The sequence below is a fragment of the Clostridium cavendishii DSM 21758 genome, assembly GCF_900141845.1.
Classification (GTDB): Bacteria; Bacillota; Clostridia; order Clostridiales; family Clostridiaceae; genus Clostridium_AG; species Clostridium_AG cavendishii.
Genome location: NZ_FQZB01000012.1, coordinates 172,886 through 217,011, shown reverse-complemented (window position 1 = coordinate 217,011; position 44,126 = coordinate 172,886). Strand labels below are relative to the sequence as shown.

Here is a 44,126-nt window from a genome sequence, read left to right as displayed (position 1 = left end):
AAAAAGTAAACGTGAGAAGAGATGCAAGTAGAAATCCATTATTTGATGTTATGTTTATAATGCAGAATATGGAGATGAACTCATTAGAATTAGAAGGATTAAGAATTAAAAACTATAATTTTAAAAATAATATAGCTAAATTTGATATAACAATGACGGCAATAGAGGGAAAAGATGATATATATTTAAATTTAGGATATTCTAAGAAGCTATATAGAGAAGAAACTATAGAAAGAATGAAGAATCATTTTTTAAATTTAGTTAACAAAATAATCATTAATAAGAATATTAAAATTAAAAATATAGAGATAAGTAATGAAGAAGAAAAAGAGCTAATTCTAAATAAGTTTAATAATACTACAGTTAATTATCAAAGTGATAAAACTATTCAACAGCTATTTGAAAAGCAAGTGAAAAAGACACCTGATAATATAGCTATAGTATGTGGAGATAAAAAAGTAACTTATAGGGAGTTAAATGAAAGAGCTAATAGCATAGCAAGAACATTAAGGAAAAAGGGTGTCATACCAAATAGTATAGTAGCTATAATGTTAGAACGTTCAATAGATATGATGGTAGGTTTATTTGCAATATTAAAATCGGGAGCATCGTATTTACCAATAGATCCAAGCCATCCAGAAGATAGAATAAAATATATGATAGAAGATAGTAAAACTAATGTACTTTTAACAGAAGGTAAGTTTAGTGAAAAAATTAAGTTTAATGGAGAAGAAGTATATTTAGATAATAAAGAATCGTATTCAAATGACTTAAGAAATTTAAAAAATGTCAATGAATCTTCAGATTTAGCCTATGTGATATATACATCTGGTTCAACAGGAAAGCCTAAGGGAGTTATGGTAGAGCATAAGCAAGTTAATAATTTTATTCATGGAATAGAAAAAGAAATAAATATTAAGTCATATAAGAATATGTTATGTGTTACTACAGTATCCTTTGATATATTTGTGCTTGAAAGTATAGTACCACTATCGTATGGATTAACAATTACGATTGCAAAAGAAAATGAGCAAGTAGATGCTATCTTGTTAAATCAAATAATAATTAAAAATAATATTGATATATTACAAGCAACACCATCAAGAATGCAACTACTAATTGAAGAAAATAGTTTTAAAGAATCTTCTAAAGTTATAAATAGTGTATTAGTAGGAGGAGAAGCAGTACCATTATCTCTACTAAAAGAATTGCAAAAATATTCAAATCTAAAAATATTTAATATGTATGGGCCAACAGAAACTACAATTTGGTCAGCAGTAAAAGAGATAAGTGAAGATAAGCAAATAACTATAGGAAAACCTATAGCAAACACTAAGATATATATAGTAGATAAAAATAATAATGTACAACCTATAGGTGTAGCAGGAGAATTATGTATATCTGGAGATGGAGTAGTTAGAGGATATTTAAATAATGAAAAATTGACAGCAGAAAAGTTTATAGAAAATCCATATAAACCTGGAGAAAGGATGTATAAAACTGGAGATTTAGCAAGATGGTTATCAAATGGAAGTATAGAGTTTTTAGGGAGAATAGATCATCAAGTTAAGATACGTGGTTTTAGAATAGAACTAGGGGAAATAGAAAGTAAATTATTAGAAATAGAAGCAATAAAAGAAGTAATAGTTGTAGACAAAGAAAAGAATGATAATAAATATCTTTGTGCTTATTATGTAGGAGATAAAAACTATACAGTAAATGAACTGAGAACCGTTTTAGAAAAAAATCTTCCTGAGTATATGATTCCTTCGTATTTTATGAAACTAGAAAACATGCCTTTAAATACAAATGGAAAGATATCTAGAAATGAATTGCCAAATCCAGATATAGATATTGTAACAGGTGCAGTATACGAGGCGCCAAGAAATGAAACAGAAGAAGCTTTGGTAAAGATATGGGAAGAAGTATTAGGGGTAAATAATATAGGAATAAATGATAATTTTAAAAAAATCTTCCTGAGTATATGATTCCTTCGTATTTTATGAAACTAGAAAACATGCCTTTAAATACAAATGGAAAGATAGATAGAAATGTATTACCAAGTCCAGATATAGATATTGTAACAGGATCAGTATATGAAGCAGCAAGAAATGAAACAGAAGAAGCTTTGGTAAAGATATGGGAAGAAGTATTAGGTGTAAATAATATAGGAATAAATGATAATTTCTTTGAGCTTGGAGGACACTCATTAAAAGCAACAATATTAGTAGGTAGAATCAATAAAGAACTAGAAGTAGAAGTACCATTAAAAGTGATCTTTGATTGTGAAAATATAAAAGGACTTAGTGAATATATATCAGTTACTAGCAGAAAAGAATATGAAAAAATAGGTAAAGTAGAAGAAAAAGAGTATTATGAAGCATCTTCAGCACAAAAACGGGTTTATATGTTACAAGAACTTGATAAAGAAAGCACAGCATATAATATTCCAGGAGTTATAGAAATACAAGGAAGTCTTGATTTAGAAAGGCTAAATAAAACCTTCTTGAAATTAATAGAAAGACATGAGACTTTAAGAACAAGTTTCGAAACTATTGATGACAATATAATACAGAAAATACACAAAATGAAATCAATAGAATTTAAAATAGAAGAAATAAAAGCAGAAGATGAAGCTGAAATAAAAGATCAAATAAATAAATTTATACAACCTTTCAAATTAGATAAGGCACCATTATTAAGAATAGGATTAATCAAGATAAAAAAAGATAGGCATATACTTGTATTTGATATGCATCATATAATCTCAGATGGTATATCTATGAGGATTTTAACAAAAGAATTTGGAGCTATATATTCAGGAAAGGAATTAGAAAAATTAAAGATACAATATAAGGACTATTCTGAATGGCAATTAAAGAAAAGAAGAAGTGAAGAATTTAGAAGACAGGAAGAATATTGGCTTAATGAATTTAGAGAAGCAATACCAGTATTAAATTTACCAACAGATTATAAAAGACCTAAAATCAAGAATTTTAAAGGAAGTAGTATAAAATTTACTTTAAATAAAGAAATGACGAGACGTTTAAGAAATTTAGCTAAGGAAACCGGAACTACTATGTATATGGTTTTATTAGCAAGTGTAAATATATTACTATCAAAATATAGTGGACAAGAAGAGATAATAGTTGGTACTCCAATAGCAGGAAGAAAGCATAGAGACTTAGAAAATATAATAGGTATGTTTGTAAATACGTTAGTTATAAGAAACAATATAAATGCTAAATTAAGTTTTAAAGATTATTTAAAAGTCATAAAAGAAAAAGCTCTGATGGCTTATGAAAATCAAGATTATCAGTTTGAGGATCTGGTTGACAAGTTAGAAGTAGTAAGAGATTTAAGTAGAAATCCATTATTTGACGTTATGTTTGTACTTCAGAATATGGAAGAATCTAACGTAGAGATAGAGAATTTAATATTTAGACCATATGAACAAAAAAATGATGTGGAAAAGTTTGATATAACAATAAATGCAGTTGAAGGAATGAGTAAAATTTACTTTACTTTAAGTTATGCAACTAGTTTATATAAACATGAAACTATGGAAAGAATGGCAAAACATTTCATAAATGTAATAAAAGAAATATTGAGAAATATAGAAGTTAAAATTGATGATATAAATCTTTTAGATCAAGATGAAAAGAATAAGTTATTGATAGAATTCAATAAGACAGTATCAGATTATCCAGAAAATAAAACAATAAATGAATTATTTGAAGAAGAAGTAAATAAGAATCCAAATAATATTGTGGCTGTATTTGAAGAAAATGAAATAACTTATAAAGAATTCAACGAAAAAGCTAATTCATTAGCTAGAATTTTAAGAAAAAAAGGTATTGGTCCAGATGATATTGTAGGAATAATATCAGAACATTCTCTAAACATGATAGTAGGAATAATGGCAGTAATAAAGGCTGGAGGAGCATATTTGCCTATAGATCCATACTATCCAGAAAATAGGATAGAATATATATTAAATAATAGTAAAGCAAAAATTATATTAATACAAAATAAATTTAAAGAGAAAATAAAATGTGAAGCTCTTATATATGATTTAGACGATGAAAAACTGTATAAGGGAGATGGAACTAATCTAAATAAAACTGCTAATGGAAGTAATTTGGCATATTTAATATATACATCAGGAACTACTGGAAAACCTAAAGGCGTTATGATAGAAAATAAAGCATTAATAAATTATGCTTTATATGCAAAAGAACATTATTTAAATGAACAAGATGTATATATGCCACTATATACTTCAATAGCATTTGATTTGACTATAACATCTATTTTCGCTCCTTTAATAAGTGGAAATAAAATAGTAATATATGAAGAAAAAGATATTAATGTATTAATGAAAAAAGTATTTCAATCCAATAAAGAGGCAGTTATAAAAGCAACACCTGCGCATTTAAGTTTATTAAAAGAAATCCCTAATATTAATAGGAAAATAAAGAAAATCATTGTAGGAGGAGAAGAACTAAAGGAAGAGTTATCAAAAAAAATAAGTGATATATTTCATAATCAGATAGAAATAATAAATGAATATGGCCCTACAGAAGCTACTGTTGGATGTATAGCGCACAAATATAATTATAGAAAAGAATATGATAATACAGTATTTATAGGTAAACCAATAAATAATTTTCATATTTATATTGTAGATAAGAAGAACAAAATAGTTCCTATAGGAATAATAGGAGAAATTTGTATAAGTGGAGCAGGTCTTGCAAGAGGATATTTAAAGAATAAAAAGCTAACAGAAGAAAAATTTATAGAGAATCCATATGAAATAGGACAACGAATGTATAAAACAGGAGACTTAGCAAGATGGCTACCAGATGGTAATATAGAATATCTAGGAAGAATGGATAATCAAGTTAAAATACGTGGATTTAGAATAGAACTTGGAGAAATAGAAAGCACTTTATTAAATATAGATGGAATAAACGAAGCAGTGGTACTAGATAATGATAAGGATGGAAGTAATTATTTATGTGCATATTATGTGGCAGAAAAAGAATATAGTGCAGAAAAATTAAGAGAAAAATTAAAAAATCTATTACCAGATTATATGATACCATCATATTTTATAAGCTTAGAAAATATTCCTTTAACTAAAAATGGAAAAGTTGATAAAAACTCTTTGCCAAATCCAAAGGATGAAATTAATATTGAAGTAAAATATGAGAAACCAAAAAATGAGATAGAAGAAAAGTTGGTAAAAATATGGCAAGATGTATTAGGAGTAAGTAAGATAGGAATAAATGATAACTTTTTTGATCTTGGAGGACATTCCTTAAATGCAACAATAGTAGTTAGTAGAATTAGTAAGCAATTAAATGTAGAAGTTCCGTTAAGGGAAATATTTATTCTAGGAACAATAAAAAGTTTAAGTAAATATATTTTGTTAGCTAATAAAGAAAATTATGAGAAAATACCAAAAGCAGAGGAAAAAGAATATTATGAAGCATCTTCAGCACAAAAAAGAATATATGTACTACAGCAATTTGATAAAGAAAGTACAGCATATAATATTCCAGGTGCTATAGAAATAAAAGGAAGGCTTGATATAGAGAAATTAAACAAAACTTTCTCAAAATTAATAGAAAGACATGAAACTTTAAGAACAAGTTTTAAAACTATTAATGATGACATAATACAAAAAATACACAAAATAGAATCTATAAAATTTAAAATTGAGGAAATAGAAGTAAAAGATGAATCTGAAATAAGAGAAAAGGTAAGTGACTTTATAAAATGCTTTGATTTAAGTAAAGCACCATTAATAAGAGTAGGGTTAATTGAGTTAAAGGAAGACAGATATATCCTTATATTTGATATGCATCATATAATATCTGATGGAATTTCTATGGGAATATTAACAAAGGAATTTGGAGAAATATATGGGGGAAAAGAACTAGAAGGTTTAAAATTACAGTATAAAGATTATAGTGAATGGCAAAATAAGATTCAACAAAAGGAGGAATTTAAAAAACAAGAAAGTTATTGGTTAAAGGAATTTGAAGGAGAGATACCAATATTAAATATGCCTACTGATTATAATAGACCATTAGTTCAAAGTTTTAAAGGAGATAGTATAGATTTTACTATAGGAAAAGAAGAGACTAAAATATTAAGAGAAATAGCAAGAGAATCCGGAAGTACAATGTATATGGTTTTACTCTCTGCATTTAAAGTACTTCTATCAAAATATAGTGGACAAGAAGAGATAATTGTAGGAACACCAATAGCAGGAAGATATCATTCTGATCTCGAAAATATAATAGGTATGTTTGTAAATACATTAGCAATAAGAAGTACAATTAATGAGGAAGATACCTATGAAGATTATTTATATAAAATAAAAGATAAATTGTTTAGTGCATATGAAAATCAGGATTATCAACTTGAAAATATTGTAGAAAAAGTGAATGTAAAAAGAGAATCAAATAGAAATCCATTGTTTGATATTGCATTTACAATGCAAAACATGGATAGTGGACTAATAAAAATAGATGAACTCAAATTTAGGAAATATAATTTAGGGGATAATACGGCTAAGTTTGATATAACAATGACAGCTGTGGAAATAAATGATTGTATATATTTAAATTTATGTTATGCAACTAAATTATATAGAAAAGAGACGATAGAGAGGTTTAAAGAAAGCTATCTAGCTATAGTAGCACAAATAATTATAAACAGAAGATTAAAAATAAAAGATATAAAAATTATAAGCGAAAAAGAAACAGAAAAGATTCTATTGAATTTTAATAATACAAAAGTAAATTACAAGCGTAATAAAACAATACAGGAACTATTCGAAGAGCAAGTATTAAAAACTCCAAATAATATAGTGGTAATATTTGGAGATAAGAAGTTAACTTATAATGAACTTAACCAAAAAGCAAATTCTTTAGCAAGAATATTACGGGAAAAAGGTGTAGAGCAAGATGTTATAGTAGGAATAATGCCAGAACGATCTATTGAAATGGTTGTAGGAATAATGGCTATACTAAAGGCGGGAGGAGCATATTTACCTATAGATATTCAATATCCAAAGGATAGAATAATATATATGCTTAAGGATAGTAATGTTAAAATATTATTAGAGCAGAACAGCTCAATTGATATCACTGGTTTAAAATGTGAAGTATTGAATTTGAATAATGATAAATTATTTAATTCAAATAATAATAATAATCTTAAGATATTGAATCATAGTAATGACATGGCGTATATAGTATATACGTCAGGAACCACTGGAAAGCCAAAAGGTGTTATTATTGAACATGAGGGAATAGTAAATTTAAGTAATTTTTTCACAAATGATTTAAAAATAAGTTCAGATAAAAAGATATTACAATTTGCAAGTATAGCATTCGATGCTTTCTCATGGGAATTATACATGGCTATTCTATGTGGGGCAGAGCTTCATATTATACCTAAAGAAGTATCAATGAATATGTTGCTTTTAAACAATTATATAAAACGCAACGAATTAAATATATTAACGTTGCCCCCATTTATAGCTGATAAAATTGATATAAATGATTCTAAAATTCAATTGGTTATAACTGCTGGAAGTGAAGTTAAAAAAGTATTGGTTAATAAACTATGTAAAAAAGTAAAATATATAAATGCTTATGGTCCTACAGAAAGTACTATTTGTACAACTATATGGAGATATGAGAAAAATTTAAATGATACTGTGCCAATAGGAAAACCAATAAATAATATTAGAGTATATATTATGGATAAAAACAATAATTTGCAACCTATAGGGGTACCAGGTGAGTTATGTATATCAGGAGATGGATTAGCTAGAGGATATTTAAATAGGCCAGAGTTAACAAGCGAAAAGTTTATAGAAAATCCATATAAAATTGGAGAGCGAATATATAAAACTGGAGATTTAGCAAGATGGCTACCAGATGGAAATGTGGAATTTTTAGGAAGAATAGATCATCAAGTTAAAATACGTGGATTTAGAATAGAACTTGGGGAAATAGAGACTAGGTTATTAGAAATAGAAGGTATAAAAGAAGTAACGGTTTTAGCTAATGATAATGATGAGAATAAGTTTCTTTGTGCATATTATGTAGGAGAAAGAAGATATACAGTAAGTGAGTTTAGAAGTATTCTAAATAATAGTCTTCCAGAGTATATGATTCCATCATATTTCATAAAATTAGAAAGTATGCCTTTAAATACAAATGGAAAGATAGATAGGAAGGCATTACCAAATCCAGAAGATGATATTCTAACAAGTTCAGTATATGAAGCGCCAAGAAACGATATGGAAGAAAAATTAGTAGCTATTTGGAGTAAATTTTTAAAGGTAAGTAATATAGGCATAAATGATAATTTCTTTGAACTTGGAGGTAATTCATTAAAGGCAATTCAGTTAACTATTGCGATGAATTCTGATTTTGATGTTGAGGTAAATGATATTTTCAAAAATCAGACTATAAAAAATCTTGCACAGAATATTTCATATAATAAAGGAAAACTCAAAAAACAGATACAAAAAATAAAAGATATTATAGTATCAAAAGATAAATTAAATAATTATGATTTTAATGAATTAAGGAAAGAAGCTTATTTAAAATATAATGAAAGGTGTATTTTAGATAGGAAAATAAATTTAGAACAAAGAAAATATTATAAAAACATTTTGTTAATTGGAGCTACAGGGTATCTCGGCATATATATTTTGAAAACCCTCCTTGAAACATCAAATAGTAATATATATTTGATAATAAGAGGTAGAGATAATAAAGAGGCTGAAAAAAGGCTAATTGAAAAATTTGAATATTATTTTGATGAAAAAATTTATGGAGACTATAGTCAAAGAATTAATGTATTATGTGGAGATATAACCAAGAATGAATTTGGATTAGATTATCTAGATTATAATAGACTTACGAAAACTATAGATTGCGTTCTTAATTCTGCTGCAAATGTAAAACATTATGGAAATTATGAAGACTTTTATGATATTAATGTGCTTGCAGTATCAAATTTATTAGAGTTCTGTTATCAAAATAAGAAAAAGGATTTTAACCATATATCTACACTAAGTGTTGGGTCTGGACATATAGAAAATAGTAAATACAGATTGTTTACAGAATTTGATATTGATGAGAATCAAATAATAAAAAATTATTATATAAAGAGTAAGCTTGAGGCAGAAAAATTGATTTTAAAAGCACGACAGAAAGGAATTAATACTAACATTTTTAGGGTAGGTAATTTGGTGTTTGATTCTACAAGTGGTAGGTTTCAGAAAAATATAGAGGATAATAATTTTTATGAATTTATTAAATCACTTATTGAATTTGGAAGTTATCCAGGATTTGGAGCGTTTTACTATGATTTTTCTTTTATAGATCATACAGCTAAAGCTATTACATTATTATTTAATGTAATAGAATTAAGTAACCAGGTATATCATATATCTAATCCTAATAAAATTAGTTTAGTAAATGTCTGTGAACTTATTCAAAAATATGAGCCTAATTTCAAGAAAAGAAAGACAGAAGATTTTTTAAATGAATTATATTTAAGTTTTGAAAACAATTCATTTAAATACAATATAAGTAAGATAATAATGAATTTGAATATTTTGGGGGATGGTAGAGAAACAACCAATTTTGAAATAACAAGCAAAAGAACAAATGATTTACTAAAAAAAGTTGGATTTTCATGGGATATAGTTGATGAAATTCATATAAAAAGAATGATAGATCATTGTAAAAAAATAGGTTATATATAAAATAAATATTTAATTGTATAATACTTCAATATAAGACTGAAAAATATATTTTCAGTTTTTCACCGAATTTATTTTAAGTTAAAATTTTAGTTTAAAATAAATTTGGTGTGATTTTTTATATTATTAATAGTGTTTTTTGGATTTTAAATAAAGAGAAACTTTAAAAATACTTTCTTTATTTAAATTTTGCCAAATTTTCATATTAAAAATCTTTAAATAAAATGAATTTATTAAATATAATTCGAAAAATTTCGTTATTAGTGAGAGTATATAAATACCCTTATTTCAAATTAATATAATATTTGACATAAAATATAAAATAAGTTAAAATTATTAATAATTTCATTTATATTCATAATAGTATGAGGATAAGTAATCAAAAAATAATATTAAAAAATGAAAGTTATAAATAATTATTAGAAATAATTTTGAAGAGTTCACTATTAATTTAGAAAGGAATCTTTAGTTATGGAAACTAATAAAGTAAAATATTATGAATTAACACATCCACAAAAGAGAGTTTGGTATATAGAAAAAATTAATGATAATTCTCAATTGCATAATATTGGTGGCTATTTGAAGATAAATGGGAGTATTGATTTTGAAATTTTAGAAAAAGCTATTCAAATACTGATAAAAAGAAACTCTGGAATAAGAATAAATATTGTGGAAAAAAACGGGAAGCCATATCAATATATAAAACCATATAAAGATCAGAAAGTTGATTTTTTTGATTTTAGTGACCAGGACAAAGCTAAATTAAAGTTTGAAAAATGGGTCAAAAATGTATTTGAGAAACCTTTTAGATTAAATGGAAATAATCTATATTATTTTGCAATGTATAGAATATCAAAACAAGAGTGTGGTATTTTATTAAATATTAATCATATAGTTGCAGATGGTTGGGCTATAAGTATTATTCAAAAGGAAATTTGTGAAATATATAAAGCCTTAATAAATTGTGAGGATATATTAAATTCCAAGAAATATTCGTATATTGATTATGTTGAAAAAGAGAAGAAATATCTAGGTTCAAGTAGATTTTTAAGAAATAAAAGTTTTTGGAATGAAAAATTTAGTAGTTTGCAAGAAGAAAGTTTATATAAAAGTTCTACTAAAGTACAAGGAGATAGAAAGAACTTTGTTATAAATAGTGGTATTACAAAAAAAATGAGAAGTTTTTTAAATGAAAGAAAAGTATCGATGAATACCTTTTTTGTAGCTGCAATGGCTATTTATTTAAATAAAACAACAGAAAAAAAAGAAATTGTTATAGGAAACCCGGTATTTAATAGATTGGATAGAAATGATAGAAATACAGTAGGAATGTATACTAGTACAATGCCAGTTAAATTAGTTATTGATAATAACTCTTCTATAGAAGAGTTATTATCTTATGTGTCATCAGAATTAAAGTTATGTTTTTTAAATCAAAAGTATCCTTACGATCTTTTAATTAAAGATTTAGAATTAACTAAAAAAGGATATGATAGCTTATTTAAAATGTCTTTAAATTATTATAATGGAACCTTTATTAATGATATCAATGGTATTCCTGTTGAAGTGAAGGAATATTATAATGGGAATCAAAATTATTCAATCCAACTAGTGGTCAAAGAATTTGAAAATGATAATATAGTTTTAAGTATAGATTATAAAGTAGATGAGTATAGCGAAGAGGAAATATCATATATTTATAAGTATTATATGAACATTATAAATCAAATTATAAATAATAAAAATGTGAAAGTTAAAGACATAAATTTGTATGATGAATTGGAATATTTTAATAAAATAAATAAATTTAATCTAACAAAAACTATTTATCCTAGAAATAAAACAATCTATCGACTAATTCAAGAACAGGTTGAAAAAACACCAAATAATGTAGCAATAATATTTAATAATGAAAAATTAACTTATAAAGAGTTAAATGAAAAAGCAAATCAAGTTGCATGGGGGTTACACAAATATGGAATTTTCAAAGGTAATGTAGTAGCAATAATAGCAAATCATTCAGTGGAATTAATAATATTTATTTTAGCAGTTTTGAAAACAGGAGCAACTTACTTGCCTATAGAACCTAAATATCCAATTGATAGAATAAATTATATGTTAAATGATTCAAATGCCAAGTTAGTATTAACTAATTTAGAGTCAGAAATTCAATATGACTTCAAAGGAGAAGTATATAATTTAAAATGTCATCTATTTTGTAATGATAGAATATCTAATTTAAACATAGAAGAAGATGTGAATAGTTTGGCTTATATTATATATACTTCAGGATCAACTGGGAAACCTAAAGGAGTTATGATTAAACACAAGAATTTAGTAAATTATATTTATTGGGCAAATAAAATGTATATAAAAGATGATAATGAAGTATTTGCTCTATATTCATCTATATCATTTGATTTAACTATTACATCTATCTTCACGCCGTTGATTTCGGGACACTCAATAATTATTTATGAAGGTAGTGAAGATGAATTTGTTTTATATAGAATATTGGAGGAGAATAAGGTTACAATAATTAAGCTCACACCGTCTCACTTAACTCTTATAAAAGATATTGATAATACAAATTCTAGGGTGAAAAGGTTTATAGTTGGAGGTGAAGTTCTAAAAAGAAACTTATGTAAAGCAATTCAAAAAAGCTTTAATAACAAAATTGAAATAATTAATGAATACGGACCAACTGAAGCAACTGTTGGATGTATGATATATAAATATGATGAAAAAGATAATAAAGGGTCCACTGTACCAATCGGGAGCCCTATTGATAATACTCAAATTTATATTTTAAATAAGCAGTTAAGTTTAGTTTCAACAGGAATTGTTGGAGAAATATATATATCTGGTGATGGGGTGGCTACAGGATATTTAAATAAAGATGAATTGAGTCAAGAGAAATTTATTAATAATCCATTTATTTCTGGGAAAAAGATGTATAAAACAGGGGATTTAGCTAAGTATTTAAATGATGAGTGTATAGAATATGTGGGGAGAATTGATAATCAAGTAAAAATAAGGGGCCATAGAATTGAACTTGAAGAGATTGAAAAAGCTTTATTGGAGCATAATTTAATAAAAAATGTGATAGTAATTGAGAGAAAAGATAATAATGATAATAAATTATTATTTGCATATATAATAAGTGAAAAGGAAATACCATATAAAGAACTTAAAGCTTGGCTTTCAAATTATGTTCCTGAATATATGCTGCCTAATAGATTTATATATGTAAAAGAATTTCCATTAACATCAAATGGGAAGATAAATTATAATATGCTTCCAATGGATAATATTGTAGAGAAAGAAGTTATACCATTTAAAAATGAGTATGAAAAACAGTTAATAAGTTCTATGAAGGAAGTTTTAGGAATTAGTCATATAAGTATAAAAGACAATTTTTATCAATTAGGAGGGGACTCAATAAAAGCAATTCAACTTTCTTCAAAACTTAAAAATAAAGGTTTAGATATAAAAGTTAAAGATATATTATCAAAGGATAATGTTTATGAAATAGCATCAACTATCAAGAACAATAATAAAATGTTAGTTTATGATCAAAAACTTTCTGAAGGTAATATAAGGAAAACTCCTGTGATTGAATGGTTTTTTTCACAAGAATTTAATGAAAAAAATCATTATAATCAATCTGTAATGATAGAATCTTTAAACACAAATAAGTTAGATAATATTGAAAAAGCAATTAAAAAAATTGTTGAACATCATGATGTATTAAGGTTAGGTTATAATAAAAATACCAATCAATTATTTTACAAAAATGAAAATGTAGGTAAAAAAGTTGGGGTCAATATTTATGATTTAACAGATATTGATGAAAATAAAAGAAATCAAAAGCTTATAGAATTAGGATATCTTCAAAAATCAAGTTTGAATTTTGAAAAAGATTATTTGTTTAAGGTAAGTATATTTGATATTGAAAATAAAAAACAATTAATTTTATTAACAGCGCATCACTTATTGGTGGATGGTGTTTCTTGGAGAATATTGGTAGAAGATTTCATTAATTGTTTAATTAGCTTTGAAAGTAATAGTAGATTAATATTACCCTCAAAGACAAGCTCTTACCAAGAATGGGCTGATAAATTGTATGAATATAGTAAAAACGATTTTTATGAAGAAAAAATATATTGGAATAAGATATTAGAAAAGAAAATAAGTTTTCCTATAGATTTTGATAAGGGAATAGATAGTATAAGGACTTCTCAAACTGTTGATATAGTTATTGATTCACAGTTAACTAAAGAAGTTATTAAACAAGCGTATGATATTTATGGAATAGATGTAAATGAAATTTTAATTATTATGTTAGCTATAACTATTAATAATATAAGTAATGAGAGAGAGATGTTAATTGAGTTAGAACGACATGGTAGAGAAATAATAGATGATTCTATAGATATCAGTAGGACAGTTGGTTGGTTTACAAGTATGTATCCTTTGTATTTATATATAGAAAATGAAGAGTTAAATTATAAAATTAAAAATTTAAAAGAGCAAATAAGAGTTGTACCAAAAAAAGGATTTAATTATAGTATTATTAAATATTTAAAAAAAGAATTTAATAATACTAACCTAAAGTTAGTAAGATTTAATTATTTAGGAGACTTTGATAATATATTAAAAAATAATAAATTTACAATATCATTTATTAATAGTGGACAAGATATAGGACCTAATAATCATTTAACTTCTTTATTAGATATAAATTCACTGATTTTGAATGAAAAATTAAATATAAATATTACTTATAGTAAAAATAAATTTAAAGAAAAAACAATAAAGGATTTTGCAGATAAATATGTGAAAAATATTGAAGAGTTTGTTGAATACTGCAAGAAAAGAGATTGTAAAGAATTTACACCATCAGATTTTGACGGTGTTGATATTTCACAAGATGATCTAGATAATTTATTTGATTAATTTATAAAAAGTAAAATGTATAATTACAAAATGTGTAAGTTGTAAATTAAGAATATATGCTAGAAGAATCTTTTATATAAGATAGTTATAAAGAATAGTATTTAATAATTATTATTTCTAACGAAATCGATATTATAAAAAATAAATTAGTATATTATTAAAATTTTGGAGGTATTTAAATGAGGATAGTTATGTTAAAATCAAAAATCCATAGGGCAACTGTGACTGAGGCTAATCTTAATTATGTAGGAAGTATAACAATTGATAAAGAATTAATGGATAAAGCTGGTATAATTGAATATGAGAAAGTTCAAATAGTTGATATTGATAATGGAAAAAGATTAGAAACTTATGTGATTCAAGGCGAGAAAGATAGTGGAGTAATATGTTTAAATGGTGCAGCTGCAAGATGTGTTCAAAAGGGTGATAAAGTAATTATAATGGCATATTGTGATATAGACTATGATAAGGCTATAGATCATAGACCCAAAGTGGTATTTGTAGATGATTATAATTCTATTAAAGAAATTGCACATTATGAAAAACATGCAGAAATAAGGTGAAAAATATTTAGTAAAAAGAAAAGTTTGATAAAAACTCCGAACTTATGTTTAGATTATTAAAATATAGTCAATAATTTAGAAAACTAAGTTAAGGAGTGATAAATATGAATAAAGTAACATTAATAGGTATTGTAACTAAAGATTTAGAACTAAAGAAAAGTAAAGCTAGTGAATCCATATATACTAATTTTAATTTAGCTATCCATTCTTTAAGGACAAAAACTAAAGAAGAAAAAACTACTTTCATAAATATAGTGGCATTTGGAAAACAAGCAGAAATATTATGTCGATATATAAGTAAGGGAAGCAAGTTAGGTGTAAATGGAAGACTAGATGTAAGCTCATTAATAGATGAACAAGGTCATAAACGGTATTCTACAAGTGTTATTGTAGAAGAATTTCAATTTTTAGATAATAAAAAGAAAATTTCAGGAGAAAGTGAAATATTTACAGGTGATTTAACAGTACCTTTTTAAAAATTATTAATTGACACAGGAATGAAATAAAAATTATTTCTTCTTTGTGTCAATTTTAATTTTGAGATTAATTTTAAAAACAGAATATATTATAGGGTTTTAAGTTTAATTTATACTAGAAATTTTCTAACATAAGCTAATGAACCAATTTTATAAGAATCAGTATTTCATTTAATATATTATTTGTTATAATTAACATATAATATATTAAATGAAATACTCGTAAATGAGTATAAAAATAAAAAACAAAAACAAAACATATAATAAAATTAGTAAGACGGTTAGTTTTATTATATAGCTTTTTATTAAGGTATGGTTAAATTTTCTAAAATGTTGTATAATTAACTTCATAACGTATTATTAAGGAGAGTGACTAAAATTTGAGTTTACTAGATAAGTTAGAAAAAAAGTTTGGAAAATATGCAATAAGAAATTTAATGAAATATATTATAATAATGAATGCAGTAGTATTTGCTATGCAAATGTTTTCTCCTAGGGTAAGTGTGATTGCCAAATTATCTTTAAATAAAGCTTTTATAATGCAAGGTGAGGTTTGGAGACTTATAACATTTATATTTATACCTCCAACTATGCAACCTATATTTTTAATATTTGCTTTATATTTATATTATATGATAGGTAATGCATTAGAGAATACTTGGGGAAGTTTTAAATTTAATATTTATTACTTAATTGGAATTTTGGGAATTATTGTAGGTTGCTTTTTAACTGGATATGGAGAAACTTTATATTTAAATTTATCTTTATTTTTAGCTTTTGCTTGCCTTTATCCAGACTATGAACTTTTATGGTTTGGTATTTTACCGATAAAAATGAAATACATGGCAATAATAGATGTTTTATTTTTACTTAGAGACTTTGTTTTTGGCAATATAGATATAAAAGTTTTAATAATATTATCATTAGTTAACTTTTTACTATTCTTTTGGAGATATTTATTTAAAGCTACCAAAGTCAAAAAACAAGTTAAAGTGCAAAAGAAAACTAAAAAGAAATTTACTGGAGAGATTACACGGATTGGAACAAGACATAGATGTCAAGTGTGTGGCATGACTGAAAATGATGATCCAGATATGGAGTTTAGATATTGTTCTAGTTGTGAAGGTGAATATGAATATTGTAGTGAACATTTAAAAAATCATGAACATATAAAAGGATAGTTTAGCATTTTAGCTGAACTATCTTTTTTATATGTTTAACTATAGATGAATTTATATGCTTTTAATGTAATAGTTTATATTAAAAATTTTGAAAAAGAAATAATAGTATTTATTGACATCTATACTTTAGTGTGATAAAGTAGTAAATAGATAAAGTTAATAAGGGGTGTAGTTTATGAAAAATAATATTTTAAAGACTCTATGTATCGGGGTTTTAGTTAGTGGCTTAGTATTTGGTATTTTAGGATGTAAGGAAAATAAAAAATCATTAAATGAAGAAAAAGATACAATTGTAATAGGATTAGATGATACTTTTGTTCCTATGGGATATAAAGATGATAAGGGAGAAATAGTAGGCTTCGATGTAGATTTGGCAAAAGAGGCTTTAAATAAAATTGATAAAAAGGTTAAGTTCCAACCTATAGATTGGAATATGAAGGAAACAGAGCTTAATAATAAAAATATAGATCTTATATGGAATGGGTATAGTATAACTGATGAAAGAAAAGAGAAAGTTACATTTACAAATCCATATTTAGATAATAAACAAATTATTATAACTCTTAAAAATTCCAAAATTAAAACTAAGAAAGATTTAAGTAATGCTAAAGTTGGAGTCCAAAATTCGTCAAGCTCATTAGAAGCGCTTAATAAACAGGAAGATATAATAAAGAATTTGAAAGATAGAAAACCTGTCTTGTTTGATACAAATAATGAAGCTTTAATGGATCTAGAAGCAGGGAGGATTGATGCTGTAGTAGCTGATGAGATACTTGCAAAATATTATATAAAGCAAAGAGGTGTTGAAAAGTATTCAATACTTTCAGAAAACTTTGGAAGTGAAAGTTATGGAATAGGAGTTCGTAAATCTGATAAAGAATTATTAAATAATTTAAATAAAGCTTTAGATGAAATGAAAGCAAATGGTGAAGCTAAGAAAATATCTGAAAAATGGTTTGGAGATAATATAGTAAAATAGGAAAATATTATTGATAAATGAGAGTATTACTATAAATAATATATGATGACACTAATTAAAAGCTAAGGAGGGGTGATTTATAATGAAGGAAATAATAAATTTAGCACCACAGTTATTAGATGGACTAAAAGTTACATTAGAAGTGTTTTTGATAACATTAGCGATATCAATTCCACTTGGTATTTTAGTAGCTATGGGACGTCTATCTACTGTATTTATAGTGAATAAAATCACTAATATTTATATATTAATAATGAGAGGAACTCCTCTTTTGCTTCAATTGGTTTTTATATTTTTTGGACTACCTATTATAGGTATAACTTTTGATAGATTTGAGGCTGTTATAATAGCATTTGCTTTAAATTATGCAGCATATTTTGGTGAAATATTTAGAGCAGGAATAGAATCTATTGATAAGGGGCAAGAGGAAGCAGGACAAGTATTAGGACTTTCAAAATCTAAGATATTCATTTGTATAATATTTCCACAAGCTGTTAAGTGCATAATTCCAGCTATGGCGAATGAAGTTATAACTTTAGTTAAAGATACTGCTCTTGTATATGTAGTTGGACTTGATGAGCTTTTAAGGGTTGGAAAAATAGCATCAAATAGAGAAGCATCGTTAATTCCTTTAGTTGAAACAGGTATAATATATCTTCTAATAATATTTGTACTTACAAAATTATTAGAAAGGGTAGAAAAGAGATTTAGTTATTATTAGAAATACAAAAAAATGGTTGAAATAAACTCTAATAAAGTCGGATAATATGTATAATATAAATACTTATTATCCGATATTTTTAATATGATAAAATTTATAATTGTAAATTAAGTTATATTAGTGTTTTGAAGTAACTAATTATATTTAATAAGTTATATAAAAAATATTTTTTATAAATAAGAGAAAAGTATTTTTCTAGAATCAATAATATTGGAAAAAATAAGTATATGTTAAAATGAATATAAATAATATTAAATAAAGGTATATTTAAGAATTAATAATAAAGGGGGGAGTGAGTTGAAAGCCAAGGATATTGAAATGAATATATTTGAAGAAATAAAGAAATTAGTTAAAGAAAACCCAGCTTATATTATAATTGAAACAGTTTTATATGGAGACGTAGGAGAGGTATTCTATAGCTATAAAGATAAGTTGTTAAACGTATTTATAAAATTATCAGACTTTTTCATCATTGAAGGAGAAATAAGTGAGGACGCTAGAGAGTATTTAGAATATATGACACCTCATGCTGAGATTATATCTTCTAATGAAAAATGGTATGAATTTATACTTTCTAATGGTGGAGAAGGTAATATAAACAAAAGAATTGTATTTGATAATAGTAAATTAAATAAAGAAATTCTTAAAGATATATTAAGAAACAAAGATAATAATTGTAAGATAGAAAGAATTAATGAAAGTCTTGTAAAAAGATTATTAAGGGATAGATGGTCAAGAGATTTAGTTGCTAATTTTAATTCATGTGAAGGATTTGTAAAAAATGGTATAGGTTTTGTAGTAATAGATGGATTAAAGGTAGTTTCAGGAGCATCATCAGTTTCTAGATTTAAAGATAGAATAGAGATAGAAATAGATACTAATCCAAGCTATAGAAGAAATGGTTATGCAACTTTAGCAGGTGCTGCGCTTATTTTATATTGTCTAGAAAATGGTCTGAGTCCTCATTGGGATGCTATGAATAAGGTATCATGTAAGCTTGCTACTAAGCTGGGCTTTGTGCCATATAAAGAATATAAAACTTTATTATTAGAGTAGTTACAAAAAAGTTTAAGATTTCCTCAAGCTATATTATAGGATAGTGAATTAATTGTAATATTTGTTAGAAGAAATTTTTAGTTTTTTATAAAAATAAGTTTTTGCAAAAGCATTGCAGATGATTATCTATATGTTATAATAAGATATAGATATTTATCAAAGTATTAACAAATTGAGTGTAAAACAAGAAATATGACAATAAAAACCTCGAGAAAGTGTTAAATTTAAAAGGTGGTGCTTTTATGGGAACAATAGAATTTAAGGATGAAACTTATATTAAGGACTTTTGGGTAGAATATGAGATGGAATATTTAAGGGAAGGTGTTGCTATTTTAGGCGAAAATCCTTTAGAGTTTGTACCTAGGAAGTATATTTTTAAGAATGAAGTGGTTTAAAATAAAGTAGCTCTAGAAAAATTTAGAGCTACTTTATTTTTATGTAAATATTAGGTTAAAAATATTACAAAAATGATGTTAATATTAACTACTATGGTAAAATTAGTTTATGAGGTAACTCCATTTTTTACAAGGGGGAATGTATTATGAAAGTTTTAGTGATGGGTGGAAGTAAATTTGTAAGTGAAAGTATTGCTAAAAAGTTAATAGAACTTGATTATGAAGTTCATATATTAACTAGAGGTAAGGAAAGTATAGATTATACAGGTTATGCAAGACATTTAATTTGTGACAGGCATGATAAAAATAAACTTACAGAGCTTCTATATGGAACAGAATATGATTATGTTTTTGATATAAATGGATACACTAAAAGTGACATTCAAATACTTATAGGAGCTTTAAATAAATCAAAAATTAAAAGATATGTTTATTGTAGTTCAGCTTCAGTTTATATTGAAAAAAATACTCCTTTGACTGAAGAATCAGAAAAAGTAGAAAATGATAAGTTTGGAAAATATGGATTAGATAAAAAAGAAGCTGAAAATTATCTTGTAGAGCTTTATAATAGGGATGGATTTCCTATAACTATATTTAGACCTTCTTATATATATGGAGAAGGGAACAATAAGTTTAGAGAAGCATATATATTTAAATGCTTAGAAGAAGGCAGAGTTATACCAATACCTGAATCTAATAATAAGATTCAATTTATACACATAGAAGATTTAACTAAAGCATTTATAAGTTCAATTAATTTAGATAAGGCAATTGGTGAAGTATATAATTTATCTAATGAGGAAAGTTACAACATTGAAGAATATATAGATGTTATAAAAAATGCTATATTTAAGAATGGGGAAATAAGCAAGATAAAGGATAAAACTATTGATGTTAGAAGTTATTTCCCATTTGCAGATGCTAATGTTATGCTTAGTATAGAGAAACTAAAAGACCATGGACTAAGAACTCCTAAAATAACCTTAGAAAGGGGAATAGAAAGAGCTTATAAGTGGTATAAAACAGAAAACCCAAAACTTAGTGATAGTAGAATGACAGATTTTTGTAATAAAAACGAGGAGATTGCTTGTTGTAATTAAATATAGTAGAAAAAATTGATATTAGATAATTAGTTTAAGTTTATTTTATAGTTAGTTTATAAAAAGGCACTTAAAATTCAAGACTGTTTTTTAAAAAAGAAAATCTTGAATAATTAAGTGCTTATTATTGTATACAATTATCTGGGTATTAATATATTAAAGATTTAAAATGCCCAATTACCGTCTCTAAAAATGTGATGATTATTCCCGTCAAAATCTATAGCTGTTATAGATAAATCAGAAGTTCCAATCATAAAGTCTACATGTGTTAAGGAATCATTTGCTCCTTTATTAGCGAGCTCTTCTTCACTTAAGTTATCACCGTTTTTAACACAACCAGAATAAGCTTTACCAAGTGCTAAGTGGCAAGATGCGTTTTCATCATATAATGTATTAAAGAATATTATATTAGAGTTTGAAATTGGTGAATCAAATGGAACTAAGGCAACTTCACCAAGATAATGAGATCCTTCGTCAGTTTCTATTAAACTCTTTAAGCTTTCATAGCCATTTTCAGCTGTAAAATCAACTACTTTACCATCTTTAAAGGTTATTGAAAAATTATCTATAATATTTCCAGCATAGTTAAGTGGTTTAGAACTATGTACTATACCATTAACACCAGTTTTCTTTGGCATAGAAAATACCTCTTCTGTTGGCATATTAGCAATAAATTCAATACCTTCTTCAGAATAGTCAGCTCCGCCTACCCAAATAGCATCTGTAGCAAGCTCAAGATGAAAATCTGTACCAAGTGAATTTTTAAAGTGAAGTTCTTTTAAGTTTTTATTATTTAGATAATTCATTTTTTCTTTAAGATTTTTTTTATGTTCATTCCAAGCAGCTACTGGATCTTCTTTGTCTATTCTAACTATTTTAAAAATTTCGTTCCATAATCTATTTACTGCATCTTCATCATTAAGTTCTGAAAAGATTTTTTTAGACCATGCTTTTGTAGGAATAGAAACTACAGACCAAACATTTTTGTTAGACATAAGTCTTGTTTGAAATTCACTAAGGGCTATGCTTCTAGATTTTTGATTAGCCTTAATTTTTTTAGTATCAATTCCTTTTAAAAGTTCTGGATCAGAAGCTGAAATACTTAAAAAAGCAGCACCTAATCTAGCATAATATATAAGTGAGTCTCTTGACCAGTCAGGTAGAGTTTCAAAAATTTCTAAAGGAGAGTAGAGATATTTATATTTTGTAGTTATTTCATCATTCCAATGAACTACAACTTCTTTTGCCCCAGCTTTATAAGCTTCTTCTACAGCAAGCCTTGTAAAGTCTAAACATTCTACAGGAGAATTTATAACTAAAGTTTGCCCAGGTTGAATATTTATGCCTGTGCGAACTGCAAGAGTTGCGTATTTTCTTAGATTTTTATTAAAATTCATAATTTCACACCCCACTATAATAAAATATTTAGTAATAACATCTATAATACTTGATTTCATTATAGTATAAGTCAATTATTATTTAAAGAAAATATTAGAATTATTGGTATTTTTGTTTCTTAGAAAATAAAGAGTATATACAAAATCGTAGAAATTGTCACCAGAATCGCTTGTACATCCAAAGTCAATTAAAACATTATAATTAAAAATTTTTCCCCAAGAACTCGGAGAATATATATCCTCTTCAAAAAGGAAAAACTTTTTTATCATATAATCTATATCAGATTTTGCAGAGAGCTCAGGTCTTAAGAATTTTAAATTAACCTTATCACCTAATGAATATTTATCGTAGGTTATAGCCCTCGGCATAATTATTATTCTAGAATTTGAATAATATATAGGACAAAGATATTTTAGTATTCTAGTATCAGCGTTAGCATAGACGTATTCTTCAACAAAGTTTTGAAAATAACCATCGTTATTTTTAGCTACTTTAACAATCAGATTGTTATTAAGGGCATAAACACGTCTAGCTATGCCTTCACCTAGAAAGGGATATAATTTATCAAATTTTTTAAGCGAAAGGTTTGTTAATTTATTGATAAAAACATCATTAGTTATCATAAAAATACCTCATACCATTTAATCTGATTGTTATATGGTATGAGGTATTTAATAATTTTGTTACTTGGAAATTTCTTTGATTTCAGTTAAAAATTCTACATTATTTGTTTTGAATGAATTTCTAACAACACCAACATTAGGCGCAATGAATTTTCTTGATATGTTACCGTTTTTTTCACTAGCTATTACTATAGTATTGAATATACCAGCATCTGTTTTAACTTGTGAATTTAAATCAGTTATAAAATAAGTATTACCATTAGAATCAGTCCAAGAAGTTTTTTGTAAAATAGGACCTTTTACAAAAACCTCTTCTTTATTAGGCTTTTCATTTATATAATTCTTTTTTTCTTCTGATACTTCATTGGAATAAATAATATATATGCCATCAGTTCTCTTTTCATAAATTTTTACAACAGCTATACCAGAATTAGTGGTTCTTATTTGGGTTTTATTTCCTTCAATAAATTCTACAATTGAAATTTCACCAGAATTTTCAAAACCACCTTTATAAATAAGTTTTGTACCAACTTTATTAGGAAGAATATTGTCAAGTGTTATTATTTCTGAGTTCAAAGTATCAGCTTTTGTTTCTATGTACTTACTAGTTGAAGTCATGTTTTGTTCTTTTTTGACACATCCTAGAAAATTTATAAAAATCAAAAAAATGGAAATGCAAAATAAAAATTTTTTCTTCATTTTCTTTAACTCCTTTAAATTTTGTATAATATAATTAAATTATACCATAAAAGGTTTAATATTTATAATATTTGTATTAAAATATTTTAATAGAGTATAGTTATGAAAAGGAAGGATTAGGATGAAAAGATTATTAGAAACATTAGTTGAGAACAATAGAGAGATAACTAAAAAAGGCAATTTAGCTAGTTATATACCTGAACTTTTAAATGCAGATAAAAATGATTTAGGGGTTGCAGTTATAACATTAGATGGGAAAGTACACAGTGCAGGTGATTGTTCTAAAAAGTTTACAATGCAAAGTATATCAAAAGTTGTATCTTTGATACTTGCAATACAAGATAATGGTAAAGAAAGAGTTTTTGAGAAGGTTGGAATGGAACCAACAGGTGATAGTTTTAATAGCATAGTAAATCTTGAAATTAAACAAAAAGTTAAGCCATATAATCCTATGATAAATGCAGGGGCAATAGCTACCACAGCTCTTATTTATGGTGTAAGTGAAGAAGAGAAGTTTGAAAAAATACTTAATTTTACGAGAAAAGTGACAGGAAACAATGATATAGATATAAATAAATCAGTATATAAGTCAGAAAAATTAACAGGAGATAGAAATAGATATTTAGCTTATTACTTAAAAAGTAATAATACAATAGATGGTGACGTTGAGGATATTTTAGATCTTTATTTTAAACAATGTTCTATTGAGGTTAATTGTATAGACATAGCAAAATTTGCATCAATGCTTGCAAATGATGGGATACTTCCTTGGAGTGGGGAAAGAGTTATATCAAGAGAAGTTAGTAGAATAGTAAAAACTATAATGGTTACTTGTGGGATGTATGATGCTTCAGGAAAATTTGCGGTTCATATAGGAATACCAGCCAAAAGTGGTGTTGGAGGAGGTATAATGGCAGCGGTTCCTAAAAGAATGGGAATAGGTGTATATGGACCTTCTTTGGATAAAAAAGGAAATAGTATAGCAGGAACACATATATTAAAAGAATTGTCTGATGAACTAGACTTAAGTATATTTTAATGTTATAACTTGATAGTATTTTACTTTACATAGTTTTTATATTAGTATTTTTTGCTATTATAAAAGGTAGTTTGTATTTTATTAATAGTTTTTTACATTTATGGGAATGATATTAATGACGTTTAGGAGGTAATGTTATGGAAAAATTAATGATTTTAGATGGTAATAGTTTAATGTATAGAGCTTTTTATGCGGTGCCACTCTTAAGTAATAGTGATGGTATATATACAAATGCAATATATGGATTTTCAAATATGGTCTTAAAAATGAAAGAGGAGCTTAAGCCAGATTATATAGTATGTACTTTTGATAAAAAGGCTAAAACATTTAGGCATGAAGAGTATGATGATTATAAAGCAGGAAGAAAAAAAATGCCAGAAGAGCTTATACCTCAATTTGATATAATAAAAAAAATGTTAGAACTTTTGGATATTAATATATATGAATTAGATGGCTTTGAAGCTGATGATATTATAGGAACACTTGCAAAATATGCAGAAAAGAAATCTGTAGAAGTTTATATAATAACAGGAGATAGGGACGCTCTTCAGCTTGCCTCTGAAAATATAAAAGTTGTTATAACTAAAAAAGGTGTTACTGAAGTTGAAATTTATAATGAGAAACGTATGATAGATGAACTAGGTGTAACCCCAACACAATTTATAGATGTAAAAGGTCTTATGGGAGATAAATCTGATAATATAAAAGGTGTACCTGGTATAGGAGAAAAAACAGCTTATAAATTAATTCAAACTTATGGAAGTGTAGAAGAAGTTTTAAAAAATGTAGAAGAAATTAGTGGGAAAAAGTTGAAGGAAAATCTTATAACATACAGCGAACAGGCTATATTTTCTAAAAAACTTGCAACTATTATGACTAACGTACCTATAGAGTTTGATTTTGAGGATATTAAATCTACTCAAAATTACAATAAGATAGAACTTAAAGCTATGCTTATAAAGCTTCAAATGAAAACACTTATAGACAAATTAAAGTTAAATGAAGATGTAGATATACAATCTATAAAGAAAATAGAATTTAACGAGGTTTCAGATTTAAATTCACTTGAAAGTCTAATAAAAAGTTTAGTAAAAGACATTTATTTAACATTCACCTTAAAAAATAAGGAAAAATATTCTACTATAGAGATAGAAAACATATTTTTAAGTAATGATGAAAATAATTATGTAATTAAGTTTAATGAGCTAATTAAAGAAAATTCTGCGAAAGAATTACTTAAAGGATTTTTAGAGAATGAAACTATTTTAAAAAATGGTCATGATATCAAGGATGCTATTAAAGCATTAAGAAGAGTAGGTATAACTCTTAAGGGATTAAACTTTGATACAGCTTTAGCTGGGTATCTTTTAGATTCTTCAAGGAGTAATTATCACTTAAAAGATTTAATTGAAGGATATTTAGGGGAAAGTGTTAATGATATCACCTTAGAAGATTTAGTAAAACTAAATTTCTATTTACCTAAGTTAACTAAAGTATTAAAGGAAAAAATAGAGTCTGCTAATATGAATTATCTTATGTATGATGTAGAATTAAAACTAACAGAAGCTTTAGCATCTATGGAAGCTTTAGGATTCAGGGTTAATGAAGAAATGTTAGATAGCTTAGGAATGAAATTTAGTGAAGAGATAGCTACTACAGAAAAAGAAATATTTGATATGGCAGAAGAAAAGTTTAACATAAATTCTCCAAAGCAACTTGGAAAAATCCTTTTTGAAAAATTGGATCTTCCAGTCATTAAAAAGACTAAAACAGGATATTCAACTAATGCAGAGGTTTTAGAAAAATTAGCAGATAAGCATCCTATAATAGATAAGATAACATATTTTAGACAATTATCTAAATTATATTCAACTTATGTAGAGGGACTTAAGCACGTTATAGATAAAGATAAATCTATACATTCAAGCTTTAATCAAACTGTAACTACTACAGGAAGGTTAAGTTCAACTGAACCTAATCTTCAGAACATTCCTATTAAGTATGAAATGGGAAGGGAAATAAGAAAAGTGTTTATACCAAGTAATGAAGATTCAATATTACTTTCGGCAGATTATTCTCAAATAGAACTTAGAGTACTTGCGCATATGGCAAAAGATCAAAACATGATTGCTGCTTTTAAAGAACACTCTGATATTCATACTAAAACAGCGTCAGAGGTGTTTAAAGTCGCATTAGATAATGTTACACCTATTATGAGAAGTAGGGCTAAAGCAGTTAATTTTGGTATAGTGTATGGTATAAGTGATTTTTCATTAGCTCAAGATTTAAAGATAAGTAAAAAAGAAGCAAAGGAGTATATGGATATTTATTTTGAAAGATATCCAAAGATTAGGGAATATCTTGAAGGGACTAAAAATGAGGCAATTGAAACGGGAGCTGTAATAACTATTTTAAATAGAAGAAGATTTATTCCAGAGATAAAATCTTCAAATAAAATAGTAAAAGCTTTAGGAGAAAGGCTTGCTATGAATGCACCTATTCAAGGAAGCGCAGCCGATATTATAAAGCTTGCTATGGTTAATGTTTATAATAAGCTAGAAAACTCTAATCTTAGAAGTAGAATAATACTGCAAGTACACGATGAACTTATATTAAATGTATTAAAAGATGAGTTGGATGTAGTGAGAGCTTTAGTAAAAGAAGAAATGGAAAAAGTTTTAGAACTAGAGGTACCATTAGAAGTTTCTATTAGTATAGGAAAAACTTGGTATGAAGCTAAATAAGAGGTGAAAATATGCTTAAAATAGGACTTACAGGAGGAATTGGTTCTGGGAAAAGTACTGTAGCTAGTATGCTTGAAGAGTATAAGTATACTATTATAGATGCAGATACTGTTTCAAGAGAAGTTTTAAATAAGTATTCAGAAATATTAGAAAAAGTAAGAATACAATTTGGAGATAATTTTTTTGATTGGCGGGGAGAATTTAGAAGAAGAGAGTTTGGAAATCACGTTTTTAGATTTCCAAAAGAAAGAAAAAAATATGAAAGTATTATAATGCCATTTATAATAAAAGAAATAAATGAAAAATTTGAACAATTAGAGAAAAAGGGTGAGCATATAGTAATATTAGATGCACCAACATTAATAGAAAACAATTTACATGAAGAAATGGATATGGTTATTTTAGTTTGGGTGGATCAAAGTACTCAAATACAAAGAATAAAATCTAGAGATAAGTTATCTCAAAATGAGATAATAAATAGAATAAATGCACAGATGAGTCTAGACAGAAAAAAAGATTATGCAAATTTCATAATTGATAATGGAAAGAATCTTATAAAGACTAAGGAACAAATAGATGACTTAGTTGAACTTTTAAGATTGTATGAAAAATAGGAGATAAATAAATAATGGGTATATTAAAAAGGATAATGATTTTCTGTTTAGTTATTTTAATTGCTTTTTTAGCGGGCAAATTTATTATTAAAACTTATATTTTTAAAGCTGAGCACAAAAGTTATGTTATAAGTTATAGTAGAGAAAATTCTATAGATCCAAGGCTTACGCTTGCAGTTATAAAAGCTGAAAGTAATTTTGATTGCAAGGCAAAGTCAAAAAGTAATGCAATAGGACTTATGCAAATGACACCTAAAACTGGTGAGTGGGTAGCAGAGCAAATGGGCATTTACGATTTTGATGAAAATATGCTAAAAAATCCAGAAACCAACATAAAATTTGGTACATGGTATTTAAAGGATTTGAAAGAGGAATTCAAAGATATAGATTTAGCTATTGCGGCTTATAATGCTGGAAGAGGTAATGTGAAAAAATGGTTAGCTAAGGATGAACACTCAATGGATGGTAAAACCTTAAATAATATACCTTTCAAAGAAACAGATAAATACGTAAAAAAAGTTAATTCTTATTATAATATATACAAAAAACTTTATGATGAAAATTTAGAATAAAAATTTAAAACTTAAAATTATAAAACTATTGAAATAGACTTGAAAACTAAATGCTTCAAGTCTATTTTTTTATTTTTGTAAATATATATAATTAATAAAGTAATTTTTGAGGGATATTGAATGAGTAAAAATTTTGATTATTGTGTGAATTTGCCAGAGAAAATAGAAATTTTATTCAAACAGGGTGAGTATTTAGGCGAAGGGCATAATGGAGTTGTATTCTTATTACCTGATAATATGATAATTAAATTTTTTAGAAATAAAAAAGTTTGGAAAGATGAAAGTAGTATACTTCTTAAGACTAAAAGATCTAGATTTTTTCCTAAGATATATTATCTAGGTGAGAATTATATAGTTAGAGAATATGTAGAAGGCATTAGGCTTGATAAATATTTGAAAAAAAATGAACTTAGTGAGAAACTTTGTAAGGAACTTTATGAAATGGTAGAGGATTTTAAAAAGCTTAAGTTTACTAGACAGGATTTAAGATGCAAAGACATATTTGTTCAATTGGATGGAAGTATAAAGATAATAGATCCTAAAAATAATTATAAAAAGGTAGTTAAATATCCAAGGCATTTAATGAAAGGACTATATAAAAAAGAATGTTTAGAGGTATTTTTAAACTACGTTTGTGAGCAAGATTTTAAAAAGTATACCTATTGGAAATATAAGATAGAATCTTATTTAAAATATCAAGTAAAATAAAACTAAAAATGGAGCTGATTGCAATATATTCAAAAATACTTTAAAAAGTATGTAATATAGTATAAAATTAAATTATGGCAAGGTTTACAAAGGCATTATTATGTGTACAAGGGGGAGAAAAAATGAGAGAAAATTTTTATGTAGAAGACAGATATGGAAAAAAAATAAATGTTTATAAATGGTACAGCGATAAAGAAGCTAAAGCTATTATCCAGATATCTCATGGTATGAGTGAAACTGCAATAAGGTATGATTATTTTGCAGAAATGCTTGTAAAAAAAGGGTATATAGTTTATGCTCATGATCATAGAGGACATGGGTATACTGCAGAGAACAAAAATGAACTTGGATACATAGCTGATAATGATGGCTTTAATGTTTTAGTACAAAATCTATATGATATTACAAAATTTATAAAGAACGCCAATGTAGATAAGAAGATAATTTTGTTTGGACACAGCATGGGATCGTTTATATCTCAAAGATATTTAGAGGAACATGCAGAATTAATAGATGGACTTATTTTATCAGGAACTAATGGAAAACCGATATCAGGAGCAAGAATAGGTGCAGCTTTGGCGGGAATTGAAATTAAATTATATGGAAGAAAACATAAAAGTAAACTTTTAGATAAATTATCATTTGGAAATTTTAATAATAATTTTAAGCCAAACAGGACAGCATTTGATTGGTTATGTAGTGATAAATTAGAAGTAGATAAATATATAGAAGATCCACTTTGTGGTTTTATATGTACATCTAGTTTTTATTATGATTTATTAAATGGACTAAAAGATATTCATAAAAAAGAAAATTTAAATAAAATACCTAAGGATATTCCAATTTATATTTTTGCAGGAGATAAAGACCCAGTTGGGAATTGTGGGAAAGGAATAATTAATCTCTATAATATATATAAGTTGTTAAATATTAAAGATGTAAATTATAAGTTATATAAAGAAGGTAGACATGAAATGTTAAATGAAGTTTCAAAGGACGAAGTAATAGAAGATATACAATTATGGTTAAATAAAGTTATATAAAATTAATTAGAGAATTCATATATGATAATCATAAAATATGGTTTAAAAAATAATATTAGTTTTGACGAGTAAGGTTTTAATTTTTGGGAATTATAAAGAGTGAAAATATTCTTTCCTATTTAAAATCTTACTTTTTTGTGATTTTATATATTAAAAAATAAATAAACAATAAGAAGAAAATAGGAGGAACTTTTTTTAAAAGAAAGGAGAATATATATGGGAAAAAAGATATTTGGTGTTCTACAAAAAGTAGGTAAGGCACTTATGTTACCTGTCGCATTACTACCCGCAGCTGGTATATTATTAGGTGTGGGAAATGCTATAAATAATCAGTTGCTACCTGCATTTCCTTCTATAGATGTGTCTTGGATAAGAGTTATAACTAAAGTTATGGAACAATCTGGAGATGTCATTTTTGGAAATCTTGCTTTATTATTTGCAGTTGGTGTAGCTGTAGGATTAAGTGATGGGGAAGGGTCGGCAGGACTTGCTGCAATAGTGGGTTTTTTAGTATTAAATAAGACAATGGGAGCAATAGCAGGAATTACTCCTGATCTTATAAATAGAGATCATCCTATGTATGCAAATGTTATGGGAATACCTACACTTCAAACTGGGGTTTTTGGCGGCATTATAATAGGTATTATAGCATCATCACTTTATAAAAAATATCATGATATAGAGCTTCCTCCGTATTTAGGGTTCTTTGCAGGGAAGAGATTTGTGCCTATAGTAACTGCTGCAACAGCTATTCTAGTAGGTGCAATTATGACATTTGTTTGGCCACCTATACAATCAGGTTTATTTTCATTATCAAAGGGTATGATAGATACCAATAGGACAGCAGCTGCTTTCATATTTGGAGTTATAGAAAGAGCATTAATTCCTTTTGGGCTACATCATATATTTTATAATCCATTTTGGTATCAATTTGGAGAATATATAAATAAGGCTGGTCAACTAGTACAAGGGGATCAACAAATATTCTTTGCGCAACTTAAAGATGGAGTACCATTTACAGCTGGTACTTTTATGACTGGTAAATTTCCTTTTATGATGTTTGGACTTCCAGCTGCAGCGGCTGCAATATATCATGAAGCGAAACCAGAAAAGAAAAAAGTCGTAGCAGGTATAATGTTTTCAGCAGCGTTAACTTCATTTTTAACTGGTATAACAGAACCAATAGAATTCTCATTTCTATTTGTTGCACCAGTTTTATTTGGAATTCATTGCTTATTTGCAGGGCTTTCATTTATGATAATGCAAATTTTAAATGTAAAAATAGGTATGACTTTCTCAGGTGGACTTATAGACTACTTTATATTTGGTATATTACCAAATAGAACTCCATGGTATTTAGTTATAGTTGTAGGTTTAATATTTTCAGTAATTTATTACTTTGGATTTAGATTTATGATAAGAAAGATGAATTTAAAGACTCCAGGAAGAGAAGAGGAAGAAGAGGATGGAGAAGTAAAGGTTGAAGGAGGAGAGCTTCCAGTCAAAGTTTTAGAGGCACTTGGAGGTAAAGAAAACTTAGAAAATTTAGATGCTTGTATTACAAGACTTAGAGTTATAGTAAAAGATAATTCAAAGGTTGACAAAGCAGAACTAAAAAAACTTGGTGCTGCGGGAGTTATGGAAGTAGGAAATAATATTCAAGCAATATTTGGACCTAAGTCAGATACTTTAAAAACCCAAATAAAAGATGTCATTTCAGGTAAAGTTATAGAAACTACTAAAAATAGAGAACATTTAGAAGTAAATATAGAAGAAAATAAAAAGTCTGTTAAAATTAGAGTAATTCAATGTCCTATAATAGGCAAAGTAATTCCTCTAGAAGAGGTTCCAGACAAAGTATTTGCAGAAAAGATGATGGGAGATGGATTTGCAATAGAACCTAAGGATAACTTTGTATATTCACCTGTTGATGGTGTTATATCAATATTATTTCCAACTAAACATGCAATAGGTATAACAACAGATGATGGATTGGAATTATTAATTCATGTTGGAATGGATACAGTATCTTTGAATGGGGAAGGTTTTACTACATTTATAAATCAGGGAGATAAAGTTAAGGCAGGAGATAAATTACTTAAGGTAGAATTTCAAACTATAAAAGATAAGGTGCCATCTATAATAACTCCTATTGTATTTACAAATCTGGAAGAAAGTCAAAAATTGACTATAAAAACAGGTGAAAAAATATCTAAAAAAGAGATAGTTGCAGAAATTAGATAATTTTAAAAAGATGTTCAAAAGAGATTTATTTCATTTGAACATCTTTTTTGATATATAAAATAATCTTGTTATTTGATAACATTTTGTTTTAGAAGATCTCTAATTTCAGTAAGTAGTTGTTCTTGGGTATTTTGCTTGGCTTCTTCTTTAGTAACTTGATCTTTTTTAAATTTATTAATAACTTTAACAAACATAAAAATGGAAAAAGCTATTATTAAGAAATCAATTATGTTTTGAATGAATTGACCATAGTTGAAAGTTAATGCTGGTACGTCACCATGTTTTTCTCTAAGTACTATTTTTAAATAAGTAAAATTAACACCACCTGTAAGTAGTCCTATGAAAGGCATAATTATATCATTTACAAGAGAACTTACTATTTTAGAAAAAGCACCTCCAATAACAACACCAACGGCAAGGTCAATCACATTACCTTTAATTGCGAACTCTTTAAATTCTTTAAGCATAACATCTTCTCCTTTGTATATTATATAAATTCATTTTACTTTATTAGTGTATACAAAATTAAAAAAAATAATAATAAATAAAAAAATCTATTTTTAAAATTAGCAAAATGAGGTAAACTAGTATAAGTAGGGAGGAAGACTATGGAGAATAAAATTTCAAGTATATTATATACTTCAATTAATAATATAAAAAAATTTATAATTATATATTTTTTCTTTCTTATATTTTTAATCAATATATTTTTAATCAATTCTAATATGTCAGAATATTTAGTACATATATTGTTTTCAATAGCATGTTTTAGTATTATGCTTTTAAGTATATCTACAGCTAAATTTGTAAAAAATGTTTTTTTCTCACTTTCTGGAATTGCCTTCTTTTTAATTGGATTATTTAATATTATACATATGATACCATTAGATAGTATAAATAATTTATTTTATTCAAAAGAGTTAAAAAGTAGTGTTTATTTTAGTTATCCTATAGTTTTAGAATTATTGTATATTATATTTTCTTTTAGGCATATAGAAATGACTGAAATAGATACTATAGTTAAAAGAAGGTATATATTTATAAATATGGTAGTGTTTACAATATTTCTAGGGATTTATAATTTAAATATAAATGACAAGTATAGAGTTATAGCAGTTTATTTTATAATTATAGTTCTTACAATATGGGCTATTTTTTATATATTAAGATACCCAATTTTAAAAAAAGATGAAATAAACTATTTATCAATATATCTAATATTTCTAATAACTTCAAATTTAGTATTTAATTTTCTAAATAACACCGAATATAGAGATTTAGGTATGTTTATAGCAAATATATTTAAATTATTTGCATATGGAATATTTTATTTTAGTATGGTAGAAAAATTATTAAATAAACCGTATAAAATATTATTTAAAGATTTATATTTAAGAAATAATCAATTAAATTATATAAATGAGAAGATATTAGAAAAAAATAATCAACTTGAGAATTTTCAAAAATATATAAAAGATAGAGAAAACATGTTTAGAAGCTTATTTGATAATATACCATTGCCTATGATTATAGTTAGTAATCATAATAGTAGAATAATTTATTCTAATAAAAGATTTGTAAATCTTTTAAAGTTAAAAGGTTTAAAACAAGTTATAAATAAAAATATTTTTGATGTTGTAAATATAGAAGATAAAAATAAAATAGGAGATATTTTAAAAAAGGGATATAATGGGAGTTATGAAGGAGTAGCTTGTATAAATAATATATATTTAAATCTTGAAATTCAAATATTTACAGCAAATGAAGATGAGGATGAATATATATTAGTTTTTAAAGATATTTCTGAAATGAAAAAACTTGAGATAATGAAAAATAAAGTTGAAAAAAAATTGTTAGAAGAGAGAATGAGAAATGATTTTTTATCAAATATAACTCATGATTTAAAAACGCCAATAAACGTAATTTATAGTTCAGTTCAATTACAAAAGTTATTGATAGAAAATGGGAACTTCAAAACTATAAAAAAATATAATTTCATAAATAAAGAAAACTGTACAACATTAATTAGACTTGCAAACAACTTAATAGATGTATCGAAAATATCTTATGATTATTTAAAACCACAAATAGAAAAATATAATATAGTAGAGCTTATAGAAGATTTTAGTACAAGCCTTGTAGATTATATAAAAAGTTACAACATAAATTTTACATTTGATACTTGTGATGAAGAAATATATGTAGATTGTGACAAAGAGTTTATGGAGAGAATAATCTTAAATTTATTATCTAATTCTATAAAATATACTGAAAATGGAAATATACAGATCATAATAAAAATTTATTATGATAAAGTAAATATATCTATAATAGATGATGGTTGTGGAATGGAAGAAGAATTTATAAATCAAGCATTTGAAAGATATTCTATGGAAAGTAGTTTGAATAATTTAAGTCGTGGAACTGGTATAGGTCTTTATGTTGTAAAAAGTTTAGTAGAGCTTCAAGGTGGAAATATATTTATAAAATCTAAAATAAATGAGGGTACGATAGTATGTTTAGAATTTGAGAGGTCTATAACAGATGAATAAGGATTTAGAAATTAATGATACAAAAAAAATTAATAAAGATTTATATATTATAAGGATATTTATACCAGCATTATTACTAATAATACTTATATATTCACAAAATAAAAATTATACAATATTTCATCAGTTTGTAGAAATTTTATGTGTGACTGTAGGTGCTGCGTTAGCTATTATTTCAATTAATAAATATAACTATAATAAAAATAGCTTTTTTACGCATATAGGTCTTGGCTTTGCATTAACATCAATTACAGGAATTATTCATATATTAAATTTTGATATGCAAAATTATAAACTTATGGAATTAAATTTTACTGTAGTTTCTTGGCTTATGACTTATTATTTAGAAAATACTATAATATTTATAGCTTTTTTATCTAACTTAAGAAAAATAAAATATGAATCAATAATTATACTTTATGGAGTATTGGGGGCTACTTTTTTTTCAATTTTATTTGGGGTTCTTATATTTCAGGATACTATATTTAAGGGGATAAAATTTGATGTATTCATATATCCAAATATGATTATTGCAACATGTATGCTTGTGTGCAATATAATTTTATTCATCAAAAATAAAAAGATTATATTAGAATGTCAAAGTATATATATAATGTTATATCTTATATTTATAGGTATATATGAAGGATTAGCATTTTTATATTTTTCTACAATAATTTTTAATAAATTAGAAATAATATTTGCAGTTCATATCTTTAAGTATTTAGCTTATTATACTTTATATGAAGCAATTTCAGAGTTCGCTGTAAATAGATGTTATGAAGATATATATAAAGAATTGATATTAAGAGAAAAAGAGCATGAATATTATAATAGGAGATTAAATGAAAGGATGAGAATGCTTCTAGAGCTTAACTCTATGGCTGAAAAAAGTAAAAATAAGTATTCGAAACTTATAAATTCTGTAAAAGATTCAATAGTAATATTCAATGATGATAAGATAAATTATGTTAATAATGCAGCACTGGAACTATGTGGAGAAGTCGATCCAATAAAGCTTAAAAATAAAACTAAAAGAGAATTTTTTAAGTATTTAGACAAGTATAGTGCAGATTTTTCAAAGCATATAATGCTAAAAGAAGAAAAAGTATTTAGCTACATAAACTTTAAAAATCAAGATTCAGAATATAAGAAAATAGAATTATATAACATATCTTTTGATACTCATTTTAGTTTACTTTTTATGAGAGATGTCACATATGTAGAGAACATGAAAAGTCTTAGAAGTCACTTTGAAAAATATCTTGAGGAGGAAGAATTAAAGAGGGATTTCTTTTCGAATATATCTCATGAGCTTAGAACACCGATAAATGTGATTTTTTCAGCTCTTCAGTTAAATAATATATATATAGAAAAAGGGAGCTTAGAGCAAATTGATAAAAATAATATTGTAATAAGACAAAATTGTTTAAGACTTATACGAACAATAAATAACTTTATAGATGCAAATAAGATATCTGAAGGTTTTATGAATTTTGAGGTTAAAGTTTATAATATAGTTATGGTAGTTGAAAATGTTGCTCAGGAATCTTTTAAATATATAAACAAAACTGGAATAACTCTTATTTTTGATTCTGATGAAGAAGAGGTTTTTGTAAAGTGTAATAGAGAATATATAGAAAGATGTATACTTAACCTACTATCTAACTGTGTTAAATATGGAAGATGTGGTGGACATATATGGATAAATATAAAGACAAATCAGGATTTTGTAACTATAATAGTTGAAAATGATGGCTATAAAATAAGCGATGAAGAAAAACCTTACATTTTTGATAAATTTACAAAAACAAATAAGTCTTTAAGTAGGCAGCAAGAAGGAAGTGGATTAGGACTTTATATAACAAAAGCACTTATAGAATTACAAGATGGTACTATAAAGCTTTCTTCAAATGAAGAGAATGGGGTAGGTTTTATAATAGAGTTTAAAAGAGAATTTATTTCAGATGATTATGATTTAGAATTAGCAAATGCACAAATAAATAATTTAATAGAAAAAGTAGATATAGAATTTTCTGATATATATATGTAAAATGGTATGTTGATTATTTCAGCATACCATTTTACATATATTATAAATATTTATAATATAAACGCCTATTTAATATCCTTTATATGAATAAGTTCCATCAATTAGATTTTCAATTTAATTGATGGAACTTAAAAAAGTTTTAATTTATAGGAAGAGTAATTAAAAAAGTACATCCTTTATTTTTTTCAGATTGTAAAAGAATATTTCCATTATGTTTAAGTATTATAGTTTTAGTTATAGCAAGTCCAAGACCTGTACCACCACTATTAGAATTCCTAGATTCATCTTCTCTTACAAATGGATCAAAGATAGTCTCAATTTTTTCTTTGGAAATCCCTATACCATTATCTTTTAGTACAAGTTCAATAGTGTTATCTTCTAAAATGCTAATGCCTATAAAGACTTTGGTTTTAGGAGGATTATATTTTAAACTATTTAAAAGTAGATTACTTAAAGCTCTATCTATATGTTTTGTATCTATATTTATAAATATATTTTCTTCTGGAATATTAAAGTCATAATCAAAATCTTTTTCTTCAAGTAAAGGTATATATGCACCTATAAGCTCTCTCAAAAATTCACATATATCTACTTTTTCTTTTTTTAGTTCAAAATCTACACTATCAAGTTTTGAAAATTCGAATAAATCTTGAATTAAAGAATTCGCTCTAATACTGTTACGCTCAATTATATTTAAATACTTAGAAAGTTCCTCCGTATCTATATCATCATTTTTACATAAGTAATTAGAATAACCCATAATTGAAGCAAGCGGATTTTTCAAATCATGAGATATATCTAAAATTAAACGCTTCCGAGCTTCTTCAGATTTTTCTTTAAGTTTTTTTTCTTCTTCAATTTTTTTAGCCATTATATTAAAAGCATCACTAAGTTCACCAAATTCATTATTTGCACGTATTTTTATTCTAGTTTCATAATTACCTAAAGCAAGTTTTTTTGCACCCTCAGTTAAAAGGCTAAGTGGTTTTATAAAATATCTTGAAGTTACTTTTGCATAAAGAACAAAAATAATTGAGTATAAACAAATACAAATAGCTACAGCTAAAGCTAAGAATTGTTTTACAGATATTTTAGTAGGTTTGTATGCAACAGCATTTTTAGGTATAGCAACGACTAGAAGAAAATCCTTATTTCTATTATAACTCACATCAAAGTCATAATAATTAAGAGCAGAATGAACCTCATTTTCTTTATCTAGAAATACAAGTGCTTCATTATTATACATTAATGATGTGTAATCCTTTGGAGTTAGTTTATCTATTGGAATATTAAAATTTCCTTTTTTATAAATAATATTAGAATCTTTATCAAGAATTAATACAAAACCTTTTAATTTTTCAATGTCAGTTGTATCTATATCTTTATAATTATCTTTCATAAGATCACTTGCGTAAATATTATTATTTGGTAGTATATCAAAATAAACAACAGCTATTAGTACAGCTATAATTGAAGAGAATACAAGTATAAATAACATAAGAATAAAGGATAAAATATAATTTCTAAGTAAGGTGGTAGCTAAAGTTTTTCTTTTTCTAACCTTTTGTTTAAAACTTTTCAATTACATCCTCTCCATTTTATATCCAATACCTCGGATAGTTTTTAAATATTTTGGAGCTTTGGGATTAGTTTCTATCTTATCTCTTATATGGCTTATATGAACCATTATTGTGTTATCATCTCCGTAATATGTATCGCACCAAACTAACTCATAGAGTTGCTTCTTGGTATATACTTTTCCCGGATTATCCATGAGTAATTCTAATATTTTAAATTCTTTAGCATTTAATTCTAAAGGCTCAGAGTTTTTAAAAACTGCACAACTATCTTTATCTATTTTTAATTCACCTAAAGTTATTTCACTTTTAGTTTTACCTGAACTATATTTATAATATCTTCTAAGTTGAGCATTTACTCTGGCTAAGAGTTCTATAGGACTAAATGGTTTAACCATATAATCATCAGCTCCAAGACCTAATCCTAAAATTTTATCATGATCCTCAGATTTTGCAGTTAAAAATATAACTGGTATTTCACTTTTTTCACGAATATGTTTTATCACACCTATGCCATCTAAATTAGGCATCATTACATCTAAAATAGCTAGATCTATGTGTTCACTTCCAAATATGGATATGGCTTCTAGACCGTCTTCAGCTTCAAAAACTTTAAAATCTTCTTTACTTAAATGAAGTTCTATAAGGTTTCGTATATCCTTTTCATCTTCAGCAATTAGAATATTCATAGTATTCACCTCTTTAAATAATGTGTTTTAATTACATTATTATAGCATAATAAGGGTTAAAAGAACATAAATTTAGATGGAGGTGATATGTTTTATGAAGAATGCAAATTTAAAGGTATTATTTCTAAGCCTTTTATTAACACTTGGAGGAGGAAGTTTAATAGGCTATTTTATAAGAGATTCTATATTTATATATGAAACCTTAAATAAGCCCTGGTTTTTTCCGCCACCTATAATTTTTCCTATAGTTTGGGCTATATTGTATATATTAATGGCAGTAGCTGCTTACATAATATATAAAGAAAAAGCATTAGGTAAAAATATAGATGGTGCTTTGAAATTATATTTAGTACAGCTTATTTTAAATTTTTTATGGGCTATTATATTTTTTAAATTTAATTTATACGGGATAGCTTTTATAGAACTTTGCATACTTATAATAATAGTACTTATTATGACTATTAAATTTTTTAAAATTAACCGTATAGCGGGAATATTATTAATTCCATATCTATTATGGATTATTTATGCTGGAATTTTGAATTTTATAATTTGGACCCTTAATGAAATGTGAATCTGTTAAGTAAGTGGGGGGAAAGTTGGATATAAGGTAAAAAAATATAAAAAATATAAAAAATATATAAAAAAGAGCTTGTATTACTTTTTGATATATGGTATAAAATATATAAGCTTAATTGTTTGTTAAGAAAGTTAAAGAAAAAGTAACAAATTACAAAAGTTGCAGGGGATATTTTGATATATGTTTAAATTATATACTGGTTTACCAGTTATAAATATATATAAATATAAAAATATAAAAATATAAAAATATAAAAAGGGGGTGAATCTACTTTTATCGTATAGGGTTTTGATAAAAGTAGATAATAAGATGAAAAGAAAGTCAATTGCAGTACTGAGTGTACTATTAGCAAGCTCTGTTATGTTAACAGCTTGTGGAAAAAAAGCTGATGATGCGGGGAAAAAAGCTGATGATAAAACAGCACAACAATTAAAGAGAGAAGCTGCGGCAGATCCTAAAAAGCTTCCAGATGTAGCTAAAAATAGAAAAGATACTTTGGTTGTTGGTACTGTTAATCCATCAGGAAAGTTTAATCCATTATATGCAGATACAACTTATGATGGTTGGGTAAGTGAGTTAATTTTTGATGGATTATTAGGAAATGATGAGAAGGGGCTTCCAACTAAGCTCTTAGCTAAGGATTATACAGTAAAAGACGATAAAGTTTATACATTCACATTAAATGATGCTAAGTTTTCAGATGGTACTGAAGTAACATCTGATGATGTAGTATTTACTTATACAGCGTTAAGTGATCCTAAGTACGATGGAATATCTAATGCAGCAGTTCAAAAAATAAAAGGATTTAAAGAATATAATCAAGGAGATGCTAAAACTTTAGAGGGTGTAAAAGCGATAGATAAGAAAACTGTAGAAATTACATTATCAGAAGTAAGAGCAGCTGCGCCTAATGATTTCACATTGGGAATTGTTCCTAAGCATATATATAATTTTGAAAAAGGAAATATTCAAAAATTAAAAGATAAGTTTTTACAACCAGTAGGCTGTGGTCCATATAAATTTAAAGAGTTTAAAAAGGGTGAATATGTAAGCTTTGAGAAAAATGATGGTTACTTTAGAGGAGCACCAAAAATTCCTAATATAATAATGAAGGTTACAAATCTAGCAACTAACATACAAGAGCTTCAAGCTGGTAGCGTGGACGTGGATTTAGTATCTCCTAAACCAGAAAGTGTTCAATTACTAAAATCATCAGGTTTTATAGATGTTTTAAGTTATCCTGCTAATAAATATCTTTATATAGGTATGAATCTTAGAAATGATATGTTTAAAGATAAAAAGGTTCGTCAAGCTTTGACTTATGGATTAAATAGACAAGGAGCTGTAGATGCTTTCTTTAAGGGATATGCTCAAGTTATAAATACACATACTTCACCAGTTGCATGGGCTCAACCATCAAAAGTAAATGAATATAAGTATAGTGCTGATGAAGCTAATAAATTATTAGATGAGGCAGGTTGGAAATTAAATAAAGATACAAAAATAAGAGAAAAAGATGGTAAAAAGTTTGAAATCCATTTTAAAGCTTCTAATACACAACCATTTAATGATAGTTTAATTCCAATACTAAAGGAATGTTATGAAAAGCTTGGAGTACAAGTGATTGCAGAACAAGTAGAATTTGCGTCATTATCTGAGAATGTATTTGATAAACAAAATTTTGAAATGTACACTATGGGATGGGGACTTACTCCAGAACCAGATCCAACTCAAGTATTCCATACAACAGGTGATGTTCTTGGTGGAAGTAATGCTGTAGGTTGGCATCCAGCTAAATCAGATGAACTTATAGAAAAAGGTATACACACTACTAATGTAGAAGAAAGAAAGAAGATTTATGCTGAGTGGATGGAATTATTAAATGAGGAAGCTCCATATATATTCTTAGCAAATCCTAAAGATGTTATGGCAATTAGCTCAAAGGTTAAGAACTTTAATCCATCATCATTTGTACATTGGACTGCTGACATTCATAAGGTTGAAATATCTGAATAAAAATATGTTTTAAGGGGCTCTCTATTTTGAGGGGCTCCTTTATTTATTTCTGTAGAGAATAAATATTTAAATTGTGAATAATACTAAATTGAAATATATAAAGTGAAAATTTATGCAATGATAACTTTTTAATATATACAGGTTATAATAAATAATCTACATCTATAACTTTTATAGCAGTCTATAGTTTAGAATAATTTGAATGTAGAAAGTTAATTGGAACTTATATATAATAAGATCAAATGAAATTGGGGGGAATATATATGTTGATAAAAAATGGTATGATATTTACTATGGGAGAGATGAATTTTGAAAAGGGCGATATTCTAATAAAAGATGGAAAAATAGTAGATGTTTCAGAAAATATAAATGTAGATGATGAGTACATAATAGATGCTAATGGAGCTACTATTATACCGGGAATGATAGATGCTCATTGTCACCTAGGCCTTATAGAAGAAAATATGGGGCAAGAAGGTAGTAATGTTAATGAAGTTAGTGATCCTATAACTCCTCAAATTAGAGCAATTGATGGGATAAACCCATTAGATGGAGGATTTAAAAAAGCTGTTAAAGCAGGAATAACTACAGTAGTTAGCGGTCCAGGAAGTGCAAATGTTATTGGTGGAAGTTTTGCAGCTATAAAGACTCATGGCATATGTATAGATGATATGATAGTAAAATCACCAGTTGCTATGAAGGTTGCGTTTGGAGAAAATCCTAAAAGAGTTTATAAAGGGAAAAATAAAGCACCTATGACTAGAATGGCAAATGCAGCCATGCTTAGAGAGACTATTATAGAAGCTAAGAATTATTTGAATAAAAAGAATATAGCAAAAGAAAAAGGGGAGTTTTTTGAAGAAAAATTAAAATATGAGGCATTAATTCCTGTTCTTAATAGAGAAATTCCACTTAAAGCTCATGCTCATAGAGCAGATGATATTTTGACAGCTATAAGAATAGCTAAAGAATTTGATTTAAGGCTTACGCTGGATCATGTAACAGAAGGTCATTTAATAACTTCACATATAAAAAAATCAGGATATGGTGCAATAGTTGGTCCAACTCTTAGTTTTAATTCAAAGATAGAATTAACAAATAGAAGTTTTAAGACTTCAGTGGAACTTATAAAAGCAGGAGTAAAAACTGCAATAATGACAGATCATCCTGTAACTAATATAGAAAGATTACCATTATGTGTTGCTCTAACTATGAAAGAGGGATTAAGCTTTTTAGAGGCGTTGAGAACTGTAACAATAGATGCGGCTTCTATTGTAGGCATAGATGATAAAGTTGGTAGTATAGAAAAAGGAAAAGATGCAGATATAGTTATTTTAGATGGAAGTCCTTTTGATATAGCTACAAAAACATTATATACAATAATAAATGGAGAAGTGGTGTATAAAGCAGAATAGAAAATACTAATCACTTTTATCTATTATTTTTCATAAGTATGAAGCCTAGTAATAATTTCATATTTGTATTATAATTTTAATATAGCCTCTCAAGGTGTCTTACTATGAGAGGCTATATTCCATTTAAGAAAGGAAATAACTTATGGGGAAGGCTTTATTTGTTACAGAAAAACCATCTGTTGCTATGGATTTTGTTAAACTTTTAAATGTAAAGGGAACAAAGAGAGATGGATATATAGAAGGGGATAAGGCAGTATTTACTTGGTGTGTAGGGCATATGGTAACTATGTGTTATCCAGAAGCTTATGATGAAAAGCTTAAGTTTTGG

General features: G+C 26.2%; 30 protein-coding genes (1 of these 30 cut by a window edge). 24 read left to right on the top strand and 6 right to left on the bottom strand.

Annotated elements, in window-relative coordinates; translation table 11 throughout:
* From BUB01_RS14790 to BUB01_RS14745, 11 genes are all read left to right on the top strand, one after another.
* Positions 1–1,988 (top strand): non-ribosomal peptide synthetase (locus tag BUB01_RS14790; protein WP_159433261.1); only part of this gene is annotated, 1,988 nt, incomplete at its 5' end.
* Between the two features lie 14 nt (positions 1,989–2,002).
* Complete coding sequence (locus BUB01_RS14785) at positions 2,003–9,805, top strand: non-ribosomal peptide synthetase (RefSeq protein ID WP_159433260.1); 7,803 nt, start codon at positions 2,003–2,005, stop codon at positions 9,803–9,805.
* A gap of 468 nt (positions 9,806–10,273) precedes the next feature.
* Positions 10,274–14,761 carry a non-ribosomal peptide synthetase gene (locus BUB01_RS14780; protein ID WP_072989489.1) on the top strand — a complete coding sequence of 1,496 codons (4,488 nt, stop codon included), beginning with the start codon at positions 10,274–10,276 and terminating at the stop codon, positions 14,759–14,761.
* 179 nt (positions 14,762–14,940) lie between these two features.
* Positions 14,941–15,324: an aspartate 1-decarboxylase gene (gene panD, locus BUB01_RS14775; protein WP_072989486.1), complete on the top strand. Its 384-nt coding sequence runs from the start codon at positions 14,941–14,943 to the stop codon at positions 15,322–15,324.
* Between the two features lie 104 nt (positions 15,325–15,428).
* A complete protein-coding gene (locus BUB01_RS14770) occupies positions 15,429–15,800 on the top strand; it encodes a single-stranded DNA-binding protein (RefSeq protein WP_072989482.1) in 372 nt (123 codons plus the stop codon).
* A gap of 380 nt (positions 15,801–16,180) precedes the next feature.
* Entirely contained in the window at positions 16,181–16,981 is an 801-nt protein-coding gene (locus tag BUB01_RS14765; protein ID WP_072989479.1) for a rhomboid family intramembrane serine protease, read from the top strand.
* 175 nt (positions 16,982–17,156) lie between these two features.
* Complete coding sequence (locus BUB01_RS14760; protein ID WP_072989476.1) at positions 17,157–17,960, top strand: amino acid ABC transporter substrate-binding protein; 804 nt, start codon at positions 17,157–17,159, stop codon at positions 17,958–17,960.
* A gap of 82 nt (positions 17,961–18,042) precedes the next feature.
* Positions 18,043–18,681 carry an amino acid ABC transporter permease gene (locus tag BUB01_RS14755; protein ID WP_072989472.1) on the top strand — a complete coding sequence of 213 codons (639 nt, stop codon included), beginning with the start codon at positions 18,043–18,045 and terminating at the stop codon, positions 18,679–18,681.
* Positions 18,682–18,978: 297 nt separating this feature from the next.
* Complete coding sequence (locus tag BUB01_RS14750) at positions 18,979–19,737, top strand: GNAT family N-acetyltransferase (protein ID WP_072989469.1); 759 nt, start codon at positions 18,979–18,981, stop codon at positions 19,735–19,737.
* A gap of 242 nt (positions 19,738–19,979) precedes the next feature.
* Positions 19,980–20,132, top strand: coding sequence for a hypothetical protein (locus tag BUB01_RS23270; RefSeq protein WP_159433259.1), 153 nt, complete (start codon positions 19,980–19,982; stop codon positions 20,130–20,132).
* Between the two features lie 146 nt (positions 20,133–20,278).
* Positions 20,279–21,232, top strand: coding sequence for an NAD-dependent epimerase/dehydratase family protein (locus tag BUB01_RS14745; RefSeq protein WP_072989466.1), 954 nt, complete (start codon positions 20,279–20,281; stop codon positions 21,230–21,232).
* Positions 21,233–21,396: 164 nt separating this feature from the next.
* Here the strand turns inward: BUB01_RS14745 and BUB01_RS14740 are convergent, their stop codons facing one another.
* From BUB01_RS14740 to BUB01_RS14730, 3 genes are all read right to left on the bottom strand, one after another.
* Positions 21,397–22,629, bottom strand: a complete 1,233-nt coding sequence (locus BUB01_RS14740; protein WP_072989463.1) for an aminopeptidase — start codon at positions 22,627–22,629, stop codon at positions 21,397–21,399.
* 78 nt (positions 22,630–22,707) lie between these two features.
* Positions 22,708–23,253, bottom strand: coding sequence for a hypothetical protein (locus tag BUB01_RS14735; RefSeq protein ID WP_072989460.1), 546 nt, complete (start codon positions 23,251–23,253; stop codon positions 22,708–22,710).
* A gap of 60 nt (positions 23,254–23,313) precedes the next feature.
* Entirely contained in the window at positions 23,314–23,952 is a 639-nt protein-coding gene (locus BUB01_RS14730; protein WP_072989457.1) for a hypothetical protein, read from the bottom strand.
* A 121-nt stretch (positions 23,953–24,073) separates the two neighbouring features.
* Between BUB01_RS14730 and glsA the strand changes: the two genes are divergently transcribed.
* The 7 genes from glsA to ptsG all read left to right on the top strand — a co-directional run bounded on the left by glsA (position 24,074) and on the right by ptsG (position 32,916).
* On the top strand, positions 24,074–24,991 hold the full coding sequence (gene glsA, locus BUB01_RS14725) for a glutaminase A (RefSeq protein WP_072989454.1): 918 nt from the start codon (positions 24,074–24,076) through the stop codon (positions 24,989–24,991).
* A gap of 137 nt (positions 24,992–25,128) precedes the next feature.
* Positions 25,129–27,735, top strand: coding sequence for a DNA polymerase I (gene polA / locus BUB01_RS14720; protein ID WP_072989451.1), 2,607 nt, complete (start codon positions 25,129–25,131; stop codon positions 27,733–27,735).
* Between the two features lie 11 nt (positions 27,736–27,746).
* Positions 27,747–28,349 (top strand): dephospho-CoA kinase, encoded by a 603-nt coding sequence (coaE, locus tag BUB01_RS14715; protein ID WP_072989448.1) that lies wholly within the window; start codon positions 27,747–27,749, stop codon positions 28,347–28,349.
* A gap of 14 nt (positions 28,350–28,363) precedes the next feature.
* Positions 28,364–28,921 (top strand): lytic transglycosylase domain-containing protein, encoded by a 558-nt coding sequence (locus BUB01_RS14710; protein ID WP_072989446.1) that lies wholly within the window; start codon positions 28,364–28,366, stop codon positions 28,919–28,921.
* Between the two features lie 120 nt (positions 28,922–29,041).
* On the top strand, positions 29,042–29,629 hold the full coding sequence (locus BUB01_RS14705; RefSeq protein WP_072989443.1) for a protein kinase family protein: 588 nt from the start codon (positions 29,042–29,044) through the stop codon (positions 29,627–29,629).
* A 122-nt stretch (positions 29,630–29,751) separates the two neighbouring features.
* Complete coding sequence (locus BUB01_RS14700) at positions 29,752–30,672, top strand: alpha/beta hydrolase (protein WP_072989441.1); 921 nt, start codon at positions 29,752–29,754, stop codon at positions 30,670–30,672.
* 216 nt (positions 30,673–30,888) lie between these two features.
* Positions 30,889–32,916, top strand: a complete 2,028-nt coding sequence (ptsG, locus tag BUB01_RS14695; protein ID WP_072989438.1) for a glucose-specific PTS transporter subunit IIBC — start codon at positions 30,889–30,891, stop codon at positions 32,914–32,916.
* A 68-nt stretch (positions 32,917–32,984) separates the two neighbouring features.
* Here the strand turns inward: ptsG and mscL are convergent, their stop codons facing one another.
* The gene (mscL, locus tag BUB01_RS14690; RefSeq protein ID WP_072989435.1) at positions 32,985–33,383 is read right to left on the bottom strand and encodes a large-conductance mechanosensitive channel protein MscL; all 399 of its coding nucleotides are present in this window, start codon (positions 33,381–33,383) and stop codon (positions 32,985–32,987) included.
* Between the two features lie 141 nt (positions 33,384–33,524).
* On the opposite strand from mscL, the gene BUB01_RS22760 reads away from it, so the two are divergent.
* Both BUB01_RS22760 and BUB01_RS14680 read left to right on the top strand, forming a co-directional pair.
* Positions 33,525–35,468 (top strand): ATP-binding protein, encoded by a 1,944-nt coding sequence (locus BUB01_RS22760; RefSeq protein WP_084108839.1) that lies wholly within the window; start codon positions 33,525–33,527, stop codon positions 35,466–35,468.
* Positions 35,461–37,521: a sensor histidine kinase gene (locus BUB01_RS14680; RefSeq protein ID WP_072989432.1), complete on the top strand. Its 2,061-nt coding sequence runs from the start codon at positions 35,461–35,463 to the stop codon at positions 37,519–37,521. The genes BUB01_RS22760 and BUB01_RS14680 overlap by 8 nt, the downstream gene beginning before the upstream one ends.
* 139 nt (positions 37,522–37,660) lie before the next feature.
* On the opposite strand, the gene BUB01_RS14675 is transcribed toward BUB01_RS14680, so the two are convergent.
* Positions 37,661–39,103, bottom strand: a complete 1,443-nt coding sequence (locus tag BUB01_RS14675) for a HAMP domain-containing sensor histidine kinase (protein ID WP_072989429.1) — start codon at positions 39,101–39,103, stop codon at positions 37,661–37,663.
* Positions 39,104–39,787, bottom strand: coding sequence for a response regulator transcription factor (locus tag BUB01_RS14670; RefSeq protein WP_072989426.1), 684 nt, complete (start codon positions 39,785–39,787; stop codon positions 39,104–39,106). It abuts the gene before it with no gap.
* 94 nt (positions 39,788–39,881) lie between these two features.
* On the opposite strand from BUB01_RS14670, the gene BUB01_RS14665 reads away from it, so the two are divergent.
* The 4 genes from BUB01_RS14665 to BUB01_RS14650 form a co-directional block, all read left to right on the top strand.
* Positions 39,882–40,361, top strand: coding sequence for a TspO/MBR family protein (locus BUB01_RS14665; RefSeq protein WP_242958412.1), 480 nt, complete (start codon positions 39,882–39,884; stop codon positions 40,359–40,361).
* Positions 40,362–40,676: 315 nt separating this feature from the next.
* Complete coding sequence (locus BUB01_RS14660) at positions 40,677–42,383, top strand: ABC transporter substrate-binding protein (RefSeq protein ID WP_072989578.1); 1,707 nt, start codon at positions 40,677–40,679, stop codon at positions 42,381–42,383.
* A gap of 263 nt (positions 42,384–42,646) precedes the next feature.
* On the top strand, positions 42,647–43,798 hold the full coding sequence (locus BUB01_RS14655; RefSeq protein ID WP_072989420.1) for an amidohydrolase: 1,152 nt from the start codon (positions 42,647–42,649) through the stop codon (positions 43,796–43,798).
* Between the two features lie 142 nt (positions 43,799–43,940).
* Positions 43,941–44,126: the 5' end (the start) of a DNA topoisomerase gene (locus BUB01_RS14650; protein ID WP_072989417.1), read on the top strand. It continues 1,794 nt past the right edge of the window; 186 of the gene's 1,980 nt are visible here — the first part of the coding sequence; its start codon is at positions 43,941–43,943; the stop codon falls past the right edge of the window.

Excerpts from the sequence above, each read along its gene's own strand:
- BUB01_RS14785 (WP_159433260.1), top strand. The coding sequence starts at position 2,003 with ATGAAACTAGAAAACATGCCTTTAAATACAAATGGAAAGATAGATAGA.
- BUB01_RS14780 (WP_072989489.1), top strand. The coding sequence starts at position 10,274 with ATGGAAACTAATAAAGTAAAATATTATGAATTAACACATCCACAAAAG.
- panD (WP_072989486.1), top strand. The coding sequence starts at position 14,941 with ATGAGGATAGTTATGTTAAAATCAAAAATCCATAGGGCAACTGTGACT.
- BUB01_RS14770 (WP_072989482.1), top strand. The coding sequence starts at position 15,429 with ATGAATAAAGTAACATTAATAGGTATTGTAACTAAAGATTTAGAACTA.
- BUB01_RS14760 (WP_072989476.1), top strand. The coding sequence starts at position 17,157 with ATGAAAAATAATATTTTAAAGACTCTATGTATCGGGGTTTTAGTTAGT.
- BUB01_RS14755 (WP_072989472.1), top strand. The coding sequence starts at position 18,043 with ATGAAGGAAATAATAAATTTAGCACCACAGTTATTAGATGGACTAAAA.
- BUB01_RS23270 (WP_159433259.1), top strand. The coding sequence starts at position 19,980 with ATGGGAACAATAGAATTTAAGGATGAAACTTATATTAAGGACTTTTGG.
- BUB01_RS14745 (WP_072989466.1), top strand. The coding sequence starts at position 20,279 with ATGAAAGTTTTAGTGATGGGTGGAAGTAAATTTGTAAGTGAAAGTATT.
- BUB01_RS14740 (WP_072989463.1), bottom strand. The coding sequence starts at position 22,629 with ATGAATTTTAATAAAAATCTAAGAAAATACGCAACTCTTGCAGTTCGC.
- BUB01_RS14735 (WP_072989460.1), bottom strand. The coding sequence starts at position 23,253 with ATGATAACTAATGATGTTTTTATCAATAAATTAACAAACCTTTCGCTT.
- BUB01_RS14730 (WP_072989457.1), bottom strand. The coding sequence starts at position 23,952 with ATGAAGAAAAAATTTTTATTTTGCATTTCCATTTTTTTGATTTTTATA.
- glsA (WP_072989454.1), top strand. The coding sequence starts at position 24,074 with ATGAAAAGATTATTAGAAACATTAGTTGAGAACAATAGAGAGATAACT.
- polA (WP_072989451.1), top strand. The coding sequence starts at position 25,129 with ATGGAAAAATTAATGATTTTAGATGGTAATAGTTTAATGTATAGAGCT.
- coaE (WP_072989448.1), top strand. The coding sequence starts at position 27,747 with ATGCTTAAAATAGGACTTACAGGAGGAATTGGTTCTGGGAAAAGTACT.
- BUB01_RS14710 (WP_072989446.1), top strand. The coding sequence starts at position 28,364 with ATGGGTATATTAAAAAGGATAATGATTTTCTGTTTAGTTATTTTAATT.
- BUB01_RS14705 (WP_072989443.1), top strand. The coding sequence starts at position 29,042 with ATGAGTAAAAATTTTGATTATTGTGTGAATTTGCCAGAGAAAATAGAA.
- BUB01_RS14700 (WP_072989441.1), top strand. The coding sequence starts at position 29,752 with ATGAGAGAAAATTTTTATGTAGAAGACAGATATGGAAAAAAAATAAAT.
- ptsG (WP_072989438.1), top strand. The coding sequence starts at position 30,889 with ATGGGAAAAAAGATATTTGGTGTTCTACAAAAAGTAGGTAAGGCACTT.
- mscL (WP_072989435.1), bottom strand. The coding sequence starts at position 33,383 with ATGCTTAAAGAATTTAAAGAGTTCGCAATTAAAGGTAATGTGATTGAC.
- BUB01_RS22760 (WP_084108839.1), top strand. The coding sequence starts at position 33,525 with ATGGAGAATAAAATTTCAAGTATATTATATACTTCAATTAATAATATA.
- BUB01_RS14680 (WP_072989432.1), top strand. The coding sequence starts at position 35,461 with ATGAATAAGGATTTAGAAATTAATGATACAAAAAAAATTAATAAAGAT.
- BUB01_RS14670 (WP_072989426.1), bottom strand. The coding sequence starts at position 39,787 with ATGAATATTCTAATTGCTGAAGATGAAAAGGATATACGAAACCTTATA.
- BUB01_RS14665 (WP_242958412.1), top strand. The coding sequence starts at position 39,882 with ATGAAGAATGCAAATTTAAAGGTATTATTTCTAAGCCTTTTATTAACA.
- BUB01_RS14660 (WP_072989578.1), top strand. The coding sequence starts at position 40,677 with ATGAAAAGAAAGTCAATTGCAGTACTGAGTGTACTATTAGCAAGCTCT.
- BUB01_RS14655 (WP_072989420.1), top strand. The coding sequence starts at position 42,647 with ATGTTGATAAAAAATGGTATGATATTTACTATGGGAGAGATGAATTTT.